General features: G+C 61.0%; 62 protein-coding genes and 5 tRNA genes (2 of these 67 cut by a window edge). 48 read left to right on the top strand and 19 right to left on the bottom strand.

All coding sequences use genetic code 11. The features are described 5' to 3' along the window. The 7 genes from O8W32_03795 to O8W32_03825 form a co-directional block, all read left to right on the top strand. Positions 1 to 92: the 3' portion of a 50S ribosomal protein L44e gene (locus tag O8W32_03795; GenBank protein ID WII09952.1), read on the top strand. It extends 187 nt beyond the left edge of the window; the window shows 92 of its 279 coding nt (coding positions 188–279); the start codon falls outside the window, past its left edge; its stop codon occupies positions 90 to 92. Positions 93 to 97: 5 nt separating this feature from the next. Next, positions 98 to 265, top strand: coding sequence for a 30S ribosomal protein S27e (locus O8W32_03800; protein ID WII09953.1), 168 nt, complete (start codon positions 98 to 100; stop codon positions 263 to 265). Then, complete coding sequence (locus O8W32_03805; GenBank protein ID WII09954.1) at positions 265 to 1,047, top strand: translation initiation factor IF-2 subunit alpha; 783 nt, start codon at positions 265 to 267, stop codon at positions 1,045 to 1,047. The genes O8W32_03800 and O8W32_03805 overlap by 1 nt, the downstream gene beginning before the upstream one ends. 2 nt (positions 1,048 to 1,049) lie before the next feature. Next, a complete protein-coding gene (locus O8W32_03810; GenBank protein ID WII09955.1) occupies positions 1,050 to 1,238 on the top strand; it encodes an RNA-protein complex protein Nop10 in 189 nt (62 codons plus the stop codon). Further along, positions 1,216 to 1,968, top strand: coding sequence for a proteasome assembly chaperone family protein (locus O8W32_03815; protein WII09956.1), 753 nt, complete (start codon positions 1,216 to 1,218; stop codon positions 1,966 to 1,968). The genes O8W32_03810 and O8W32_03815 overlap by 23 nt, the downstream gene beginning before the upstream one ends. A 43-nt stretch (positions 1,969 to 2,011) precedes the next feature. Then, positions 2,012 to 2,123, top strand: a tRNA-Tyr gene (locus tag O8W32_03820). A gap of 73 nt (positions 2,124 to 2,196) precedes the next feature. Beyond that, the gene (locus tag O8W32_03825; GenBank protein WII09957.1) at positions 2,197 to 2,757 is read left to right on the top strand and encodes a manganese efflux pump MntP family protein; all 561 of its coding nucleotides are present in this window, start codon (positions 2,197 to 2,199) and stop codon (positions 2,755 to 2,757) included. Positions 2,758 to 2,766: 9 nt separating this feature from the next. Here O8W32_03825 and O8W32_03830 read toward each other — a convergent pair whose 3' ends face one another. Together O8W32_03830 and O8W32_03835 are read right to left on the bottom strand one after the other, a co-directional pair. After that, the gene (locus O8W32_03830; protein ID WII09958.1) at positions 2,767 to 4,746 is read right to left on the bottom strand and encodes a hypothetical protein; all 1,980 of its coding nucleotides are present in this window, start codon (positions 4,744 to 4,746) and stop codon (positions 2,767 to 2,769) included. 41 nt (positions 4,747 to 4,787) lie between these two features. Then, a complete protein-coding gene (locus tag O8W32_03835) occupies positions 4,788 to 5,618 on the bottom strand; it encodes a DUF6293 family protein (GenBank protein ID WII09959.1) in 831 nt (276 codons plus the stop codon). Between the two features lie 132 nt (positions 5,619 to 5,750). Between O8W32_03835 and O8W32_03840 the strand changes: the two genes are divergently transcribed. The 6 genes from O8W32_03840 (at position 5,751) to O8W32_03865 (ending at position 9,690) form a co-directional block, all read left to right on the top strand. Next, positions 5,751 to 6,371, top strand: coding sequence for a 4Fe-4S binding protein (locus tag O8W32_03840; protein WII09960.1), 621 nt, complete (start codon positions 5,751 to 5,753; stop codon positions 6,369 to 6,371). Next, a complete protein-coding gene (locus tag O8W32_03845) occupies positions 6,368 to 6,943 on the top strand; it encodes a DapH/DapD/GlmU-related protein (protein ID WII09961.1) in 576 nt (191 codons plus the stop codon). Before O8W32_03840 ends, O8W32_03845 begins: the two co-directional genes overlap by 4 nt. A gap of 53 nt (positions 6,944 to 6,996) precedes the next feature. Further along, positions 6,997 to 7,233, top strand: coding sequence for a TetR family transcriptional regulator (locus tag O8W32_03850; protein WII09962.1), 237 nt, complete (start codon positions 6,997 to 6,999; stop codon positions 7,231 to 7,233). Between the two features lie 9 nt (positions 7,234 to 7,242). Then, positions 7,243 to 7,515, top strand: coding sequence for a hypothetical protein (locus O8W32_03855; protein ID WII09963.1), 273 nt, complete (start codon positions 7,243 to 7,245; stop codon positions 7,513 to 7,515). 27 nt (positions 7,516 to 7,542) lie between these two features. Continuing rightward, complete coding sequence (locus O8W32_03860; GenBank protein WII09964.1) at positions 7,543 to 8,967, top strand: phospholipase D-like domain-containing protein; 1,425 nt, start codon at positions 7,543 to 7,545, stop codon at positions 8,965 to 8,967. Positions 8,968 to 9,030: 63 nt separating this feature from the next. Then, a complete protein-coding gene (locus tag O8W32_03865; GenBank protein ID WII09965.1) occupies positions 9,031 to 9,690 on the top strand; it encodes a lactate utilization protein in 660 nt (219 codons plus the stop codon). Here the strand turns inward: O8W32_03865 and O8W32_03870 are convergent. Then, positions 9,659 to 10,615, bottom strand: coding sequence for a hypothetical protein (locus O8W32_03870; protein ID WII09966.1), 957 nt, complete (start codon positions 10,613 to 10,615; stop codon positions 9,659 to 9,661). The genes O8W32_03865 and O8W32_03870 overlap by 32 nt on opposite strands. Beyond that, a complete protein-coding gene (locus O8W32_03875; protein ID WII09967.1) occupies positions 10,591 to 11,880 on the bottom strand; it encodes an amidohydrolase family protein in 1,290 nt (429 codons plus the stop codon). The genes O8W32_03870 and O8W32_03875 overlap by 25 nt, the downstream gene beginning before the upstream one ends. A 111-nt stretch (positions 11,881 to 11,991) precedes the next feature. Here O8W32_03875 and O8W32_03880 point away from each other — a divergent pair, with 111 nt between their 5' ends. Together O8W32_03880 and cca are read left to right on the top strand one after the other, a co-directional pair. Next, a complete protein-coding gene (locus tag O8W32_03880) occupies positions 11,992 to 12,852 on the top strand; it encodes an MBL fold metallo-hydrolase (protein WII09968.1) in 861 nt (286 codons plus the stop codon). A 52-nt stretch (positions 12,853 to 12,904) separates the two neighbouring features. Then, positions 12,905 to 14,233: a CCA tRNA nucleotidyltransferase gene (gene cca, locus O8W32_03885; GenBank protein ID WII09969.1), complete on the top strand. Its 1,329-nt coding sequence runs from the start codon at positions 12,905 to 12,907 to the stop codon at positions 14,231 to 14,233. Positions 14,234 to 14,359: 126 nt separating this feature from the next. Here the strand turns inward: cca and O8W32_03890 are convergent, their stop codons facing one another. After that, positions 14,360 to 14,731: a hypothetical protein gene (locus O8W32_03890; GenBank protein WII09970.1), complete on the bottom strand. Its 372-nt coding sequence runs from the start codon at positions 14,729 to 14,731 to the stop codon at positions 14,360 to 14,362. A 285-nt stretch (positions 14,732 to 15,016) separates the two neighbouring features. Here O8W32_03890 and radA point away from each other — a divergent pair, with 285 nt between their 5' ends. Genes radA through O8W32_03915 form a run of 5 tightly spaced genes read left to right on the top strand, consistent with a single transcriptional unit; the run spans position 15,017 to position 18,925 of the window. Then, the gene (radA, locus tag O8W32_03895; protein ID WII09971.1) at positions 15,017 to 15,958 is read left to right on the top strand and encodes a DNA repair and recombination protein RadA; all 942 of its coding nucleotides are present in this window, start codon (positions 15,017 to 15,019) and stop codon (positions 15,956 to 15,958) included. 15 nt (positions 15,959 to 15,973) lie between these two features. After that, complete coding sequence (locus O8W32_03900; protein WII09972.1) at positions 15,974 to 16,972, top strand: methyltransferase domain-containing protein; 999 nt, start codon at positions 15,974 to 15,976, stop codon at positions 16,970 to 16,972. A gap of 24 nt (positions 16,973 to 16,996) precedes the next feature. Continuing rightward, a complete protein-coding gene (locus tag O8W32_03905) occupies positions 16,997 to 17,809 on the top strand; it encodes a geranylgeranylglycerol-phosphate geranylgeranyltransferase (protein WII09973.1) in 813 nt (270 codons plus the stop codon). Then, positions 17,809 to 18,555, top strand: a complete 747-nt coding sequence (locus tag O8W32_03910) for a geranylgeranylglyceryl/heptaprenylglyceryl phosphate synthase (GenBank protein WII09974.1) — start codon at positions 17,809 to 17,811, stop codon at positions 18,553 to 18,555. Before O8W32_03905 ends, O8W32_03910 begins: the two co-directional genes overlap by 1 nt. Before the next feature lies 1 nt (position 18,556). Beyond that, on the top strand, positions 18,557 to 18,925 hold the full coding sequence (locus tag O8W32_03915; GenBank protein WII09975.1) for a hypothetical protein: 369 nt from the start codon (positions 18,557 to 18,559) through the stop codon (positions 18,923 to 18,925). A gap of 87 nt (positions 18,926 to 19,012) precedes the next feature. On the opposite strand, the gene O8W32_03920 is transcribed toward O8W32_03915, so the two are convergent. From O8W32_03920 to O8W32_03930, 3 genes are read right to left on the bottom strand one after another with little or no spacing between them, the layout of a single operon-like run. Then, positions 19,013 to 19,330 (bottom strand): hypothetical protein, encoded by a 318-nt coding sequence (locus tag O8W32_03920; GenBank protein ID WII09976.1) that lies wholly within the window; start codon positions 19,328 to 19,330, stop codon positions 19,013 to 19,015. Between the two features lie 6 nt (positions 19,331 to 19,336). Further along, entirely contained in the window at positions 19,337 to 19,474 is a 138-nt protein-coding gene (locus O8W32_03925; protein WII09977.1) for a DUF296 domain-containing protein, read from the bottom strand. A gap of 20 nt (positions 19,475 to 19,494) precedes the next feature. Next, positions 19,495 to 20,607 carry a hypothetical protein gene (locus O8W32_03930; GenBank protein WII09978.1) on the bottom strand — a complete coding sequence of 371 codons (1,113 nt, stop codon included), beginning with the start codon at positions 20,605 to 20,607 and terminating at the stop codon, positions 19,495 to 19,497. A gap of 120 nt (positions 20,608 to 20,727) precedes the next feature. Between O8W32_03930 and O8W32_03935 the strand changes: the two genes are divergently transcribed. The 7 genes from O8W32_03935 (at position 20,728) to O8W32_03965 (ending at position 25,521) form a co-directional block, all read left to right on the top strand. After that, on the top strand, positions 20,728 to 21,924 hold the full coding sequence (locus O8W32_03935; protein ID WII09979.1) for an ATP-binding protein: 1,197 nt from the start codon (positions 20,728 to 20,730) through the stop codon (positions 21,922 to 21,924). Further along, on the top strand, positions 21,921 to 22,718 hold the full coding sequence (locus O8W32_03940) for an ATP-dependent sacrificial sulfur transferase LarE (protein WII09980.1): 798 nt from the start codon (positions 21,921 to 21,923) through the stop codon (positions 22,716 to 22,718). Before O8W32_03935 ends, O8W32_03940 begins: the two co-directional genes overlap by 4 nt. Before the next feature lie 5 nt (positions 22,719 to 22,723). After that, positions 22,724 to 23,476: a nickel pincer cofactor biosynthesis protein LarB gene (gene larB, locus O8W32_03945; GenBank protein ID WII10044.1), complete on the top strand. Its 753-nt coding sequence runs from the start codon at positions 22,724 to 22,726 to the stop codon at positions 23,474 to 23,476. Next, entirely contained in the window at positions 23,473 to 24,669 is a 1,197-nt protein-coding gene (gene larC / locus O8W32_03950; protein WII09981.1) for a nickel pincer cofactor biosynthesis protein LarC, read from the top strand. The genes larB and larC overlap by 4 nt, the downstream gene beginning before the upstream one ends. Continuing rightward, positions 24,669 to 24,812, top strand: coding sequence for a hypothetical protein (locus O8W32_03955; GenBank protein WII09982.1), 144 nt, complete (start codon positions 24,669 to 24,671; stop codon positions 24,810 to 24,812). The genes larC and O8W32_03955 overlap by 1 nt, the downstream gene beginning before the upstream one ends. 68 nt (positions 24,813 to 24,880) lie before the next feature. After that, positions 24,881 to 25,303: a flavodoxin gene (locus tag O8W32_03960; GenBank protein ID WII09983.1), complete on the top strand. Its 423-nt coding sequence runs from the start codon at positions 24,881 to 24,883 to the stop codon at positions 25,301 to 25,303. Continuing rightward, positions 25,285 to 25,521, top strand: a complete 237-nt coding sequence (locus O8W32_03965) for a hypothetical protein (GenBank protein WII09984.1) — start codon at positions 25,285 to 25,287, stop codon at positions 25,519 to 25,521. Before O8W32_03960 ends, O8W32_03965 begins: the two co-directional genes overlap by 19 nt. Positions 25,522 to 25,589: 68 nt before the next feature. On the opposite strand, the gene O8W32_03970 is transcribed toward O8W32_03965, so the two are convergent. Then, positions 25,590 to 25,675, bottom strand: a tRNA-Leu gene (locus tag O8W32_03970). Between the two features lie 104 nt (positions 25,676 to 25,779). Between O8W32_03970 and O8W32_03975 the strand changes: the two genes are divergently transcribed. The 3 genes from O8W32_03975 to O8W32_03985 are packed head-to-tail and all read left to right on the top strand — an operon-like array spanning position 25,780 to position 28,101. Beyond that, positions 25,780 to 26,442: a hypothetical protein gene (locus O8W32_03975; protein ID WII09985.1), complete on the top strand. Its 663-nt coding sequence runs from the start codon at positions 25,780 to 25,782 to the stop codon at positions 26,440 to 26,442. Positions 26,443 to 26,494: 52 nt separating this feature from the next. Next, on the top strand, positions 26,495 to 27,403 hold the full coding sequence (locus O8W32_03980; GenBank protein ID WII09986.1) for an ACT domain protein: 909 nt from the start codon (positions 26,495 to 26,497) through the stop codon (positions 27,401 to 27,403). A 2-nt stretch (positions 27,404 to 27,405) separates the two neighbouring features. Beyond that, positions 27,406 to 28,101, top strand: coding sequence for a hypothetical protein (locus tag O8W32_03985; protein ID WII09987.1), 696 nt, complete (start codon positions 27,406 to 27,408; stop codon positions 28,099 to 28,101). A 79-nt stretch (positions 28,102 to 28,180) separates the two neighbouring features. Here the strand turns inward: O8W32_03985 and O8W32_03990 are convergent, their stop codons facing one another. Then, positions 28,181 to 29,560, bottom strand: coding sequence for an aldehyde dehydrogenase family protein (locus O8W32_03990; GenBank protein WII09988.1), 1,380 nt, complete (start codon positions 29,558 to 29,560; stop codon positions 28,181 to 28,183). Positions 29,561 to 29,650: 90 nt separating this feature from the next. On the opposite strand from O8W32_03990, the gene O8W32_03995 reads away from it, so the two are divergent. The 5 genes from O8W32_03995 (at position 29,651) to O8W32_04015 (ending at position 32,704) form a co-directional block, all read left to right on the top strand. Continuing rightward, positions 29,651 to 29,726: transfer RNA gene (locus O8W32_03995), tRNA-Val, on the top strand. 189 nt (positions 29,727 to 29,915) lie between these two features. Next, the gene (locus O8W32_04000) at positions 29,916 to 30,731 is read left to right on the top strand and encodes a hypothetical protein (protein ID WII09989.1); all 816 of its coding nucleotides are present in this window, start codon (positions 29,916 to 29,918) and stop codon (positions 30,729 to 30,731) included. Between the two features lie 35 nt (positions 30,732 to 30,766). Beyond that, positions 30,767 to 31,471, top strand: a complete 705-nt coding sequence (locus O8W32_04005; protein WII09990.1) for a DsbA family oxidoreductase — start codon at positions 30,767 to 30,769, stop codon at positions 31,469 to 31,471. Positions 31,472 to 31,528: 57 nt separating this feature from the next. Then, positions 31,529 to 32,191 carry a leucine-rich repeat domain-containing protein gene (locus tag O8W32_04010; GenBank protein ID WII09991.1) on the top strand — a complete coding sequence of 221 codons (663 nt, stop codon included), beginning with the start codon at positions 31,529 to 31,531 and terminating at the stop codon, positions 32,189 to 32,191. 81 nt (positions 32,192 to 32,272) lie between these two features. Beyond that, positions 32,273 to 32,704 (top strand): hypothetical protein, encoded by a 432-nt coding sequence (locus tag O8W32_04015; protein WII09992.1) that lies wholly within the window; start codon positions 32,273 to 32,275, stop codon positions 32,702 to 32,704. A gap of 126 nt (positions 32,705 to 32,830) precedes the next feature. Here the strand turns inward: O8W32_04015 and O8W32_04020 are convergent, their stop codons facing one another. After that, on the bottom strand, positions 32,831 to 33,859 hold the full coding sequence (locus tag O8W32_04020; protein ID WII09993.1) for a radical SAM protein: 1,029 nt from the start codon (positions 33,857 to 33,859) through the stop codon (positions 32,831 to 32,833). Positions 33,860 to 33,918: 59 nt separating this feature from the next. Further along, positions 33,919 to 33,991, bottom strand: a tRNA-Val gene (locus O8W32_04025). A 142-nt stretch (positions 33,992 to 34,133) separates the two neighbouring features. On the opposite strand from O8W32_04025, the gene O8W32_04030 reads away from it, so the two are divergent. Then, positions 34,134 to 34,206 (top strand) — tRNA-Gly (locus O8W32_04030). Between the two features lie 327 nt (positions 34,207 to 34,533). Here O8W32_04030 and O8W32_04035 read toward each other — a convergent pair. Further along, a complete protein-coding gene (locus tag O8W32_04035) occupies positions 34,534 to 35,655 on the bottom strand; it encodes an IS110 family transposase (GenBank protein ID WII09994.1) in 1,122 nt (373 codons plus the stop codon). Between the two features lie 359 nt (positions 35,656 to 36,014). Here O8W32_04035 and rtcA point away from each other — a divergent pair, with 359 nt between their 5' ends. From rtcA to O8W32_04065, 6 genes are read left to right on the top strand one after another with little or no spacing between them, the layout of a single operon-like run. Then, positions 36,015 to 37,049 carry an RNA 3'-terminal phosphate cyclase gene (rtcA, locus tag O8W32_04040; GenBank protein ID WII09995.1) on the top strand — a complete coding sequence of 345 codons (1,035 nt, stop codon included), beginning with the start codon at positions 36,015 to 36,017 and terminating at the stop codon, positions 37,047 to 37,049. Then, positions 37,046 to 37,693, top strand: a complete 648-nt coding sequence (locus O8W32_04045; protein ID WII09996.1) for a 2,5-diamino-6-(ribosylamino)-4(3H)-pyrimidinone 5'-phosphate reductase — start codon at positions 37,046 to 37,048, stop codon at positions 37,691 to 37,693. Before rtcA ends, O8W32_04045 begins: the two co-directional genes overlap by 4 nt. 58 nt (positions 37,694 to 37,751) lie before the next feature. Next, complete coding sequence (locus tag O8W32_04050) at positions 37,752 to 38,615, top strand: zinc ribbon domain-containing protein (GenBank protein WII09997.1); 864 nt, start codon at positions 37,752 to 37,754, stop codon at positions 38,613 to 38,615. Between the two features lie 58 nt (positions 38,616 to 38,673). Then, on the top strand, positions 38,674 to 39,678 hold the full coding sequence (gene mtnA, locus O8W32_04055) for an S-methyl-5-thioribose-1-phosphate isomerase (protein WII09998.1): 1,005 nt from the start codon (positions 38,674 to 38,676) through the stop codon (positions 39,676 to 39,678). Next, on the top strand, positions 39,675 to 40,289 hold the full coding sequence (locus O8W32_04060; protein WII09999.1) for a class II aldolase/adducin family protein: 615 nt from the start codon (positions 39,675 to 39,677) through the stop codon (positions 40,287 to 40,289). The genes mtnA and O8W32_04060 overlap by 4 nt, the downstream gene beginning before the upstream one ends. Then, on the top strand, positions 40,290 to 41,396 hold the full coding sequence (locus O8W32_04065; protein ID WII10000.1) for a ribosomal biogenesis protein: 1,107 nt from the start codon (positions 40,290 to 40,292) through the stop codon (positions 41,394 to 41,396). A gap of 56 nt (positions 41,397 to 41,452) precedes the next feature. Here the strand turns inward: O8W32_04065 and O8W32_04070 are convergent, their stop codons facing one another. Continuing rightward, positions 41,453 to 42,793 (bottom strand): AAA family ATPase, encoded by a 1,341-nt coding sequence (locus tag O8W32_04070; GenBank protein WII10001.1) that lies wholly within the window; start codon positions 42,791 to 42,793, stop codon positions 41,453 to 41,455. Positions 42,794 to 43,076: 283 nt separating this feature from the next. Here O8W32_04070 and O8W32_04075 point away from each other — a divergent pair, with 283 nt between their 5' ends. Further along, entirely contained in the window at positions 43,077 to 44,279 is a 1,203-nt protein-coding gene (locus O8W32_04075; protein ID WII10002.1) for a redox-regulated ATPase YchF, read from the top strand. 9 nt (positions 44,280 to 44,288) lie between these two features. Continuing rightward, positions 44,289 to 46,706: a DNA polymerase II gene (locus O8W32_04080; protein ID WII10003.1), complete on the top strand. Its 2,418-nt coding sequence runs from the start codon at positions 44,289 to 44,291 to the stop codon at positions 46,704 to 46,706. A gap of 384 nt (positions 46,707 to 47,090) precedes the next feature. Here O8W32_04080 and O8W32_04085 read toward each other — a convergent pair whose 3' ends face one another. Further along, positions 47,091 to 47,954 carry a class I SAM-dependent methyltransferase gene (locus O8W32_04085; GenBank protein ID WII10004.1) on the bottom strand — a complete coding sequence of 288 codons (864 nt, stop codon included), beginning with the start codon at positions 47,952 to 47,954 and terminating at the stop codon, positions 47,091 to 47,093. Then, positions 47,951 to 48,700 (bottom strand): ABC transporter ATP-binding protein, encoded by a 750-nt coding sequence (locus O8W32_04090; GenBank protein ID WII10005.1) that lies wholly within the window; start codon positions 48,698 to 48,700, stop codon positions 47,951 to 47,953. Before O8W32_04090 ends, O8W32_04085 begins: the two co-directional genes overlap by 4 nt. Positions 48,701 to 48,785: 85 nt before the next feature. Here O8W32_04090 and O8W32_04095 point away from each other — a divergent pair, with 85 nt between their 5' ends. Further along, positions 48,786 to 50,207, top strand: coding sequence for a hypothetical protein (locus O8W32_04095; GenBank protein ID WII10006.1), 1,422 nt, complete (start codon positions 48,786 to 48,788; stop codon positions 50,205 to 50,207). Between the two features lie 32 nt (positions 50,208 to 50,239). Next, on the top strand, positions 50,240 to 51,334 hold the full coding sequence (locus O8W32_04100; protein ID WII10007.1) for an iron ABC transporter permease: 1,095 nt from the start codon (positions 50,240 to 50,242) through the stop codon (positions 51,332 to 51,334). A 44-nt stretch (positions 51,335 to 51,378) separates the two neighbouring features. Here O8W32_04100 and O8W32_04105 read toward each other — a convergent pair whose 3' ends face one another. After that, positions 51,379 to 51,717 (bottom strand): hypothetical protein, encoded by a 339-nt coding sequence (locus tag O8W32_04105; protein ID WII10008.1) that lies wholly within the window; start codon positions 51,715 to 51,717, stop codon positions 51,379 to 51,381. Between the two features lie 482 nt (positions 51,718 to 52,199). Between O8W32_04105 and O8W32_04110 the strand changes: the two genes are divergently transcribed. Together O8W32_04110 and O8W32_04115 are read left to right on the top strand one after the other, a co-directional pair. Next, positions 52,200 to 52,823, top strand: coding sequence for a 50S ribosomal protein L15e (locus O8W32_04110; protein WII10009.1), 624 nt, complete (start codon positions 52,200 to 52,202; stop codon positions 52,821 to 52,823). 161 nt (positions 52,824 to 52,984) lie between these two features. After that, a complete protein-coding gene (locus O8W32_04115) occupies positions 52,985 to 53,713 on the top strand; it encodes a DUF169 domain-containing protein (GenBank protein WII10010.1) in 729 nt (242 codons plus the stop codon). Between the two features lie 7 nt (positions 53,714 to 53,720). On the opposite strand, the gene O8W32_04120 is transcribed toward O8W32_04115, so the two are convergent. Continuing rightward, positions 53,721 to 55,313 (bottom strand): glutamate synthase-related protein, encoded by a 1,593-nt coding sequence (locus O8W32_04120; GenBank protein WII10011.1) that lies wholly within the window; start codon positions 55,311 to 55,313, stop codon positions 53,721 to 53,723. Between the two features lie 47 nt (positions 55,314 to 55,360). Then, positions 55,361 to 55,427, bottom strand: partial view of a THUMP domain-containing protein gene (locus tag O8W32_04125; protein ID WII10012.1) — the 3' end only. The gene runs 809 nt beyond the window's last position; only the last 67 of its 876 coding nucleotides appear in the window; its start codon lies beyond the right edge, outside the window; it ends in the stop codon at positions 55,361 to 55,363.

Raw genomic sequence — 55,427 nt, forward strand, 5'->3', positions numbered from 1 at the left:
AGAGGATCAACCTCAGGTACAGGTGCGAGAACTGCAAGAAGGCCCATCTTACCGCATGCATCAGGGCCAAGAAGTTCGAACTCACCGAGTGATTATCATGGCAGGAAACTTCGTCAAAGTAAAGTGCCCGGACTGCGGCGCCGAGCAGATCGTCTTCAAGAAGGCAGCCACCAAGGTCCTCTGCAGCATGTGCGGATCCGTCCTCGTCACCCCCAAGGGCGGCGACGGCGAGATCTCCGGAGAGGTCCTTGAGGTGGTCGGCTGATGTCCCGTGCCAGTGGCTTCCCCGACAACGGCGAACTCGTAGTCTGCACCGTGACCTCGGTGAAGAACTTCGGCGCATTCGTCACGCTGGACGAATACGACGACAAAGAAGGGTTCATCCATGTGAGGGATGTGGCCACCGGCTGGGTAAAGTACATCAAAGACTACGTCAAGGAAGGGCAGAAAATAGTCTGCAAGGTCCTGGGCGTGGACTCCCAGAAAGGCCATATCGACCTTTCTCTGAAGTCCGTCAACGATCACCAGAAGAGGGAACGTATCCAGCAGTGGAAGAACGAGAAGAAGGCAGCGAAGCTCCTCGAGATTGTTGCCGAGAGGCTCTCGATCGACCTGCCGACGGCCTACAAGGACTTCGGCAACACACTGATGGACGAATACGGTTCCCTCTACGATGCCTTCGAAGCCGTAGTGGCCCAGCCTCAGGAATTCTCCGATTACTTCAATGGGTACTGGGTCGAGAAGTTCGTAGAGGTGGCGAAAGAGAACATCACTCCGCCCGCTGTCGAGATCGACGGCGTGCTCGAGATGACCTCCAACGCCCCCAACGGTGCGATCCTCATCAAGGATGCTCTCCTGGAGGGCCTCAAGGCCGCGGACGGCGCCGACGCCAAGATCACCAGCGTCGGGTCCCCCCGCTACAGGATCGTCGTCACGGCACCTGAGTACAAAGAGGCCGAGGAGATAATGAAGCGCGTCTCCAAGGCCGCTATCGACAGCCTCGTGAAGAACGGCGGTTCCGCCGTCCTCAAGCGCGAGAGCAAGTGAACATGGGCTCGCGGATCCGCAGGTGCCCCGCATGCGGGCGCTACACTTTATCGGATTCGTGCCCTAAATGCGGCAGGGCCACTGTCTGCCCCGTGCCGCCGCGCTTCTCCCCCGATGACCGCTACGGCAGATACCGCCGCGAGACCCTGAAAGAGGAGTTCGGTGCCGATGGAAAGTATCATAAGATTTGACAGCAAGCCGGTCCTCAGGGACCCGATACTCATTGAGGCCCTCCCGGGCATCGGGAATGTCGGGAAGATCGCCGGGGATTTCCTGGCCGACACCCTCAAAGCGACCGGGTTCGCGAGGATATATTCCATGAATTTCCCGGCACAGGTCGTCCCTGACGAGGACTGCGTCGTGTCGATGGCATGCAACGAGCTGTGGCATGCCAAACTCCCTGACGGAAGGGACGCCGTGTTCCTGCGCGGCGGATATCAGGCGAGCAGCCCCGAGGGACAGTTCGTTCTGGCCCAGGACGTGACGGACATCATCATGCCTTACGGGCCCTCGCTCGTCGTCACCCTCGGCGGCTACGGCACCGGCCTCATGGCCGACGTCCCCCACGTATACGGGGCCGTCACCCGCAAAGAGCTCAAACCTGATCTGGAGAAGGCCGGCACCGTCTTCAACCCCGGACAGCCTCAGGCCGGTATCATCGGCGCCGCAGGGCTGCTCCTGGGATTCGCGCAGATGAACGGCGTGGACGGATTCTGCCTCATGGGCGAAACCTCCGGATACTTCGAAGACCACAAGAGCGCCCTCGCGGTTGTCAAGGTCCTGCTCTCGTACTTCAGCATCGCAGATGCCGACACGAAGGGGCTCGAGGAGAAGGCCAAGAAGATCGATGAGCTCTCGGAGCAGGTCAAGGCCGCGGGAAGCGCCGACAGCAGCAGGGACGATCTCGGCTACATCGGGTGAACTGGATTAACTTTTTATATCCCAGCATTATCCCATGGATAGTCCCCACCTAGCTCAGACTGGCTAGAGCGGCTGACTGTAGAGTGTTCTCGGAGAGATCCGATACAGCCGCTGATATCAGCAGGTCCCCTGTTCAAATCAGGGGGTGGGGACCAATCTGTTATCTTGCAGCGGCATTCGCGTCAGCTGTCCGCCTGGATTTTATATGATGCGTCCTTTCTGGCATCAGTGGAAGCGATCGCAGTTCTCCTGCTGGCATTCGGCCTGGCCATGGATGCATTCGCAGTATCCGTCTGCAAAGGTCTGGCCATAGGCAGGTCCTCGGTCCGCGCCGGGATCATAGTCGGCGCATGGTTCGGGTTCTTCCAGTTCCTGATGCCGGTGATCGGGTACTACATCGGCGATGCCTTCAGCGGGGCGATTGAGGATTACGACCACTGGGTCGCGTTCGCGCTGCTCGTCTTCATCGGCGCCAACATGGTCCGCGAATCCCGTTCCGGAGAATCCGAGGATGTGGGCGCAGGGCTTGGGTTCGCAGCCATGCTGTTCTTCGCGATAGCCACCAGCATTGACGCTCTCGCTTCCGGCATATCGCTCGCGATGGTGGAGGATTCGATCTGGGCCCCTGCGATCGTCATCGGCGCAGTCACATTCGCCATGTCATTCATCGGGACCTACGTCGGGTGCAGGGTCAGCGGCCGCCTCGGTCCGGCCGCAGAGCTCATCGGCGGGATAATCCTCATACTGATCGGGATCTCCGTCCCCCTCGAGCATCTGGGATATCTCTGACCTGAGCCGTCAGCGGCAGCGCGACAGGTTCTTCAGCAGCCGCATGAAACGCAGCTTCGTCATCGGATTGATCTCGTCGAAGAACGTCCCGATGCTCTGAGAGAAGCACGCAAGACGGTCGAAATTGCCGCTGTCGATGCCGTACTTCTCCCTTTCGGCCGGGGTGAACATATCGGATATCGTCCTGATCGCCGGATCTCCGACAGTGTCAGGCATCTTGATGACCGATATCCCGGGGGATCCCCTGGAATAAACAGAGAAGATGTCGCCCTCCTCGTCTCCGTTGACCAGGACCACCGCCCTCTCCTCGATCCTCCTGATCTCCTCCAGAGTCTCGGCCATGCCGACGTTCGACCCTCCGAGGCCGTTGACCGGGATGAAGTCGATATGCACGCCCGACCCATGCGATTCGAGCTCTGAAGCGAATCCGTTGAGGACGAAGTACTCCGTGAAGCCGATGACGAATATGATGTTCCTGCCCTCGGGACGGAGATAGTTCCTGCCAACAGTGAGGCTCTCCAGGACCGGGCGCAGGATATCGTGGTCCTCGCGGCTCACCTGCATGAAATTGTTGTAGACGATGGCGCTGCCATTCGGCCTGGGACTGACCAGGCGGATCTCGTCCAGGTGGCGGACGTCGATGGCCATGGGGTTCTGGGTGGCGAGAACGAACGTGATGCCGGAGCTCTTGCCGAAGTTGCGGATGACCTCCGTGAGGTACCCCACGGTCGAATAGTTCAGCATGTTTCCGTATTCGTCGATGAGTATGATGTCCCCCGGAAGGTAGTTCTTCCTGCCGAACAGGAACACGAAGAAATCAAAGAGCCAGCGGAAGCCCTCGGACTGGTGGTCTATGTCCACCTGCCTGTCCTCCCGGTAAATCCCGAACGATATCTGGGTGGAATCCATGTCCACCTTGAACGAGTACTTCCCGGTGACCGGGCCGAGGAGGCTGTTGAAATTGTCCGCTATGTCGGTCAGGAGATAGTTGACGTTCTTCTGCAGCGTCCTCCTGGAATCCTTTCCGCTCTTGTAAGCATCGGCGAGCATTGAGAGGCTGCAGCCTGCGGACCCCAGCAGGCTCAGCATGGTCTTGCTGGGATTCCTCGGGTCGCAGACGAGGTCCGAATCGCGGAGCTTGGTGTACTCATAGCGGAACACCCTCTGGCTGATGTAGTAGCCGTAGCGGTCGCCGAAGTTGCGGGAAACGGATTCGTATGATATCCCGAACACATCGAACATCGGATCGTCCGGGTACCTCTCAAGGAATTGGAGGAGATTGATCCACGAACGCCCGTACTTCAGCGCCATCTCCGGCTCCTCCGACAAGACCGCGGCGCACATGTCGACGAAGAACCTCTGCTCCTGCCTCGGCCCCGTTTCCCGGACCGCGTTAAGCATGTCCTCGTCGAATATCTCCAGGAAACGTATTCCCACATCGATATACTGGCAGAACTGCTCCCTGGTGATGGTCTTCGAAGTGATCCTGATAGGATTGCCGACATCGTTGTACTCCGGCTCGACGAGCGCTGTGATGTACTCGGAGGCACGGTTCGATTCATCGGCCTTCTCGATGACGGCCAGCCACTGCCTGAACAGCTCGAAACCGCGCTTCGATTCGATGGCCTCGATGAAGCCCTCCATGGTCAGCGGCTCCGCCATCGCATCGTACTTCCCGTCGGCCACCACCATGCGGAGCTCGGGCTCGCGCGGGTCATCGACGAAATCGGTGTAGTCCTCCGGCTGTATGATGTCGCGGTACCAGGTCTCTATGGCCTTGAGAACGTTCGACTTACCGCAGTTGTTGGCGCCTATCAGGGTGACGATCCCCCCGATCATGGTGCGGTCGAGACCGCGGTTGATATCGACGCGGACCCTGTGCTGTCTCCCGCCGATGAGGGGGCCGAGGTTGCGGAAACCGGAGATGGTCATGTACCTAGTCTCCCATTTCGCATCCTCCGTCCCGTTCCCATGCTGACCTTCGGCCAATCATACCACCGGTATCGCCGTTCATATGGGAAGACTTCGATTTAAAACCGCATCACCGCGCAGAGGCATCGGCGCCGGCATCGGGGTTTGTTGTAGAACGTGTCGACGATGTTCCGGCCGTCCTCTGTGAGATCGTACTTGGAGTTGCGGCCCTTCTTCGATACCCAGCCCCTTGACTTCCATTCATCGATGAAATGGCGCTGATAGTACATCGCTTCCTTCTGGAACTCCGATGTCCTGCAGGAGCCGCGGTCCGCAGAGTAGTTCCAGAGGCCCTCCTCCTTGAGGGCCGCGATCACATTGGACGCGCTCACCGGGAGCATGGCATTGCGCATATCGCGGTACACTCTGAGGGCGCGGACGAGGTTCTCATCCGGCATCTTGATGGGGAAATTCGTTATGAGGCGCGGGTCGTAGATCTTACCGGACAGGCCTACCGGCGATCCGTCGCGGAAATAGAGGTTCTCGATGTCCTTCTCCGGGACTGTGTACTCCTTGGTGCCGACAGTGAACGCACGGGCGCCCGTCATGAAGGATGCCACCACCGCCGCGGCGGTGAACTGGGCCGGGCCCGATGAGGCGTTCACAAGCACTCTCTCGCATCCCTCGGCCTCGGCCTTGGATATGCAGTCCAGAAGGGCCCTGAGCATGGCCGGGAAGTCGTACACCGGGTCCTTCGAATGCTCCACGATGCGGGCGCCGGGGACCTCGGCCTTCAGAAGCCTGACCACCTCGGAATAGAACTTACCGTAGATGTCGCCGCTGCTGCGGCTGTAATGGAACAGATGCACCTCGTCCGCACCGTAGAAAGCAGCGGGGCGGACCACCTTGACGGTCTCGAAAGCCACACATGCCAGGACAGCGCACCTCAATGTATCCCTCCGCGGCACCGGATAACGGGCCGCCGACAGCTTCAATATGCCTGCCGCGGGTTAAAAGGGTTCCCGACGCGCAGCGCGCATCCAGCATCTGATTTATTAGCGCGCACGGCGATTCATTGCCTGATGCTCAGGAATGTCGTCAGGATAGATCCGGAGAAATGCACTGGATGCGGGGCCTGCGCCGAGGCCTGCGAAGAGGGTGCGATACGCATGGTGGACGGAAAGGCCGTGGTGGCCGACGAATCCTGCTGCGACGGCCTCGGAGCGTGCCTTCCCGCATGCCCTGCGGGCGCCATAAGCATAGAGGCCCGCGAGGCGGTGCCGTTCGGCGTCCCGATGGTGGCCGGCACCCGCGGCGGAGGCCCCCGCAGGGTCGAGGGGCTCGCGCTTTCGCAGTGGCCCGTCCAGCTGAGGCTGGTGCCGGCGGGCGCCCCGTTCTTCGACGGGAAGGAGCTCCTCGTGGCCGCAGACTGCACCGCATACGCGATGCCCGGCTTCCAGGAGAGGTTCGAGAAGGGGCGGGCCGTGGCGATCGGATGCCCCAAGCTCGACCCGCCTGACTGCTGGCGGAAGCTGGCCGACATCATCGGCGGGCATGACATCCGCCGCGTGATCGTGACCAGGATGACCGTCCCCTGCTGCGGCGACATCGTCCGCGCCGTGAAGGATGCCGTCAGTGCCAGCGGGAAGGATGTGGATATCGAGGTCGTCACCATCGGCCCCGACGGAAAGGTGAGCATATGAAGGGAGAGACGATATTGGACAGAATGAGGAAGGGCCAGCCGATCGGACGCAGCGATCCGGAGATCGCGGTGCTCGACGAGGCCCTGGACGAAGGGGACAGGCTCCGCACAGAATACAATTCATCAGGCCTGACCCGCAGCGAGAGGAAGGCGCTGCTAGAGAAGATCCTGCATGCGCCCGTGAAGGGGGAGACCAAGGTCGTGCCGCCGTTCCATTTCGACTTCGGGTTCAACATCCGCCTCGGGAAGGACGACATAATCAACTACGACGTGGTCATGCTGGATGATGCCGAGATCGACATCGGGGACAACGTCCTGATAGGGCCGGGCGCGAAGCTCGTGACCGCATCGCATCCGCTGGACGCCGAGACCAGGAGGGAGAACCCGTTCATGTCGTACGCCCAGCCCATCAGGATCTGCGACAACGTATGGATCGGTGCGGGCGCGATAATCCTCCCGAGGATAACCGTCGGGGAAGGCGCCGTGGTCGGGGCCGGAGCGGTGGTCACCAAGGATGTGGAGCCCGGCACAGTGGTGGCAGGAAGCCCTGCGAGGGTGATCAGGAAGCTTTGACGGCGGCCTGAGGCCGCCGAAGGGCGTTCGGCGTTTCCGGAGAGCCCGAGACCATGAACGGAAGCGCCGCCGAGGAAGCGATCTGCCTGGCGTTCAGAAGGCTTCTGGCGGAGATTCCCTACGATAAGGTCACAGTCTCGGCGATAGCCGAGGCCAGCGGCCTCTCCCGCCAGACTTTCTACTATCATTTCGGGAGCGTGTTCGGGATCGTCCGCCGGCTCTGCATCGGGCAGGGCAGCCAAGATTGGAGGGAGGATATCGCCGGGGCGTTCAGGGCCGCCTCCGAATAGAGGGACGTAGTGTCCGCCGTCGCCCGCTCGTCGGCCTCTTGGGAGCTTGTCCGCGCCTTCAGGGAGATCGGCATGAGGGCCGGGCGCGCGGCCGCCTACGAGGCCGGCCCCGGATACAGGAACCCGATGCTAGCGATTATCTGCGGGCGGGTCTTCGAGGGGACGATATCGTATTGGATCCTCCGGGGGATGGATGAGGATGCGGACACCGTCGCCGGCGAATGCATATGGGCGATAGAGGTCCTGGCAGGGAACTTCGCGGACCGCAGGCGCGGAGATTAATAAACAGGGAAGACCATCGGAAAGAGCATGGCATACGCTCTGGCAGGCCACACCTGGGATTTCATCTACACGGTGTTCGCTGCCATCGACATCCTGGTCATCGGGGCCCTGCTGGCCGCCCGCCGCTCGACCTTCAGGAGGCAGGCCGTCTGGTTCATCATAATGCTGATCAACCCGGTCGTGATGTTCGGAGCGTACATAATGGTCGGGAAACCCGTTTTCAGGCGCCGTTTCAGAGTGTACCGCAACGAGGGGATCGACCTCATCGACAGGGCCATCATGGACAGGACCTCGATGGCCGAGCCCCTGTCGGCCGCCCGCGCCCTCGCCCGCTCCGGGGCCCTGGGGTTCTCCGCGGACAGCTCCGCCGCCTATATCCCCGGCGGGACCCAGTACTTCGGTTCACTCTTCGGAGACCTCAGGCGGGCGCAGAGCCTCATCGCCATCGAGTGCTATGTCATCCGCAGGGACCGCACCGGAAAGGAGTTCCTGGATATCCTGGAGGAACGCGCCCGCGCCGGTGTGAAGGTCTACATCTCCTTCGACGACTACGGCTACGACGGAGGGGACATGCTGTTCGTGAGCCGCCTGAAGAAATCGGGATGCAGGATATCGTTCTTCCATAACATGAACCGCATGATGTTCAGCCCCAAGAAGAACTGCCGCGACCATCGGAAGACCGTGGTCATCGACGGACGCATAGCCTACCAGGGCGGGTACAACATCGGAAACGAGTACCTGGGGGACGGCCCCCTCGGAGAATGGAGGGACACTGCCGTCAGGATCGTCGGACCGCAGGCCGGGAAGATGCTGGGGCTCTTCGCCGACCTGTGGATGTACTCGGAGAAGGAGGATCTGAGGGGCCTGCCGGATTTCGCGGCCGCCGCCCCTGCGGAGAACCCTGTCGCGATGCAGATCATCCCCGGGGACCCGGTGATACCCGAAGAGAACCCGGTGGGCATCGAGTTCCTGACCCTCATCGGATGTGCCAGGAGCAGCATTTACATCGAGACCCCGTACTTCGTCCCTCCGAGGGAGATCCTCAGGGAACTGATGCTCAGGGCGAGGTCCGGTGTCGATGTGCGCATCATCATCCCGGAGATCGGCGATCACCCGTGCGTCTACTGGGCCAACAGGCATTATGCGGACATGGCCATCAAGGCCGGATGCAGGGTGTACGAATACCGCGGAGGGTTCCTCCACTCCAAGACGATCGTCGCCGACAGATTCTACTGCTCGGTGGGCACCGCGAACTTCGACGAGAGGAGCGTCAAGATCAACCTCGAATGCAACGTCCTCATGTACTCGTCCGAGATGGGCATGAGGATGGCCGACGAATTCATGAGGGACCTGTCCAAGAGCACCGAGTACACCCATGAGATGTACATGTCGAGGACCCGCGGCCAGAAGATCAGGACCTTCCTCTCGCTGCTCAACTACGATCAGCTCTGAGGCCGGAGCACATCCCGGCCGGGGCATGCAATGTTTTTATCCCCGTCAGAGCGATTCATGACCATGGCAGCGAAGGCCGATGTCAAGGCAGTGAAGAAGAAGCTCTGGGAGGCCCAGGCCCGCGTCCTGGTGGAGAACCTGAGGGAGAGGCAGTTCGGAGCGGTCTATGCGGATACCGCTGAGGAAGCGGTCGAGAAGGCGCTGGCCATGATGCCCCCCAAATCATCCGTATCGTGGGGAGGGTCGATGACCATCGATGAGATCGGGCTCCTGGACAGGGTCAGGTCCGGGCCCTACAAGATCATCGATAGGGCGGAGGCGTCCACTCCCGAGGAGAAGGAGGAGCTCGTCCGCAGGGCGTTCTCCGTGGACTACTACCTCACAAGCTTCAACGGCATATCGATGGACGGGACCGTCTTCAACATCGACGGCACCGGCAACAGGGTCGCGGCCATAACCTACGGCCCGAGGAACGTCATCGCCGTTGTCGGGATGAACAAGGTATGCAGGGACAGGGAAGGCGCCCTCATACGCGCCCAGGACACGGCCGCGGCGGCCAATGCCGCCAGGTTCGGCCTCGAGGACACCCTCTACACCGACAGGGACGTCACCGACGACACCCTGGTGACCGACTCGATCTGCAATTTCACCGAGCAGATGAGCTTCTGCCCCAAGAAAGGCAGAATCCAGGTCATCCTGGTCGGAGAGGAACTCGGTTTTTGAAGCGGCCGAACTGGTCCTTCAGGACCTTCGCTCCCTTCTTCACCGAGCGGTGCAGGGAGCGCACTCCCGACTTGGTCTGGACATACGCCGCCGACGGGGCATGGCTCAGGAACCGGGCGAAGGACTCCGAGCCCATCATGACCTTCCTGGCGGCGGTCTTCTCCTCGCCGATCACCAAGCTCCTTCCGTCCTTTATGCCGTCGAGGAACTCCTCGCGGTCGGATGCCCTCACCGCTGTGACGACATTGCCGATTTCGTTCAGCATGTGCCCGTCGGTGCCGCCGGTGAACCCTATCCCGTAACGGGCCGCAGATTCCAAGGCGGCGAGGTTGCTCTCGCGGCTCATCCCGCTGCATATGACCTCGTAGGCATCGAGGCGGCGTGCGATGTCCTCACCGAGATAGCCTTTGCGGATGCATACCTCCACGCCCTTGTTGGTGCCGAAGTACCCCATTGGGTGCGCGGCGGAGACGACGCAGTGCCAGTCCTCCTCCTCGACAGTGTTCAGGAGGTCCTCCGTGGTGAACTTCCTGAGGGCCAGCCACGGGCACGCCTGCAGATTGGGGCGGATGTGGCGCTTCCAGAAATCCTGGAGGTCCCCGGCCTCGTAGAAATATACCAGCACATGGGGCCCGTCGGTGGTGCTGACCTCCATCCCCGGGACCACGAACACGTCCTCCCTGTCGGCGGCGCGCATGGCGCTGGAGATCAGATTGTGGTCGGTGACCGCGAACCCGGTGCCCCTCTTCCTCGCCAGGGCGACAGCATCCCCTATCTTGGTGAAGGAATCCGAGCAGTTGGTGTGGAAGTGCATGTCGGCGAACATGTACCCTTCTTCCTTCAGCTCGCGGTACATGGGGGGCGAGAAGAGCACGCGCCCCCTCGCAGCGGCCGACAGGGTCAGCGCAGGCAGAGCCTTCTCCATGCTTCCTCAGACTCCCCGACCAGGGCAGGAACGTCCATGGTGGTGACCACCCTGTCGCGCACCACGATGTCGCCCTGGCACATGACGGTCTTCACATTGGCCTGGCTGAGGGAGTAGGCAAGGTTCGCGATGATGTTCTCAGGCACCAGCGGCCTGAGGTTGGGCGCCTTGCCGTCCAGCACCACCAGGTCCGCGTACTTCCCCGGCTCTATGCTCCCTATCCTGTCGGACATGCCGACGGCCTTGGCGCCGTTGACTGTGACGATGTCGAGCAGCTCCTGGGCAGGGGTCACGGTCGGGTCCCACCTGCTGGCCTTCTGCAGGAGGCCCAGGGTCTTCATCTCCCCGATCATGTCGAGCGCGTTGTTGGTGGTGTTCCCGTCGGTGCCGAGCGATACATTGACCCCGTACTTGTCGAACTCGGGTATCGGGGCGACGCCTCCGGTGGCGAGCTTCATGTTGGAGCAGGGGCAGGACGATATGGACATGCCTGCCTCCCCCATGAGGCGGACCTCGTTCATAGTGAGCCAGGCGCTGTGGGCCGCGACGCCCCTGGGACCGAGGACGCCGATGCTGGAGAGCCATTCCGCAGGCCTCTTCCCGGTCTGCCTCTTGTGGGCGTTGACCTCGCCGCGGGTCTCGGAGAGATGGAAGTTCATGGGAGCCCCGGTCCTGTCGGAGAGCTCCTTCGCCTGCACACAGGTCTCCTCGTTGCATACATACACTCCCTGGAGGCCGACCCCCGGGATCACCTTGCGCTCGCCGGAGAACCGCTGGATGAAGCGGTCGCAGTTCTTCACCGGGTTGCCGTTCTGGGTCGTCTTGTCCTCATCGAGGCAGCACCAGCACAGCACTCCGCGGATGCCGGCCTCCTGCGATGCTTTGGCTATGACGTCCTCGGAATAGTAGAGGTCCATGTACGTCGTCGTCCCGGACAGCATCATCTCGGCGGCGCCGATCTTGGTTCCGAGGGCCAGGTCGGCATCGGTCCTGTCGGCATCGATCTTGAACACCTTGGCCAGGAAATCGTCGAACGACAGGTCGTCTACGACGCCTTTCATGACGGACATGGCGATGTGCGTATGGGTGTTCACCAGGCCCGGGATGATGATATCGCCCGAGCAGTCGATCTCCTCATCGCCCGTCCCGTTGTACTTCCCGCCGGCCTGGACGATCTTCTCGCCCTCCACTGCGACATCGCCGCGGACGACCTCCCTGGCCGCGTTCTGAGTGACGATCCAGGCATCCCTGAAGACTGTGAGCATGCCCGTTAATCGCACGGCTGGTTTATAACGTGTGCGCTGACCTCTGGCACATCTTATCGGAACAGGCATTCGATACTCGGAAATAGGGCCGTGCGTTAACATCCGCTGACAATGTTCCGCATCACTTTCCTGGGGACCGGAGGCGGCAGGCACACGACGATGTACCAGACGCGCTGCACAGGCGGCATGCTCATAGAGCACGGGGACCCGGCCAAGAGGCTGCATGTCGACCCGGGGCCAGGCGCGCTGACCCAGATGGCCCGCATTCATTACGACCTCGGCACCACCGACTCGGTCATCATCTCCCACGCCCACCCGGACCACTATTCCGACGGACCGAGCGTGATAGAGGGGATGACACACGGCGGATGGGTGAAGCGCGGGCACATCTACGGGAGCCCGTCGGTGATCTCCGGAGCGGCCGGACTTGGGCCGACCCTCTCGAAATACCATCTGGGCCTCGCGGAAGGATATTCGTCCTTCGTCCCCGGCGATACCCTCGATGTGGACGGCATGAAGGTCGACATCTGCAGGGCGAGGCACAGCGACCCCACGAACGTCGGGTTCAGGTTCCATACTGAGAACGGCATCGTATCATACCTGAGCGATACCGAGTACGACGAGGAGATCGGCAGGCAGTACATGGGCTCCAGGGTGCTCATACTCCCGGTGACCACCCCGCATGATAACAAGATCCCCTGGCATATGTGCACAGACACAGCGGCTGAGATCTGCGCCCTCGTCAGACCGGAGCTTGCGGTGTTCATCCACCTGGGCATCGTCATGATAGAGGAGGATCCGGAGAAGGAAGCCGCGATCTGCCAGGAGAGGTCCGGCGTCCGCACGGTGGCCGGCAGGGACCTGATGACCCTCGACGTGGGCGAGAACATATCCTTGGGCGAGAGGCGGGCATACGACGGACGGGAGCCCTTCATACCTTCCTGGGCTCCGACCAGGCAGCGCCTCGTCTGAACGGCCCGGCGTTCAGGGATAATATTAAACCAAGCCGATTGATGCACAGCGCATGAGCGTCGAGCAGGACGTGCTTAGGAAGATAAGGCCGACCGAGGAGGACCGTGCCCGCATCAAGAAGGCGGCGGACGACCTTCATGACGCCGTGCAGGCGTACATCGATAAAGAGGGCATCGATGCGGAGATCAGGTTCGCCGGCTCGTACTCCAAGGACACCTATCTCGCGGACCCCGATATCGACCTGTTCGTCATGTTCCCGCCGTCGCTGCCCAGGGAGGACCTCGTCCGCATAGGCCTCAAGATGGGCGAGGACGTGCTTCACGGCGAAAGGATGTTCGCCGAGCACCCCTACACCACCGGGAAGTACGAGGGGGTGGACGTGGACCTCGTCCCCTGCTACCACCTTGACGGGCTGGACCGCATACAGTCGGCCGTCGACCGCACCCCGTTCCATACCCAGTTCATCCTCGACAACATGAGCCTGGGCCAGAGGGACGAGGTCAGGCTCCTCAAGAAGTTCATGAAGGGAATCGGGGCCTACGGGGCCGAGCCCAACACCCGCGGGTTCTCCGGCTACCTGTGCGAGCTGCTGATCATCAAATACGGGTCCTTCGACGGCGTGCTGCAGGCCGCGGCCTCCGATTGGAAGGAAGGGACCTCCATCGAGATCAAAGAGCGCGGACCCCCTATGATCGGTCCCCTGATCGTCTACGACCCCGTGGACAAGAAGCGCAACGTCGCCTCCGCCGTCCATCTCGACACCCTCGCCCTGTTCATCACGGCGGCCAAGGACTACCTGGCGAAGCCGTCCGAGAGGTTCTTCTTCCCTGTCGAGAGGAAGCCCCTGAGCGCCGATATGCTCGACGAGATCGCTTCCGTGCACGGTTCCAGGATACTCACCGTCACGTTCCGCAGGCCCGATGTCATCGAGGAGAACCTCTGGTCCCAGCTCTGGAAGACCCAGTACGCCCTGGCCAAGAAGCTCGATGATTTCGACTTCAACGTCCTGAGGGCCGTCCACGGCCTGGAGAACGACACGATGACGATCGCGTTCGAGCTCGACCGCGACGTGCTCTCGAAGACCTACAAGCACATCGGCCCGCCGGTCTGGGTCAAGGCCGCCGACGGTTTCCTCCAGAAATGGAAGAACAGCGAGTACGGAGCGCCGTTCATCGAGGACGGGTCGTGGTGCGTGATCGCGGAGAGGATGTACTTCTCGGCGGTCGAGATGCTTCAGGAGGAGGCGTCCCTCGCAGGCATCGGCAGGGAGATGGACCCGGAGACCATGAAGATCAGGGGCCATGCGGAGTCCATCGAGGAAGGCGACAGGGCCCTCCTGACCGAGCTCATGGACCCCATGCTCCCCTGGAAGGCCGAGTGACCGGCCTTCCGAGATATTCCTGCAGGCCCGGCAGATCATTCGGGCCGTGCAAAGGAACAAACAGAAAATTATCAGATAAAAATTAAAAAAAAGCCGGGGGACAGGGCCCCCGTCCAGTAAAGCGCCTCAGTCGAACGGGGCGTTGATGAAGACGATGCAGACACCGAGGGCCAGGATCAGGAATATCAGATAATCTACTGCCAGGCTCTTCCCGTCCATGAGGTCGACCCTTATCCCGAGCGCGCGGTAGAACTTCTTCATGACGGCCACGAACGCGAAGACGATGACCGTGCAGACCGCTGTCGCCACAGTATCGTCGAGCGCCTTGCAGATGAAGGATGCGATCACTCCGATGATGACGGCGAAAACGATGGTGATCAAGAGGACCTTGGAAGAGTATATCGACTTCAGGATGAACTCCTTCTCGTCGAAGTCGCTGGGGGTGAAGCTGTACTCCTCCTCCTGCTGTTCCTTGACTAGATGCCTCTTCTTTGCCATTGCGCCCTCCATCCTTCCTTTGCTTATAAATTTATAGCAGTCGTCCCGGAACCTCAGAATCGGTCAGAATCGGCCGTTCCCGATTCTGAGGATTATTCTTTTTATTACTATTTTAAAGTAATTTTAACCTGTCTGATGCTTCCGATTTATAAATGATTTTAATTACTTATTATATGATATTCTTTTAATAATAAAGTGACCCAGCTATCAGTTTCGGTCAGAATCGGATATCCCCCGATTCCGCTTAAATACCAAATCCGTGTAATGAGAATCGAAGTGATTCGAATGGCTGAGAAGACCCTTGAGGACATTCCCGGAGTAGGCCCCGCGATCGCAGACAAGCTTCGCGAGTCTGGATACAATGACGTCATGACCGTGGCGGTCGCGGCGCCCAAGGACCTCGCAGAAGCATGCGAGATCGGCGACAAGAAGGCGATGGACATCATCGAGGGCGCGAAGCTGGTCGCGGACATCGGCGGCTTCGAGACCGGTGACGTCATCCAGCAGAGAAGGTCTGCGGTGACCAAGCTGACCACCGGGTCGAAGGCGTTCGACGACCTGCTCGGAGGAGGCCTCGAGAGCCAGGCCATCACCGAGTTCTACGGAGAGTTCGGAAGCTGCAAGACGCAGGTGTGCTTCCAGCTTGCCGTCAACGCCACGCTGCCTGAGGACAGGGGAGGACTGGACAGCGATGTAATCATCATCGACTCCGAGAACACTTTCAGGCCCGAGAGGATCGTCCAGATGTGCAATTTCCTGGGAGTGGACCCTGAGGAGACCCTGAAGAGGATCCATGTCGCCCGCGCGTTCAACTCCCAGCACCAGGTGCTGCTCGTCGACAAGGCAATGGAGCTCGCCAAGGAGGTCAAGGTAAGGCTGCTGATCGTCGACTCCCTCACCTCGCACTTCAGGTCCGAGTACCTCGGAAGAGGGGCCCTCGCGGAGAGGCAGCAGATCCTCAACCGCCACATGCACGACCTGCTGAACTTCGCCACCGTGAACAACGCCGTCATCGCCGTGACCAACCAGGTCGCGTCCAAGCCCGATGCGTTCTTCGGCGACCCAACCAGGCCCATCGGCGGCAATGTCGTCGGCCATACCGCGACATTCCGTGTCTACCTGAGGAAGGGAAAGGCCGGCAAGAGGATAGCCAGGCTCGTCGACTCGCCCAACATGCCTGAGGGCGAGGCCGTCTTCATGGTCACCGAAAACGGTATTACCGACTGACCCAGTTGGCCATCCGTGAAAAGGAGATTCCTCTTCGAGCTCCTCGGAGAGCTGGGCGACATGCCCCGCGACGAGGTGCTTCAGACCATCCGCACCGAGACTGACGGAGACTGCCTGACGGTCTCCGCCGGCCCCGGCTATGTTGTTTCGGAGTTCCCGGAGGAGAGATTCTCCGACATATGCTCCAGGCTCGCACTGGCTCATTCGGCCGGAAGATACCTGTGCTCGGTCGATCCGGGCGATTTCGGCCCCCTTGGGAACGCAGATATGCCCGAGGGGACGTTCGCCGTCCGCCACATACGCTTCAAGGGCTTCATGCCGGACGTCGATTCGCAGAAGATGGTCCGCGAGGCCGGCGCAGTGCTGTCCAGGAAGAACGATGTGAACCTGAAGCACCCCGACATCACCGTCGGGATGCTGATGACCGACCGGCTCCACCTGTTCATACGCGACAGGGTCTTCGACGCCGACCTGCTGAGAGAGCGCAAGGTCAGCGAGAGGCCCTTCTTCTCGCCGATATCCCTGCATCCGAAATATGCCAGGGCATTGATCAATCTGACCGGGGTCAGAAGGGGGGGAACTGTCCTCGACCCGTTCTGCGGAACAGGCGGCATCGTCATCGAGGCCGCTGAAATGGGCATGAAGGCCATCGCCTCCGACTTCGACCCGGAGATGGTGGCCGGCACCAGGGAGAACCTCGAATACTATCATCTCCCGCTCCATGACTTCGAGACCATCGATATCGGCGACATACCGGAAAGGTTCAGCGACATCGATGCGATCGCCTGCGATCCCCCGTACGGGAGGTCCACGAAGACCGGCGGGGAGAACGTGGACCACATTTACGCGAGGGCCCTCGAGGCCTTCCCGAAGGTGCTGTCCCAGGAAGGCAGGGCGGGCGTGGTCCTGCCCCACGTGTACGATAACCCGTACATGAGGCTGCAGAAAGTTTACGAGCAGTATGTCCACGGTTCGCTGTCCAGGTTCTACCACATCTACGTGCGCCAGTTATAATAGGGGGGCTGATATTCAACGAACGTGAACAAGTATCTCCGCCTGTTCAGGTTCGGGAACGGCCTGATGGGTGCGCTCGGCACCCTGATCGCGTGCTTCATCGCGATGGGCTCCGATATCGCGGACAATGCGTTCGATGTGGCAGTCGCCTGCATACTGGTGATAATCTTCGTCGCCGGCGGGAACTCCCTGAACGACAGCATCGACTGGGAGATAGACAAAACCGCCCATCCCGACCGCCCCATACCCAAGGGCGAGATAACCCCGCGGACTGCGCACATCTGCGGGATCGGAGGGCTGGCCCTCTCTGTGGCCATATCATTCGCCCTGAACCTCGGGACCGTTATCACCGTGGCGGTATGCGCGGTCCTGATGTACTCATACGAGACTCTTCTCAAGCAGAGAGGGTTCGTGGGCAACCTCTGCATCGCGGTCCTCACCGGCCTGATCTTCATCTTCGGAGGCGCCGTCGCAGACGACTATTCCAACGTCTGGATCCTTGCGATCCTCGCGTTCATCGTCTCCGTCGGCAGGGAGATCGCCAAGGACATCGAGGATGAGGATTCGGACGCCGGAAGCAGGAGGACCCTGCCGATGATTATCGGGAACAGGAAAGCGGCCGCCGTGGCCGCGGCGTTCTTCATCATCGGCCCTGTTCTCAGCTTCGTCCCCTTCGCCTGCGACACGTTCGGCATCGGGTACCTTTTCGTCATCGTCCCCGATGCAATATTTATCTACTGCGCGTACAGTGTGTTCAGAGACGCACACAAGACTGAGAAGCTGGCGAAAATCGCCATGTTCGCCGCGCTTATCGCCTTCATAGTGGGAGTGCTGTGATGACCGGTCTCAAAGATTACCTATTCCGCAAGATGGCCGAGGGGACCATCCATATGACCCTTCTCGACCCCGATCCTGTTAAGATGACCCCTGCACACGCCGCGGAGATCGCCAAGAACCTGAAAGAGGCCGGGACGGACGCGTTCATGCTGGGCGGGTCCACCGGGGTCACCAGCGAGAACCTCGGAGCAACTGCAAAGGCCGTCAGGGAGGCGACCGGGCTCCCCACCATCTACTTCCCGTCCGACCCCAAAGCTATCTCGCCGGAGGTCGACGGGATGTTCTTCATGAGCATCCTCAACAGCAGCGACCCGATGTTCATATCCCACGGGCATGCCATGGTGGCACCCTATGTGGCGAAGATGCACATCGAGTCCATACCCATGGCATATATCATCATCGAACCTGGCATGAAAGTGGCCGAGGTCACCAAGGCCGAATGCGTCCCCCGCGGAGACATCGGGAAAGCTGTCGGCTATGCCCTGGCCGCCCAGTACCTGGGGCACCAGCTCATCTACCTCGAGGCAGGGAGCGGGGCCGACAGGCCGGTGCCGCCCGAGATGATCAGGGCGGTCAAAGAGGCCGTCAGCGTCCCTCTTATCATAGGCGGAGGGATCAGGACCCCGGAGGCCGCGGCTGCGGCCAGGGAAGCAGGCGCAGACGCCATCGTGACGGGAACTTTCGTCGAGCAGTGCAACGACGAGGGCCTCCTCACATCCGTGGTGCATGCTGCGAAGGGCATCTGATATGGCAGACTATAACGGAAACGCGCCGTCATACAACACTCCTCTCTCTCCCACCGGATATATCTGGACCACTCCAGAGGAGCAGCAGGCGGGCATCGACAGCAAGCTCAAGGTGGCCGCGCGCAGGTACCTCTGCCCCAAGTGCGGGAAGGAGTTCAGCCTTTTCCAGTCCAGGGCCGTGGCCTGCAAGTACTGCCCCAAGGCATCCACCAGATGCCCCAACGTCAGGTGCCCCTACTGCGATTCGGAATTCCCCATCAGCGGCTTCGTGGTGCCCGGAGGAGAGAACTCCCGCAGGGACCAGCGGATCATGAATGATTACACCGATGAGGTCTTCAACCGCTGGGCAGAGACCTATAACAGGCGCTGATGCCGACGGCATTGTACCGAGCGGCAGTTCATAACAGAAGAATGGGGGATTTCTGTCCCCCGATTATTTGAAAGCCAGTTCAGCGGTTCAGTCGGCGATGTCCCGGTCCCCGCCGTTCTCCCTTATGACGAGGGTCCTGACCCCGCAGACCGGATCGTATTCCCTCACAAGCCCGCCGCCCAGAAGCTCCTGGATGACGACCTCCATGGTGAGGGAAACGGTCACGCATTCGCGGAAGCATCCGGTGACGGAGATACCGTTGTGACCGACGGAGCCGTGCATATGGATGACCGGTTCCCCGGTGATGTCCTGCGGCACAAGGGTGCCGACCCCGTGGAACTCATCATCGGCATCTGTCTGGTAGACCCTCGGTTCCATGTGGCCGCCGACATCATGGATTCCCACGACGAACTAGGAACCGGCCTTGACTGCGCCTTCCATCTGGAAATATGCGCACTCGATGCCGTGCTCCTTCGCGAAGGCCTCGACGGTCTGCTTGACCAGCTCGCCGTCCTCCAGCCTCAGCACGAAGGTGCGTCCCAATTTCATCTCGCGGTACTTAATATCCCTCACCTGTACATGCTGTAGCGGTCGAGCAGCCTGTTGATGCTGACCGATTCGTCTTTGGTAAGATTACCGGCTTCCACGAAGGTCTGAACATAGTCCTTCGCATCGCGGGTGGAGATACGGGATGCCTTGGCGATGACGGTCGCCAGGAACGATGATGCCATGGTCGGGTCCATAGACGACTGGGAAAGGACCTCGTTCATGTCGTATTTGAAAGGCGCCAGGCGGTGTGTGTTGAGCATCGGCTGCCTGGAGGAGGTCCTCCCTCCCCTGGATCCGGATCCGCTTCCCCTGCGGTTCTGCCTGTTGGGCGAGCGGGACGGAGCTTTCTGGGCGGACCCTTTGTAGGAGCGGGTGTAGTTGGCATCGTTCCTCTTGGGGATCTTGATGCCCCTTACCCCTGCCGGCGCATCGTCGGTATCGTCGTGGGAATCGGAAACGAGCCCCTCGCGGGCATCGCCGGAATCCTCGCCCTCGAAACGCCTGCGCTGAGCGGGCGCATCGCCCTGCTGAGGCCTGAAACCGCGCTGGGACTGTTCGGAGGAGCCTCCCGTGGAAGGCGCCCTGTCGGAGCGGTATCCCGAAGACTGGCCCTGAGACGGCCTGTCGGAACGGTATCCCCCCTGGGGGCGGTCGGAATGATAGCCTCCTGAGGAACCCCTGTCGGAGCGGTAGCCGCCGGATGACTGTCCCTGGGACCCGCGGTCCGAGCGGTAGCCGCCCGAGGAAGGCGCCCTGTCGGAACGGTATCCTCCGGAGGAGCCCCTGTCGGAGCGGTAGCCGCCGGATGATTGGCCCTGAGACGGCCTGTCGGAGCGGTATCCCCCCTGGGGGCGGTCGGAATGATAGCCTCCTGAGGAACCCCTGTCGGAGCGGTATCCTCCTGACGATTGGCTCCTGTCGGAGCGGTATCCCGAAGACTGGCCCTGAGACGGCCTGTCGGAGCGGTATCCTCCCTGGGACCCGCGGTCCGAGCGGTATCCCTGGCGGTCCCCGCCCTGGTAGCTGCGATGTGAATCCGGGCTGCGTCCGGAAGGCTGAGCACTGCTCCCGCTGTAGGGCGGCTTGGCGTCCTTCCTCACGGGCCTGCTCGGGCTGTCTTCGTTATTCTCCAATTTTATAACTCCGGGGTTTCTGAAGCAACCTAGTATAAAGAATCTTTCTATAAAACTTAGTAGAAAGCACCTCTCGTCACCAAGTTGTATTTTAATACCGTGCCCGGATACATTCGCCCGATGGCAGAAGATGATGGGGAACGGCCCGCCGAAACGGCCGCAGGCCGCGAGATTTCGCTATTCATGAAGGCCCGCTCGGGATGCATCATACTCCTGGCGATCTCCGTTGTATGCGCTGCAATATCGGCGGCCATCGGAGAATACAAGGCGCTGTATCTCTCGGTCCCCTCGGGCGCTATCGCTGCGGTCTCACTCCGCCGGAGCGGCGGATTCTACATGCCCATGGCCATAGACGCCATACTTGCCGCGGTCCTTGTCATGCAGATGGGCGCCCGCTGGACGTTCAAGTATAACGGCGGGATGTGGTGGCTGGACCCCGTATCGGACTTCGTCATGGGCATGTTCCTGTGCCTGATAGGCATTATCCTGGTGTACATCCTCGTCAGGCGCATGCCGGGCCTGGACCGCGAGAACGGGATCATCAGCGCCACCGCGTTCAGTTTCGGGTTCTCGATGTCGACGCTCATAATCCTCTGCTCCTTCGTCACCTCATCCTTCGTCGAGGGCCACTTCTCCGGGAGCCAGGGATTCGCCTCCGCCGGGGAGATGACCTCCGCGATCATCGGGGCGGGGGCCATGAGCATACTGTTCTACCTGAACAGGAACAGCCTCCTGTTCCAGAACACCGTCGAAGCGTTCCTCCGCGGCAATGCGGACGCCATCGGCATCGATGAGCTTGAGAAAGACAACATCCTCCGCAGGATATCCGGAGGGGAGACCTCGGTTACCGAGTTCAAATCCACTATCAGGACGAACCTGCACACCGGAGAGAAGGACCCCAGGATGGAGAAGGCCGTCCTGAAGACCATAGTCGCTTTCCTCAACTCCCGCGGCGGCACGCTGCTCATCGGGGTCTCGGACGACGGTACGATCATAGGCGTGGACGAGAAGTCCTTCGAAAGCAGGGACAAGATGATGCTGCATCTGAACAACCTCATAAAGAGCCAGATCGGCAGCCAATACCTTCCGTACATCTCGTACAAGGCCGTCGATTTCGACAGCGGGACGGTCATCAGGGTCGACTGCCGGCCGAGCGACTCGCCCTGCTTCCTCATCGAAGGCAAGACGGAGACGTTCTACGTCAGGTCGGGCCCCAGCAGCATCGATCTGCACGGGAACGACCTGCTCTCCTATGCCAACCACAACTTCGATAAGCAGCTTAGGAAGATGTACAAGCCGAAGGTGCGATATCGATGAGCATTCCAGGAGCATCGGCCGATCCGGACGCAGCGGTCCCGGAGAGCCTCCGCAGGTTCCTCGCAGAGCACCCGCGGCCGGCGATCGCGTTCTCAGGGGGCGCCGACTCCTCATACCTGCTCTACGCTGCGGCATCCTGCGGGGCGGACGCGAAAGCGTACTTCGTGAAATCGGCGTTCGTGCCGGAGTTCGAGAAGGGCGACGCAGTGAGGACGGCAAAGGAGCTCGGCGTTCCCCTGGAGATCATCAGCGCCGATGTCCTGGCCGATCCCGCCCTGAGGGCTAATCCGGCCGACCGCTGCTACATCTGCAAGAAGAAGGTTTTCGGTGCCGTACGGGAAAGGGCCGATAGGGACGGCAGAGCGTTCCTGATGGATGCCACGAACGCATCCGACGACCCGAACGGAAGGCCCGGGATGAGGGCCCTGCCGGAGCTGGGGATACTCTCCCCCCTGAGGGAATGCGGCCTGACCAAGCCGGAGATCAGGAGGCTCTCGCACGAAGCGGGGCTTTGGACCTGGAACCTGCCCTCCTACTCCTGCCTGGCCACCAGGGTTCCGGAGGGCATGCTCCTGACGGAGGATATCCTTGCCAAGACCGAACGCGCGGAGAACGGGGCGCGCGCCCTGGGATTCTCCGACATAAGGATAAGGGCCCGCCCGGACGGGACGGCGCTGGCGGAGATCACCGAGGAGCAGCAGGACCTCCTGGAGCGCGTGCGCCCAGAATTCGAGTCGCTCATCCTGAGACATTATAGCGGGATAGAGTACGGTATCAGGAGGCCGCATCTTTGAGGAGCATGGAGACCCGCGAGATTCTGGAGAAGGTCAGGGACGGGGAGATCTCGCCCGAAGATGCGGAGGTCATGCTGAAATCAGCCCCGTTCGTGGAACTGGGATATGCCAAAGCGGACACCCACCGGAAGGTCCGCCAGGGGGCCGCCGAGGTCATCTACGGCGCCGGGAAGACACCGGAGCAGGCCATAGGCATCGCGCACGCCCTCGCCGATGCAGGGGCCGGGTGCATAATCATCACCCGCTGCCCGGAGGAGACCGCGGCCCTGGCCGGCAGGGAGTTCCCCGTGACGGCGTTCGACCGCGTATCCTGCATATGCACCGTCGGGAACCCTCCCGAACCGTCCCCGAACAGCTCGGTCTGCGTGGTCACCGCAGGGACCAGCGACATCCCGGTCGCAGAGGAGGCCGCCGTCACTGCGGCCGCCCTCGGCAGCAGGGTGACGAGGATATATGATGCAGGGGTCTCCGGCCTCCAGCGCATACTCTCGAGGACCGATGACCTCATGCGCGCCCGCGCAGTGGTGGTGGTCGCCGGGATGGAGGGAGCGCTGGCATCCGTGGTCGGCGGGCTGGTCGACGTCCCGGTGATAGCCGTCCCCACGTCCGTGGGGTACGGGGCATCGTTCGGGGGTGTGACCGCGCTTTTATCCATGATGAACTCGTGCGCTTCCGATGTGAGCGTCGTGAACATCGACAACGGTTTCGGCGCCGGATACATAGCCGCAATGATAGACAGAAGGAGTTCGCCGCAATGAGGACGCTTTTCTTGGAATGCAACGCCGGGGCATCCGGCGATATGATACTTGGTGCACTGACCGACCTCCTGAAGGACCCCGCCGAGCTCGGCGCTATGATGGAGTCCTCCGGCATACCCGGGGTCAGATGCGAGATCGAGACCTCGGACAGGTCGTCCATAACCGGGACCAGCGTCCGCATCCTCGTCGACGGTGTCGAGGAGGGCACCCCCGGGGAGAAGAAGCACCACGAGCACCACTCGCTGGGGGATGTCATGGGCACCATCGCCGGCCTGAAGGTTTCCGACCGGGTGAAGAAGGACGCCTCCGAGATATACTCGATCATCGCCGAGGCGGAGTCCCAGGTCCACGGGAAGCCCGTCTCGGAGGTCCACTTCCACGAGGTTGGGGCGCTAGATGCCATAGCCGACATCGTTGGGGTCTGCCTGCTCGTGGAGAAGCTCGCCCCTGAGCAGATCATATCCTCGCCCCTAAGGACGGGGTACGGGACCGTGGAATGCGCCCACGGCGTGCTCCCTGTCCCCGCTCCCGCCACCGCCAACATCCTGAAGGGCATGCCCGTCTACGCCGGCGACGAGGAGGGCGAGTTCACCACTCCCACGGGCGCTGCCATCATCAAGCACTTCGCGACGAGGTACGCGCAGATGCCGGTCATGGAGTACGAGGACTGCGGCATAGGCTTCGGGAAGAAGAGCTCCAAGACCGCCAACATGCTCCGTGCCTACATCGGGGAGGCGGAGGAGGCCATGCCCACGGTCACGGAGATCCGCACCGACATCGACGACATGACCCCGGAGGACCTGGGCGGCATCATCGACCTGCTGATGGCCTCCGGAGCGCTCGATGCCTCCATATGCCCCGTGATCATGAAGAAGAGCCGCCCCGGGTACATCCTCAGCTGCATATGCAGGGACGAGGACACCGACGACATGGCCATGATCATCCTCGCCCACACCTCGTCCGTCGGGCTCAGGTTCCACAGGTGCCAGAGGTACGAGATGAAGCCGTCCTTCATCAAGTACCGGACGGATTTCGGCGATGTGAGGATCAAGATCTCCGAGGGGTACGGCCTCAGGAAGTGGAAGCCGGAGCACGACGACATGACCAAGGCCGCCATAACCAACGGGGTCACCGTCGACGAGGTCCGCAAGAACATCCACTTCGACCCTGACGAAGAGCTCGGGGACGACTGATGCCGACAGTGAGCGCCGACCTCGACGACGGCACCTTCGACCTGCTGGCGGACTATGCCCTCAGGAACGGCATCACCGTCCCTGAGGCGATGGCCGAGGCCGTCCGCAGGATGCTTGTGGAGGACATGCTCGGCGGCGCATGAGAGGCCGCCGGGCATTAATTTCTTTATGTCAGTTATTTTTATATATCAAACGTCACGTCACTTATCTCATGAAGAAGATCGTGATCGCGGCAGTGATCGCGGCCGCCGTGATCGTCGTGGCCGCCGCCGCGGCCTATGTGATACTGTCGGACGGTGAGGACAGCGACATCGAAACCTCTTCCGACGTCCAGATACCGGAAGGCGCGTCCACCGCCGTCGTCTACTTCACCTGGAGCAACCACGCGGGGACCATCGCCGCCAGCATCGGGAACATCACCGGGGATTCGCCGATCGGCCTCGTCCCGGAGACAGCTTACCCAGATACCTACGATGACATCGTGCAGAGGGCCGAGTCCGAGATAGGGCAGAGGCCTGCGATAGAGGCTTCGTCCCTCTCTTCCGCGCTCGATGCCATGCACAGCGCCGACTACATCTTCCTGGGATACCCCATATGGTACCAGAAGACCGCCCCATGGTCATCCTCACCCTGATCGATGAGTACAATGCGCTCTACGGGGACATGTCCGGCAAGACCATCATACCGTTCTGCACCTCGGCCAGCAGCTCCCCGGACACCAGCTACGAGTCCATCCGCAGTGAGAGCGGCGCGACCGTGGCGAACGGATTCTGGTGCACCAGCAGCCATGCCGACGGCGGGATCGATGATGATGTCGCATCCTGGCTCTCCGACATGGGGATCTCGGCCTGAGGCCGGCTGAAAAGAGGGGACACCCTCCGGGGCGGACCCTCGGCCTCATATTCTGGCACTTATCGGATTGGTGCGGGGTAAGGGATTCGAACCCCTGAACCGCTGGGGAAAGGATCTTAAGTCCTCCGCCTTTGGCCGACTCGGCTAACCCCGCCCGGATACCTGATTGGGTTCCCGCTATAAATCCATGGACCTCACGGCCGGACAGAAGACCCAGTCATGCACCTTTATTAATATCAGGCACGCAGATTCCCGCACATGCAGGGCATCCCTTCCGACGAGGACATAGCGGGATCCGTCCGCCGCGTGCTGGCATCTGTTCAGAGAGCAGAGAGCCAGCATGCCCTCGGGGAACTGGTGAGGAAGGACCTTTCCAAAAACGGGGAGGAGGTGCGCCTCACCGATGCCAGGGTGCGCCGCGTCGCCGCGGCGTCCGGGGCCGCCAGGATCGAGATCGAGTACCGCGGGTCGCAGAACAGGGAGCTTCCCGACATTTGCCCCGTGTGCGGGAACGCGATGTCCCCCGTCACCAACTCCACCCTGGACGGCGGGACGGCGGAGTTCAAGCGCGTCTGCACCGTCTGCCCGTTCTCTGTCGGCATGCACCCGCACTCGCCCGGCAGGTACGTGTTCGCACGCGCGCCTGAGCATGAGGTCTCCGATGACGCGCGCAGGGTCCGCCTGCTGAAGACGGCCGCCTCGCACCTCAGGAAGGCGAAGAAGCTGATCGGCGAAGCGCTCGAAGGCACGGATTTCCCGGACAGGAAGGCGTTCGCCTCCGATGCCATCGATGAGATCGTATCGTCGAAGGAGAGGGCCGGGAGCATCCCGAACCTCATCGCGGATGTTCGGGGGGACGGCGCCGGCCTCCCGCTGTGGGCCGAACCCCTGAGCACCCCGAAGTACCCTCCCCACAAATGAATTATAACGGCTGGACGATAGTTCGCGCGTTTGAGAGAGGAGTCTGACATCCTTGAAGAGTTGGGAGTTCACTAAGATCGAGGGCAACAGGATCAAGATCGACCGCTGGGTCTCGGACATCATGGGCCTGGTGGACGGAGGGTACATCTACAGCACCCTTTTCCAGTACCCCGAGGCCGGACCGAAGAAGTACGAGCTCCTCCTGTCCATGTACCCTCAGGAGAACCTCCGCAACCTGGCCCACATCACCATCTACACCGATGATGTGCCCGGAGCGACCGTCCAGGCGGCCAGGTTCCTCACCGACAGGAAGATACGCGTCCTGAACTCGGTATCCCTGAACGGGATCTCCGACACCACCATCGTCTGGGACATTCTGGCCGAGCTCAACTTCGCGGGAGAGGGCGACCTCCTCACCGAGGGGTACCAGAAGCTCAGAGAGGCAGGCGACGCGTCGGTGGACAAGATCAAGTTCATCAGCGTGAAACCGACCAGCATCGGGAGGATCTTCAGGGAGCGCAGCAGCACCGGAGGGCTCAAGACCGAGCTCAGGAAGGGCGCCCCCGTCACCTATGAGGCCGGGTTCTTCGACCTGGGCAAGGAGTACGGCGACATCCTGGGGGACCTCAGCGGCCGCAACGTCATGATCACCGTCGACCCGGGCATGTGGATCGTCTCCGTCGTCATCTTCAAGGACGACACCGACCTCGTCAAGATAGACATGGACGTCCCGGACTGCATGGGCTCCATCGATACCGCCCTCAAGATGCTGGCCGATGCCGGCGTCAACCTCATCTCGGTCTTCACCAAGGTGGTCATATCGTACCAGACCATGGACATCGAGGTCGTCGCAGACATCAAAGGGAGCAGCATGAAGGCCGACGAGCTGGAGAAGAAACTCCCGGAATACCTGTCCGAGCTCAACGGCGTCTACGAGCTGAAGAAGATCGAGCGCCTCTGAAGATGCCCGTCGGAAGATTCATCAGGACCACCCTCGCCGATTGGCAGGGGAAGGACTGCTGCCGCCTGGAGTTCAGGGGCTACGACGTCAGGTGCCCTTTCCTCGGGGGATCGGAGCTCTATGAAGCGGGTGGCCCGTCCGTGGACACGTCCGAGATCCTGGATTACATCGATTCCAGGAAGGGCAACCTGGAGGGCATCGTCCTCGGCGGGGGCGAACCGCTCGCCGACCCCGGCCTGTACAGGTTCCTGAAGGACCTCAGGAAGACCAAGGTCCCCATCCTACTGGAGACATGGGGTATGAGGCCCGGGGAGCTCGATGACCTGGCGGGGGCGATGATGTTCGACGAGGTCAGGCTCTTCATGCCCGCCGCGCCTACGTCCCCCAAGTTCTCGGACGCGACCTCCGGGACCGCCGATCCGTCCAAGCTGCAACGTTCCGCCGAGGTCCTGGAGAGGCTCGACGTCCCGCACGGCATATGGACCTGGGCGGTCCCCGGGATATCGGGCCCGGAGGGGATCGCGGCCATCGCCAGGATCGCCGGTCAGGGCACATCGCTGACCGTGTCGCAGTTCGAGCCGTCGAAGGCGGCCTCCCCGAAGTTCAGGGAGGTGCGCCCCTATACGCGCGCAGAGGCTTCGGCGCTGGTCGCCGAGGCCAAGAAATATGCCAGGCACGTGAAGCTGTCCGGGTTCTGACACAGTCAAAATAAGTTTTACCGCCTATGCCTGGGAACTGAGGCATAGGCGGATCGCTGTCTGTACGCCTGCTCCGCTTTCACGCCAGGAAGTTCTCGGCGCATGCCTTGGCGGCGGGCTTCAGCGAACGGCTGCTCTGGTTGACGAACACCGTCTGCCCCGGGCCTGCGGCCTTCTTGACCTTGGAGATCGTCTTGTCATCTGCGGAGATGACCCCGATCGAGAGCCCCGAATCCATCTCCGACAGCATGCCGACGGCATCGTCGATGCCGGAGGCCGGGATGATGCAGAGGGCGGGAATGGCCTGGTCCTCGTAGATTGCGTCGGACGAGGGATCTATGCCGGTGAAGATCATGGGTGTCCAGTACCTCCCGTTCTCGAGGTACTCTCCGGACACCTTCTTTCCTCCGAACAGGAGGTTCGCCTCGTTCTCGGCCTTGAAGTCCAGGTACCTCTTCTCCTGCTCGGGGGACAGCAGCGGGCCCATCTTGGTCCTCTTCTCGGCAGGGTCCCCGACGCAGTAGTCCTTGGCGATCTCCACCAGGGCGCGGACGAACTCGCTCTCCTCCTCGGCCAGGACGATGACCTTCGATGTCGAGTAGAGGCGCTGGCCTGCGTACGCGAACGCAGAATCGGCGACATCCTGCGCCGCCTTCCTGATGTTGGACGGGTGGGCGACGACTATGGTGTTGGTCCCCTTGACCTCGTTGATGAACTTTATCGACTCGTCGGCAGGCGCGAACATGAGCTCGTCTACGGCGCGGCCGCATCCCGAGGCGACGATCCCGTCGATCCCGTCTTCGGATATCAGGCGGGCGATGTGCGCATCGCTCTTGTCCGTGACGATGTTGAGCACCCCGGCGGGCAGTCCGGCCTGCTCGAAGAACCTGTACACTGTGTAGACGGGGAGGGGGCAGGACCCGCTGGGCGCGATGACCGCAGTGTTCCCTGCAGCGATGGCCGCCGCGGCGTAGCCGACGGCAGAGGCCAGCGGAGAGCTCGCGAGGGCAACGACCGCCCATACGCCTACGGGCTTCCCTTTGACGGAACCTGCGTCGGCGGCCGCCTTGTCCAGGACCTCGATGAGCCTGTCCGCCTCCTGCATGGCGTCCTCCCTGACCATCCCGGTGCTGAACATGACCTCGGCCGCCAGGCGGTACCTCGCGGTCCTGGCGAAAGAGGCCGCCTTGCCGATGACGGCGGCCCTCTCGGCCGGAGACGTCCCAGACCAGGATGAAAAAGCCTCGCGGGCCTTCGCGACGGCCAGAGCATCGGTGCCCTCCTCAGGCTCCTGGATGGTCCCGAAGATCACCGTGCTGTCGATGGGGCTGCACAGGGGCCTGTCCGTGCCGGAGGCTATCTTCAGCCCTCCGATGATCTGCGGGAAATCATGCTTCTCACGTCCGAGCACCATGTCGATGGCCGCTTCGAAGGTCTTGTCGTCATAATCTGCAGGCATAACATCCACGTATCCCCTGATATGAAGATAATCCTTTCACCGCCCAGCCTGCCTTATTCTTAAATACAGAGACCATATTGGCGACTCAACGGACTCATGGTCTAGGGGTTATGACGTCGCCTTCACACGGCGGAGGTCGCCGGTTCAAATCCGGCTGGGTCCACCATCGTTCTATTCGGCCGGTGCCTGCCGACCGCGTTATCCGCTCCGTTTCAATTGAATCCGTGCGGTTTCCGTGCATGCGCCTTTCTGATTATTGACAGTTCATCACATCACGGAATCAGTTGGATTATAGAGCCAACTATTATATGGATGACATGCAATCCATATTGGACTATAGTTCCAACGTGAGAAAATGAGCCTGAAATGCACCCGCTGCGGATACACATGGTCGCCCCGTCACGGGACGCCGATGAGATGCCCCTCATGCAAATCCACCAGATGGAACAAGCCGGAGATCAGGGACAAGTGCCTCCGCTGCGGGGCGGAATGGGTGCAGAGGAGCGACGACCCTCCCAAATACTGCCCCGCCTGCCATTCATCCATGTGGAACAAGGAGAGGAAGGTCTTCACCTGTTCCAAGTGCGGGCGCACGAGGATCCTCCGCTCCAACAGCCGCGGGGGCCTGTGCCCGATATGCGACAGGTATGCGCAGATGCATCCGAGGCCGATCTTCGGCCGCAGCGGCCCCGTCGCGGACGGGAGCGCGAGGTTCGGCATCGGCAGGTCCGTCCGCATATGGAGCAGCGGCGACGGGCTGATCATCAACTACATCGATAACGGGAGGAACTATGCCTATGCCTACCGCGACGGGAAGCTCATCGGCACGGTGAAACTTGACATCTGGTGCAGGAAAGAGATGGTCGACCTGAGCAGGCTGGCATCCGGACGGCCGGAGCCCCGCGAAGAGCATGCGCTCTCCCTGCTGGCGGAATCGCTGGAGGCCCGGAGCAGGAGCGATGCGGCCGTCCCTTGGACCGACGGGCCGGACGGCCTCCGGGAAAGGGTCCTCGCCCTGAGCGGCGAGGGCATGGAACCGCTGCCGATTGCGCTCAAGCTGGGCATCACGTTCTCCGAGGTCATGGACCTGCTGAACAGCCCCCCTGAGAAGCCCGAGCCCGGGGACGCCGGCGGGAACGGGACTGGGCCTGCGTACAACGCGAGGGTCTGAAAGATTATTATCGGCCGGGACCGATTCCCGGAACGATGCTTATCGAATATTGGTCGGACTACACGTGCCCGTTCTGCTGCATTGCCGAAGCACGCCTGAAGAAAGCGCTGTCCCAGATGAACCTCGGAGGCCGCGTGAAGCTCGTCTTCAAGGCGTTCGAGCTCTACCAGGAGGCCCCGCAGTGGGCCGAGAGGAACATCGTCGAGGCCATGCAGCACACCTACGGTATATCCGAGGCGGATGCCCGGGCCAAGGTGGACAGGATCGAGAGCATGGCCCGCGGGGAGGGGCTGGAGTTCAACTACGGGACCGCCCACACCTGCAACACCTTCGATGCCCTCAGGGTGGCGAAATACGCCCAGACCCAGTCGGAGGAGATGCTGGAAAGGTACTCGCATCTGATGTTCGAGGACTTCTTCGCCAAGAACCTGAGGATCTCCGACCACGAGGTGATCCTGGATGCGGCCGAGAAGGCCGGCATGAAGAGGTCTGATGTCAAGGGGATCCTGGACGGGGACAGGTTCGCCAAAGAAGTCCGCCGCGACGAGCAGGAAGGTTACATGCTGGGGGTCCGCGCCGTGCCGTTCTTCGCGGTCGCCAGGAAGTACAGCATCCCCGGATGCATCGAGACCGAGCAGTTCAAGCAGGTGATCGCCCGGGCCATCGCCGAGGAAGAGGCGGAATCCCTGGATCCTGACAAAATGAAGGGAATGTCCTGCGGGCCAGACGGGTGCCGTTGAGGCATTCCGGAAATAAGTAGAAAAAATGTAATGCGATACGCTGGCCCGGTGAGAACCATGATGAAGAACAAGTCGATCTGCGGAGGCAGGATGCTCTCCGCGATTGCGGCGATTGCCGTCGCCGCTGCCTTGCTTGTGCCTCTTTCCGCTGATTATTCAGAGAGTTCCAGCGAGACTGAAATACAAACGTGGGACGACTATGGAAGCTTCAAATATACTGTGAAGGGCAGTTCCACTTATGCATATGTCTCAGCAAGTGTCAACATTGGACTGTATTCGGAAATAACTATTCCTTCTGAGGTATACCACGGATCCACAAAATACACTGTAAATGCCGTCGATGACAATGGGTTCGAAGGCTGCACAAACATCACGAAGATAACATTTCCAACCACTCTGCAAACAATCGGGACTGAAGCATTCGGCGGATGCACATCCCTGACGGAGATCGAGATTCCTGCAACAGTCGAGAATATCGGGAATCGCGCGTTCTACGGGTGCACGTCTCTGAAGAGCCTCGCCATGCCGGCGTGCAGCATGGGATACACGATAATCGACGGATGCGAGAATCTTGAAAACCTCACCTTGCTGTATTCTTCTCTGCAGTCAAGCGCGGACATCAGTGCCATTGCATTCTACAGTTCATGCAGCATGAATATCGCAGTGGAGAACTACGCGTATCCAAAACTTGCAGGATACAACGACGGAAGCAAAGAATGATATGGCCTCACAACTGCGACTGTCGATGAGAGCGAGAGCCCTCATGCATCCCATGTTTCAGGATTCACCGACATCAGCACGATGAACGATGTGACTCTCACCGTCGATGCAGACAGCGATCTGATCTATGATTATTCTGCTGCCGGCGGACATAAGATAACCTCTATCAAGACGCTCTCTGAATCTACAGATGGTTGGATAACATATGATGGGACTGCGATCATAATCGACCCAAGCAAGGTCACTGATAAATCATCTGCAACTATTACAGTTTCCAATGATGATGACCTTCTGGATACAACTTCTCAGGGCAATGTGTTCGGCCTGTTCGCGAAAACAACCGGATCTGATTCTGGAAGTTCCGATTCCGGAGACAGCGGAGACTCTGGCTCTTCCGATTCGGGAAGTTCCGATGACAATGGAGACAACACCGGCCTGATCATCGGCGGCGCTGCGGCGGCCGTTATCGTGATCGCTGCCATAGGCCTGCTGTACTTCAGGATGCACCGCTGAACGGCCGAACCCTCTGAAAACTTCTTACCGCTTCCTCCCGGGATCGGGGAAGCGGACTTCTTTCCCATCGATCGCATGGATGATGCCGCGCCTGCTGTTCCGAGAACGTCTCGGACTTCGATCCGATCATTGGGCCGGGGAGATGAGCGCGCTGAGGCTGCGGACCGACCCGTCCGCCGCCCTGACCATGCCGTAGCCCGATTCCAGGAGCCTCTTCCTTGCGCCCTGCAGGCTCTTCGACGGGTCCGCCTTCTCGATATAGTCCGCCGTCCCCTTCGGGCTCCCGGCAAACTCCGCGAAGACCTTCCCGAACCCACCGTAGAAGCCCCCGTAATAGCCGATCGGCCCGTACTCCCGATCGGCGAACGTCGAGAGCAGGAGGGCTGACGATATCTGGTCGGCGCGGCGGGCGGACACCGCTCCGATGCCCTGTTTGGAGAACCTCGTTCCCCCGACAGGCACCATCGCCGACGAGGAACCGTGGCGGAACCCGTACTGCATCCCGCCGAGGTAGTTGGAGGCGATCTCCCGGTCGGAGACGCCGGCGTAGACGGGCTCCGTCCCCGTATAGACCTCGATCCCCGCCCCGATGAAGCCACTGACGGTCTCCAGGCGGTCGCGGGGCTCCAGCCAGGTGATTGCTCCTTCCCCCAGGCGGAGGGCATGGTAGGCGCGGGAGGCCCCGGCCCTGCGCAGCTCCGCGCATTCCTCCGGGGCCCTGTCTCCGGTGTTCACCGCGATGACGACATCGGAGGGAGCGGCCGCCCTGGCCGTACGGACCGCATCGAGCAGGACATCGATCTCCGTATCGTTGATTGTCATTAGCGATATGCAGGAGACATCCCCGGCCGCGGTCGTTTCCCGTACATAGCGCCGGAGGACGTCCTCGGGCATGACGTAGTCGTCCGCGTCGGTGGTGCTGAAGGCGAACGCACAGAACGCGCAGTCTGCATGGCACGGTCCGGTGGCGATGCCTATCTGCGCCCCGATCTCCCCTATGCCCTCTTGGGCCGAAAGTGCCAGCGAGTGCGCGTGGGATATGATCGCCGACGCCTCGGGGGAATCCTCGGGGCATCCGAGGAGGCGGACCAGCTCATCCTCCGCCAGTTCCCTCTGTTCCGCGGCCGACAGCAGCATCCCGATCTCCGGGTCCATGGAGGCCCCGACTCCGTTCAGGAAGATAACCGATGCGATGCGCAGAAGAATAGACTGAGTGGACCTGGCCGGGATCGAACCGGCGAGCTCCGCCTTGTAAGGGCGGCGTCATAACCGCTAGACCACAGGTCCGCAGACAGTCCCGGAAAAGGCTGCGTTACAGTCTCAGCAGGGCCGAAAGCTGGCTTCTGATTGGCGAGGAAATATAAAATCCCTGGCGGGCACGTTTCGAACCTTAGACTAAAATAGATGAAGGTGCATGTGGAAACCCCGAGCGGGTGTAGTCCAGTTGGTTAAGACGGCGGCTTCCCAAGCCACTAACTCGGGTTCGAATCCCGGCACCCGCACTCATGCTGTTATTCCATTATTCCATTCAGGCAGCGCCCGCCAACCACATTATCAGCCCCGTTTTGGTTAAACTTTGCGTAGCTTCCGCTGTGCGACCGCCTTCTGCAGGTGCTGTGCCTCAGCTCTCGTGCGGGCGGGATCTCCGCCGGGCCGCCATCTTATTCACGCCCATCCGCCCCTCCGGGACGGAGGACCTCACCGCGTATCCGGCTGTCCCTCGGCTTTGCGCCATCTTTTGCTTCGGCCTGCCGCTGATGCGGCGGCCAAATGGTGCTCGGCGATTAAGGCCCCGGGATGCCCGCGCTCGGCGCCCGCATATCAGGGGTTCAGTCCGCCGCCGGATCCCCCTCCGCTTCCTCCGCCATCTCGGCGGAGCGTTCCAGGAGCTCCCTGTCGGTGCTGAAGGGCCTGCGGTTCCTCAGCACCGACCAGACCACGGTCACCAGCTTGCGCGCGGCCGCCACCTGCGCCTCCCGGTGGGAGACCCCCCTCGCCCTCAGCCTGCTGTAGAGGGCCGAGACCACCGAGTCCTCGGCGGTGCGGACGTGGACGATCGCCGACTGGCACAGCAGCCTGCGCATCTCCCTGTCGCCGCGGTGCGTGGTCGCGCACCTGTGCGAGGCCTCCGCCGATTCGCGCACCCTCGGCACCAGGCCGAAGTACGCCGCCAGCTGGGCCGACGACCCGAAGCGCTTCACGTCGATGATCATAGAGACCGCGTACGCGGCCGAGACCGCGCCGAACCCCGGGATGCTCATCACCAGATCGAAGTCGGTGATGTGCCCGAACGTCGCCCGGATCAGCCTGGCCTCCTCGTCGGTGCGGGCCTTTATCGACCTCGCCTCCGACACGAGGAGCCTCAGGCAGGTGTCCCTCGAGTCCCACATCTCCTTCATCGCCTTCTTCGAGAAGATGTCGGAGTAATCCTTGCTCAGCCTGATCCCGTGGAGGAGCATGTGCATCCTGGCCCGGCGCTTGAGGTCCGCCAGGTGCCTCTTCTCCGCGAGGACCGCGCGGCATATCTCGCGCCGTTCCATCCAGACCGGGGACGGCATCTTGCAGACGGCGAACTCGCGCTCGCCGTTCAGCCTCCGCCGCATGTACCCCGCGAGCTCGGCCGCATCGTTGGCGTCGGTCTTCTTCACGGACTTGGTGATCCGGTAGAGGTCCTGGGCCTGCGCCACGACCGTGTCGATCCCGAGGTTGGTCAGGACCCAGTAGGTCTCGTGCGTCTTCGTGGAGTTCTCGATGAGGACATGCGCCTCATGCCCGCGGAGCGCCTCCGCGATCCGCGCTATGTCCTCGGGCTCCGACGGCTGCGTGCCGTGGTCCCTGTTGAAGCGCCTCAGGAACTCCTCCTCGTCTTCGCTCGGCTTCCCCGGGCCCGCATGGACCGCGCAGCATACCGCGGTCTTCTTGTGCAGGTCCATCCCGATCGCTATCCTCAAGCTTTCCTTGCCTCCCTGCCGCAACCTTCCCCGGAGGCCTGCCGAGGCGCCAATCTTTATCTCAGGTCGGCGATATTCCTCTCGGCCTGCGGTTTTTTGTTGCAACTATGAATCAGCAGGTCGCTTTTTGAATGGGGCGGTCTTTTCGTTCGGCTGTCCATTCTGCTGCGGTTGCATGCGCATCGCCGCGACCCCTGCCCGATCCTTCGGTACACATATTGTCCCAGACCTCCGGTTCCTGCACAGATGTCCTGTTCCGTCGCAGTATGAGCCTCCCGATCATGGCGATAGCAGGGGCGGTCCAGCCGTCCGTCCAGGGCTCGCTAATCTAAAATAACGGCATCTCCTAGGCAGTGAACATGGTTTTGGAGATCGACAGTTCCAGGGGCGAGGGCGGAGGGCAGATGGTCCGCACGTCCGTGGCGCTGGCGACGCTCACCGGGAAGACCACCCGCCTCACCCGGATCAGGGAGAACCGCCCCACCAACGGGCTCTCGAAGCAGCACATCACCGCCGTCGACGCGGTGGCCAGGATGACCGGCTCGACGGTCACCGGCAACACCCTCGGATCGTCCGAGCTTCTAATCGAGCCTGGCCATGAGCAGAACACAAACCTGGTGCTCGACATCGGCTCCGCCGGGGCCGTCAGCCTGGTCATGCAGGCCACCATGCTGGCCGCCAGGAACTACACGGTGCCGTTCAGGATCGACATAACCGGAGGGACGAACGTCATGTGGGCCCCTCCCATCGACTCCTATTCGATGGTCCTCTTCCCCCTTATGAAGAAGATGGGCATCGATGCGAAGGTGGACATCCTGGAGAGAGGGTTCTATCCCATCGGCGGGGGCCGCGTGGTCCTCGAGGTGCAGCCCATATGGAAGATCAAGCCCCTGGTCCTGGACAAACTGGGCAGGCTCGAGAGAGTGCGCGGGCTATGCTTCATGCAGCACCTCTCCGACCGCGTGGGCCAGGAGATGATGGAGTCCTGCCGGCGCGCTTTCGAAGGGAAATACGACATCGAGATTGATTACCAGCGCTCCGAGGGGATGTCCAGGGGCGCCGGCATGGTGCTGACGGCCGAATACGAGAACGGGATCCTGTCGTCGAACGTCCTCTCGTCCAAGGGCCACAGCGCCCAGCAGTCCGGCCTGGACGCGGCCTCGGACCTCCTGCAGGAGATGTCCTCCGGGTCCACGGTGGACATCCATACCGCCGACCAGCTCCTCCCCTACCTGGCCATGGCCGAGGGGAGGTCGGAGTTCATAGTGTCCAGGATCAGCAAGCACCTGCTGTCCCAGATGGACACTCTGGAGTCCTTCCTGGACGTCAGGTTCGGTGTCGAGCGCAAGGATGACGGGTACCACTTCACCGTCACTCCGGGGGAGCACGCATGAAGCTCCTCAAGCCTTTCGTGCAGGTCAACTGCGCCATGTCCGCGGACGGGAAACTGGCCGGGACGGACCGGAAGCAGGTGAGGATCTCCTCCGAGGAGGACCTGGCACGCGTGAAGGCCATGCGCAGGAGGGCGGACGCCATCCTGGTCGGGGTGGGGACCGTCCTCGCGGACGACCCGAAGCTGACCGTGAAGGGCGCATCCTATGACGAGAACCCCGTCAGGGTCGTCCTGGACGCGCACGGCCGCACCCCGGACAGTGCCAGGGTGCTGAACGGCGATGCCCCCACGGTGATCGCCGTGGACTCAGACTGCACCAGGAACTGGGGCGGGCGCGCTACGGTCATGAAGTGCGGCAGCGACGGGAGGATCGACCTGCGGGGCATGCTGCACCTGCTCGCCGAGCACTTCGGTGTCGAGAGCGTCATGGTCGAAGGCGGCGGGGAGGTCATCGCCTCGTTCTTCCGCGAGAAGCTGGTGGACCGCTACACCGTGTTCGTCGGCGGGCTGATCATCGGCGGCAGGGACTCCCCCACCCCTGCGGACGGGGACGGCTGGGTCGCTCCGGGCGGCATCGGGCTCGAGATCCAGTCGGCCGAGGTCCTCGGGAACGGGGCCCTGCTGACGTTCATTCCCAGGTACTGACCTGCGGGCCGGTGCGGGATGCGCCGGATTATTAAATCCCCGGCGCTTATGCGGGGATATGGTCAAATGCCCTGCCTGCGGCGCCGAAGTAACAGACCCATCGCTCGGTTTCTGCACCGCCTGCGGCGCCTATCTCAGCGCACAGGGGAAAGCGCCCGCCCCTGAGCCGGCGGTCCCGTCGGACCCGGTCGAGGAGGGCGCATGGATGGCCTCGGCGGGCCGGATAGCCGAAGCGACGGCGGCCTGGAAGAAGAGGCTGTACGCCGAGCCGCGCGTCAGCGACGCCGTCTACGAGCGCATGCTGTCCTCCCTGACCGAGGGCATGCTCAACTACCCGGTCTCCGCCCAGAGCTTCCATGCGGCGGGCTTCGCCGACATCGATATGATGATCCGCGACCGCGAGCTCATACCGGACCTCATGAAGAGGCTGTCCTCCAGCCTCGGCGTCTGCAAGATCCAGAACGGAGTGCTGGGGCTTGCCCACCCGTACATGTTCCTGCTGATCGAGGCGTTCTCCGCCTACACCGATATCCGCGAGCTGCGGGACCTCTGCTCCGAGGCGGCGGTGGCGCTCGGGAACATGATCGAAACCGCCCAGGGCCTCCCCAACGCGATGCCCGGGAAGAAGCCCGAGCCCCTCCGCTGCCTGAACGCGTACCTGTCGTTCACGGAATCGCTGAGGAACGAGGCCGCGAAGGTATCCTCATCGCTCCCCTCGGAGCGCCTGGACGCGCTGGCAGATGAATGGTCCGGCCCGGCGGCCCCTCCCTACATCATCCACGTCCGCGCGGCGTTCCTCCTGACCCTCCGTTCCCTGACGGCCGGACGCTTCGGGACCTCGCACCTGCTGAAGAGGCGCGACGGCCTGCTCCGGACGTTCGGGGAGGAATACTCGGAAGGGACGAAGAAGAAAAGCGCGTGACCGTCCGCGATCGGACGCCCGCAATCTTATTACCCCTGTCAGCCAATCGTTCCGCGTTATGAAAGCGAGAACAGATGACGGCAGGACGGCCGATATCCGGGCCGTCTGGTTCGAGAACGGGAAGGTCAGGATGATCGACCAGAGGCAGCTCCCGCTGAAGCTGGCATTCGCGGATTTCTCCGACTACCGCGGAGTAGCGGAGGCCATCAGGAACATGACGACCAGGGGGGCGCCCTGCATCGGCGCCTCGGCGGCCTATGCAATGTGCCTCGCGAAGCTCCAGGGAGCGGACATGGAGAAGGCGGCCGCGGACATCAAGGCCGCCCGGCCCACCGCCTACGACCTGTTCTACGCCGTCGATTGGATGGCGGAGCGCCTGAAGGAGGGCGAGGACCCGGTCGAGGCCTCCGATGCCTATGCGGACGCCATCGTCGGCAAATGCCGCGCCATCGGGAAGAACGGCGGGAAGCTCATCAAAGACGGCATGAAGCTGATGACCCACTGCAACGCAGGGGCCCTGGCCACCGTCGACTACGGCACCGCGCTCGCGCCCATGAGGGACGCCCACGCCCGCGGGACCGACTTCTTCGTCTACGTATCCGAGACCCGCCCCCGCCTGCAGGGCATGCAGCTCACCGCCTGGGAGCTCGGGCAGGAGGGCATAGACCATGCCATCATACCCGACGGGGCATCCGCCTATTACATGAGCCAGGGAGTGGACATGATAATCGTCGGGGCCGACCGCATCGCGGCGAACGGCGACTTCGCCAACAAGATCGGGACCTTCGACAAGGCCATCGCCGCCAAGCACTTCGGCATACCGTTCTACGTGGCCGCCCCGGTATCCACCTTCGATTTCAGCACCGAGTCCGGGAAGGGCATCGTCATCGAGCAGAGGTCCGAGAAGGAGGTGACCCAGATCGCCGGCGTGCAGATAGCCCCGCCCGGGTCCAGGGCCCTCAACCCCGCCTTCGACGTCACCCCTGCGGAACTGGTGACGGGCGGATTCATCACCGAGAAGGGCATCTTCTCCCCGTCGGAGATCTCGGAGATGAAAGGATGATGCCGGAATCATATGCCAGGAAGAGGCTGACCGAGTGCTGCCACCTGCTCTACGACCGCGGCCTGACCGTGTCGGCCGGCGGCAACATGAGCGTCCGCCTGAACGATGATGAAGTGCTCATCACCCCCTCCGGCGTCAACAAGGGGCTGATCTCCGAGGACGACCTCATCGTCATAGACATGGACGGAAACACCGTCCGCGGGGAAGGGAAGCCGTCCATCGAGAGGTTCTTCCACGTCGGCATCTACAAGGCCAACCCCGAGACGAACGCCGTCCTCCACTGCCATCCGCTCTATGTGCTGGCACTTGCCGTGAGGAACGAGGAGATCAGGACCTGCATGACCCCCGAGGGCGTCCTCCTGCTGGGACATGTCCCCATGGTCCGCTACGAGACCCCGGGATCGAAGGAGCTGGTCGACGCGGTCATGGAATACGCCGGGGAGCCGGCCATGACCATGTCCAAGCACGGGGCCATCACCCAGGGCAGGACGCTGGAGGAGGCCTTCAACCGCATGGAGGAGCTGGAGTTCCAGGCCCACCTGCAGCTGCTCTCCGGCGACGCCCCCGAGCTGCCCAAGGAAGAGGTGGCGAAACTGCTGGAGATGAGATGAATGGCGGTCCTGGTGACGAAGTGGTTCGGGGTCTTCCTGGCCGATGAGAAATCGAACAGGGTCATCGCCTACAGGCTCATGCCCAAGGACGCGGAGGCCTGCGCCGAGAAGCTCGCCGAGGTGCAGAGGGGAGGCATCCTCCCCGAAGAGAGGGAACTGGCCCAGGGGAGGCAGAGGCTCTCCGTGGGCGACCGCCGGCAGGCCGAGCTCGGGAGGCCGATGCTCTACGACTCATCGTACATCGTGCCCGAGGACTACGGTTTCGGCGGGGACTTCATGCACGAGGTCATGCTCGACCTCGGACGCCTGAGGACCTCCGAGCCAATGGCCCGGGACAAGAACCTCGTGCAGGCCATCCGCTCGCTGGACGACCTCATCGAGGTCTCCAACCTCATGAGCGAGCGGCTCCACGAATGGTACGGGATGCACTTCCCGGAGCTCGCGGACATCGCCAAGGACGACCGCTACGCCGAGCTCATCTCCCGCTTCGGCGACCGCGAAGGGGTCGTGGAGGAGCTGGGGCTGGACATCGAGTCCATGGGCGCGGACTTCGAGCCCGACGACATGAGGGCCGTCCAGGGCCTGGCCTCCGGGCTGGCGGAGATCTACCGCGAGCGGAAGGAGACCGAGGACTACATCAACGCGGTGGTGGCCGACGTCTGCCCCAACATGTGCGCGGTCATCGGCGGGCCGCTCTCGGCCCGGCTCATATCGCTGGCCGGCGGGCTGGAGAGGCTCGCCTCCCTGCCCTCGTCCACCGTGCAGCTCCTGGGCGCGGAGAAGGCCATGTTCAGGCACCTCCGCTCCGGGAAGCTCCCGCCGAAGCACGGCGTGATCTTCCAGTACCCGGACCTGAGGAAGGCGCCGTATTGGCAGAGGGGCAACATAGCCAGGGCCCTCGCGGGCAAGGTGCTCATCGCCGCCAAGATCGATGAATACGGCGGGGAGTTCGCCGGCGACCGGCTGAACAGCGAGCTGAAGAAGAGGATCGCCGAGATCAAGAAGAAATACCCAGACCCGCCCAAGAAGAAGCCCAGGCAGGACGGCGGCCGCCCGAACCATAAAGGGAAGGGGCACTCCAAGGGCAAGGGAAAGAGGAGGCCGTGAGGCCCTCTTCCCCCTCAAACCCTCTTTCTGAAAAACCGCCTTCTGATGCGCCGGCATCACAGGCACATCGTCATGTAGATGGGGATGTAAACGACGTTCCCATCAACCCTGAGGTCCTTCGTATGGATGACGTAGGCCTCTTTCACCCACTTCCGGTACTTCTCCATGAACCTGTCGAGAGAGACATGCTTTCCCGACACCGAGGACTTCACCTCTATGGGGATAAGCCTCCCGGCATAGGCTAGGATGAAATCGATCTCCTGAACGCGCGATGTGCCTTCGGCATAGAAACGCCCGTAGACCAGATCGTGTCCCGATGCCTTCAGTTCCTGCGCCGCCTGGTTCTCGAAGAACATCCCCTCGTTGATCGACAGCTTCCCTTTCAGCATGGCCGAGCAGATCTCATCCGCATCTCCGATGTTCGCTCTGAAAGCAGCGGTGAACAGCAGCCCGGTGTCTGCCATGTACAGCTTGAAAACGTCCTCGTCGAGGTTCAGTCCGAGGGCGGGGCTTGGATCGGTACTGCGATAGCAGATATTGACCGTCTTGGACCCGGCCAGCCAAGCGATGCTGGTGCGGAAATCCCTGATGCGGCTCCCCCGACGGACCGCTGAGGGCATGAAGCGCTTCTCATGCTTCGAAAGCATGGAAGGAACGTTTTGAAGGGTCATGGAAGCCAGCAGAGAACCGGATTCCTCTGTTTTCGCCGCATCCTTCACGTAGAGATCGAGGATCCCCCTCTTCACCTTCTCGACGCGGCTGAAGCTGTTGTATTCCAGCAGCGCATCGACTGCCTGCGGCATGCCCCCGACCAGCATGTACTCAGCATATTCGCCCATGATCTTCCTGTGGGCCGCCTGACCGAGGGGCTGCTTCTTCCTGAAGCATTCGCGGATGAGCCCGGCAGTGACGGTATCGCCTTTGGCCCACAGATATTCCTCGAAATCCATCGGGAACATCTCAACGGCCATCTCCTCCGAAGGTATCAGAATCTGTCTCACGTTCCTTTTGACCGATATCAGGGACCCGGTCTCGATGTAATCGTAGCGTCCGTCGGCCACCAGATGCTTGATCGCCTGCCTGGCCTGCGGGCAGAACTGCACCTCGTCCATGATTATCAGGCTGTCCCTGACGTACAGCTCAGTGCCGTAGGCCGACTGGAGACGGAGGAACAGACCGTCCAGATCGTTCATGCAGTCTCTGAACAGCTTCATGGATTCCCTGTCCTTCGAGAAATCGATCAGGATGTACGACCTGTAGTTGGCGGCGGCGAATTCCCTGACAGCAGTGGTTTTCCCGACCCTTCTCGCGCCTTCGATCAGCAGCGCATAATCGCGGCTGAAGTCCCGCTTCCATTCGGCAAGCCTTTCCCAGATCTTCCGCTTGAACACCCTCATTTTATCTCCGCCGCCTGAATCCCAAAAACAATGTGCATCCAGATATTTTTACCTATACAATTTTTGCACTTCCCGAAACGAGGTTTACGCACGTTTTTGCAGTTTCCAAAACATGGTTTTCCCACGTTTTTGCGCTTCCCGAAACGGGGTTTACGCACGTTTTTGCGCTTCGCGTCCCGAATGAATCTAAGGATCCGTGACCAGCGGCCTCCGTCCGCCAGGCCGTATGCGGGCGGTTCCGTGCTCCCCTCCGAAGCCAACCTATAAACAACGCGTCCGCTTAATGCCCGGCGATTACATGCAAATAGGCATCGTCGGAAAACCGAACGTGGGGAAATCGACGATGTTCGGCGCCGCCACCATGGCCCCCGTCGAAATCGCCAACTATCCTTTCACAACCATCGAGCCCAACAAGGGCGTCGGATACGTGAGGTATCCCTGCCCCTGCAAGGAGCTCGGCATCACCTGCAACCCCCACAACTCTCTCTGCATCAACGGCACCAGGATGATCCCCGTCGACCTCCTGGACGTCGCCGGGCTGGTCCCGGACGCCTGGCAGGGAAAGGGCCTGGGCAACAAGTTCCTGGACGACCTCCGCCAGGCCGACGCGCTCATCAACGTGGTGGACGCCTCCGGCTCCACCAACATCGAGGGCATCCCCGGAAAGCCCGGGGAGTTCGACCCCACCGAGGACGTCACTTTCCTGAGGCATGAGATCGACTGCTGGATGAGGGAGATCATCAAGGACGGCCTGGGCAAGATCGCCAGGCAGGCCAAGATGAACGGCAGCAAGCCGGAGGAGGTCCTGGCGGACCGCCTCGCCGGGCTCAAGGTCACCGAGGGGCAGATCAAGGCCGCCCTCGAGAAGGCCCCCCTTCCGTCCGACCCCACCCTCTGGGACGATGAATCCCTCCTGAAGGTCTGCTCCGAGATCAGGAAGGCGTCCAAGCCCATGATCATCGCGATGAACAAGGCGGACATCGCGCCGAAGGAGAACCTGGACAAGCTCTCGGGCCTCGGAGAAGAGTCCGTCCCGACCATGGCCGAGACCGAGCTGGCGCTCAAGAAGGCCGAGAAGGCCGGCATCATCGAGTACACCCCCGGAGACCCGACGTTCAGGATCAAGGAGGGCGCGAAGCTGAACGATGCCCAGCGCAAGGCCCTCGAGTACATGAAGGAGAACATGGAGAAGTACGGCGGCACCGGCATCCAGAAATGCCTGGAGGACGCCGTCTACAAGACCCTCGACTACATACCCGTCTTCCCCGTGCAGGACGAGAGCAAGCTGTGCGACCAGTTCGGCCGCGTGCTCCCCGACTGCCATCTCGTCCCCCGCGGGTCCACCGCCAAGGACCTCGCGTACAGGATCCACACCGACCTGGGCGACAAGTTCATCCGCGCGGTGAACTGCCGCACCCACCGCACGGTCGGCGCCGACTACGTGCTGGAGCCCGGGGACATCATCCGCATAGTGGCCAACAAGTGAGAACCGCAGATGGGGACATACGACGTCAGGCTGATAAGCGCCTCCTACTCCTCCGATGAGAACGGGGAGCCGTACATAGAGCTCTTCGGCAAGACCCGCGACCGGCGTTCCGCGACCCTCCTGGTGTACGGGTTCGAGCCGTACTTCTACGTGGAGGACCCGGTAGAGTACATCGAGAAGGGCCTGAAGGAGGACCAGGACGTCAGCTCCGTGTCCCATACCGTCCTGGAGGTCGGCGGGAAGCCGCACGACTGCCTCAAGGTAGTATTCAAGAGCCCCTGGGCCGTCCCCGGGCACCGCAGCCGCCTGTCCCCCAGGTTCAAGGTGCTGGCCGGCGACATCCAGTACCACGACCGCTACATCTACGACACCGACATGGGCGCGTGCATACGCGCGACCGGTACGGAGACGGAGGGGACGAAGTACTCCACCGACATAGTCCTCCGGATGGAGAGCTTCGAGAACCTCGAGCCGTTCGACCCGGGGCTGAAGTACCTCTCCTTCGACATCGAGAACAGCATCTCCGACCAGCACATCTACTGCATCTGCACCGAGGTCTTCGAGAACGGGAAGTTCTCGGTCCCGGAACCGATATGGGGGGCCGAGAAGGACATCATCGCAGGGTTCGCCCGCCTCATACAGGAGGAGGACCCGGACGTCATCACCGGGTACAACATCGACAACTACGACATCCGCAAGATCATGGAGCGCGCCGAGGCCCTGAAGATGAAGGACGCCCTCCCCTGGGGGAGGGACGGAGGCCAGCCCAAGCTCTTCTCCGAGCGCTTCTGGAGGGTAAAGGGCAGGCTCATCGTCGATGCCTGGTGGGCGGCCAAGAGGGAGCTCCGGCCGAAGCAGGAGACGCTCAACGCCGTCTCCCTGCAGGTCCTCGGGGAGCAGAAGCTCGATGTGGACCCGGGCCACATGGACGAGGAGTGGAACAAGAACCGGGAGAAGGTCCTCAGCTACTGCGTGCAGGACGCCAATCTGGCACTGCGCATACTGCTGAAGGTCGAGACCGTCCGCAAGGCCCTGGACCTCGCGGCCGTCTCCAAGCTGCCGGCGGAGGACGTCCTGGTCTCCGGGACCTCCACCCTGGCGGATTCCCTACTCATCCGCGCCGCCGACAGGCACGGCGTCGGCGTGCCGATGAACGGCAGGCGCCGGGCGCAGCGCGAGGACAGGATCGAGGGCGGCTACGTGCACACCATGAAGCCGGGGCTCTACCACTGGGTCGTCGTCCTCGACTTCAAATCGATGTACCCGTCGCTGATCATCGCCAACAACATCTGCTTCACCACCCTCAGCGACGACGGCGAGATCGCCGCCCCCTCGGGGGCCCGCTACATGTCCCCCCAGCGCAAGCGCGGGCTGCTGCCGGCCATCCTCTCGGGGCTGATGGAGCAGAGGGACTCCATCAAGAAGCGCATGAAGGCGACCTCCGACCCAGAGGAGCATGACTACCTGAACGGCCTGCAGGCCGCGGTGAAAGTGGTCATGAACACCTTCTACGGCGTCTTCGCCAGCGATTTCTACCGCTTCACCGACAAGAGCATCGGCTCGTCCATCACCAGCTTCGCCAGGTTCTACATCACCGGGATCATCAAGCAGCTCGAGGCCGACGGATACCCGGTGATCTATGGGGACACCGACTCGGTCTTCGTGCTCTCGCCCTACCATGACGTCGAAGGGGCCGTGAAGTTCGGGAAGGAGCAGGCGGACAGGTTCTCCAAGGACGGCAAGACGCTCGAGTTCGAGAAGCTGATGGAGCCCATGTTCTCCCACGGGATGAAGAAGAGGTACGTCGGCCGCATCATCTGGCCCGAGAAGCAGGACGAGCTCCTGGTCCGCGGGTACGAGATCAGGAGGTCGGACTCCTTCGACATGCAGAGCAGGGTCCTGACGAAGCTCTTCGAGATGATACTCGACGAGGACACCGACGGAGCGCTGAAGATGGTCAAGGATTCCATCCGCGACCTGATGGCCGGGAAGGTCCCGGCCGGAGACCTGGTCATCTCCCGCACCTGCAAAGGGCTCGATGCCTATGAGAACCCCGAGAGGATGGCCAACGTGCAGGCCGCCAGGAAACTGGTCGCCAAGGGCTACAATTTCATCCCGGGGATGAAGGTGTCCTGGATCGTCACCGATGCCTCCAAGACGCCCCAGGAGGTCGAGCCCTACGTGAGCGGGGCGCCGTTCGACGCCGTCCCCGACTACCGCTACTACGCCGAGCGCATAGCGCAGATGGCCTCCAGGATCACCGAGATCTACGGCTGGAAGGAGGAGGACCTGCTGGCAGGGTCCCAGCAGACCACGCTGCTGGAAGGCGGGTCTTCGCCGGAGAAGCCGAAGAAAGTGTCCAAAGGCAGCGCCAAAGAGAAGGCCGGCGGCGGGAAGACGGCATCGCTCGACAGTTTCTTCAGCTGACGGCATCAATAATCTTTTGACAGCAGGAAGTCCTTCAGCAGAACGCATCTGATGCCGATGAGCACCTTGGCAACGGAACTGCCGATGAACGGCATGATGCGTTCGGCATAAAGAGGGCGCGGAATCTTGTTCGCTATTTCCTGATATCAGGAAATACATGCTGAAAACTTACTGTGTTTCCTGAATTCGGGAAATCATTGAACCAGAACCCTGCGGCTTTGCGACAACGCCGGCAGCCAGGCGGTTCCGGATTCATCAATAATCCTTGGATGCCGGGAACTCCCCGAACGTCGTGAACGTGATTCTTCATGCATCTTTCCCAGAACAACAGTCCCGCAGGCATGATTCACTCCGGAAGACGGCATCGCGGCAGCCATTTCATGATCAAGATTGCCGCAGCTGCGGAATATGCCAGACAAGCATTCCGAGCGTCAGCCTGCGACACTGCTTCACTTTACCTCCGGAAACGTGCGAATCCACCACATCCCCAGCGATACGCTCCAGTTCGGGAGTTACCGTGCGGTAATTCGCCATATAGCGCAATAACGAACCTAACGCCTCTTCGCGGGTCTGGACTGTCTCGGTACGGCTTGAATAGAACTTCATCTTGGGAGAACGGCCTCTCATTCTGAGGAACTCGTAAGGGTAGTGGGTATCGTATCCGCAGAAAGAACAGTCGAGCCCCAGCCTCGACCACACTTCCAAGGGCATCCACGGAACCGGATCGGCAGACGATACGTAGACGCACCATCCGCCCGAGAAGCACTCCATACGCAGGATTGACGCCGGGTCATTGAGCGCGGGGCATAGCGATGAGAAAACGACATCGTACGGCTCCGACGGCTTCATGTCTTCCCATGAAACTGTTTCCCCCGAAACATTTGAAATGCGCAATCTGGCACATTCAGCCTTCAAACGCTCTATCATCCCAGGGCTGGCATCAGTGCAGTGCACCGAGCGGACCGAAGGAGAGAAAAGGATATCGTACAGGCCCGGACCGCACCCGATGTCAAGCACCTCGGATTCGGGACCGAGGATACCGTCTGATATCAGGTCTTTCGCGATTTCATCTCTGATCGAGGCATACTCGATGCCCTTGTAGTTCTTCGAGGAACGTTCCCAATTCTCATTGATTCTCTTCTCGTCGAGCCCCTCGACGAAGAACGGATGGCGCAGCCTGTCGTGCTCCCAGTCGGCAAGGAGATCTTGCTCAGATGCCCATGTTTTGTTTTCGAGATACGCCGTCAAAGGACGATCACCCTGGGGCGACCGTAATTGCGGTCGATGATGACATCGACGCCGTAGACCTCCTTTACGATCTTGGGAGTTATCACATCTTCAGTCTTCCCGGCTGCGACTATGACCCCTCCGTCCAAAATCACCGCCTTATCGCAATATCTCATGGCAAGATCCAGGTCATGGATAATGGCGATGGCTCCGATTCCCCTGCTCCCGACAAGGTCCTTAACAGTGTTCATGACCTCCAGCTGGTACTTCACATCAAGATTGCTGGTAGGCTCATCGAGAAGAAGAATATCGGCCTCCTGCGCAATAGCACGCGCCATTAGGACTCTCTGGGTCTGTCCGCTGCTGAGGCTGCTGAAATCTTCTGCAGCTAGGTCCTTGACGTTCATTTCCTCCATGGCGGCCCAGGCTATGTCCCTGTCTTTCTGCCCGTACTCCCACTTGATATGAGGGCGGCGGCCCATGAGAACAACTTCGTAGACAGTAGGCGCAGTCATGGAGTCGACCTTGTTCTGAGGGACATAGCCCATGCGCCTGGCCATCTCCAGCCTGGGCAGGGACCGGACATCCTCTCCGTCCAGAAGGACATGCCCCTGCTGCGGCTCCAGTATGCAGTTGATGCAGCGCATCATGGTTGTCTTCCCAGAACCATTGGGGCCCAATATCCCCAATATTTCAGAAGGATCGAGTTCCAGATCTACGCCTTTCAGCACCGGCTTGCTACCGTAACTGAATTCCACGCTGTCCATCCGCAGACGCATACCTGGTTATGCTTTTTTTCTTATTTCATATTTCATCAGTGTTACTTTTATATGTATTAATAATACAGTGATTATGAATTCAAAACTTATCGCAGTCACTGCCGTCGCCGTGATAATCGTCGCATCGGCGGCAGCGGCCATCATCGTATTGAATGACGATGATGATGAGAAAAAGGATTACAAGATCGATACCAAGCTCGAAGTCTACGGAAATGCGGACGGAGATGATGATGTCGACTCTGATGATGCCGACCTCATCCAGCAATGGATCGATGCGGTAAACTCCGATGACAATGACAAGCAGACAGAACTGAAACAGATGATTAACCTCGATTTCGCAGATGCAGACAATAACGGGACCATCGATTCCAAGGATGTCGAGCAGACAAAAGCGATCGCAAACGGAGAGGCCACCCACCTGTGGTTTCAGGATGGCATCCAGAAAGATCGTGATATGGACATCGGAGACAGCATCCAGAAGGTCGGATGCGAATACTTCACAGGCGTCGAGACCATGCTCATCCTCGGCCTGGCGGACAAGATTGCCGCAGTCGATTTCGCTCCGTGGCAGTACCTGGATTTCTATTTCACCGATGACCAGAAGAAGAATATCTCGAACCTCAACAACATGAACGAGCCCGACTATGATGCCGTGAACAAGCTAAACCTCGATGTGCTGCTAATCTTCTCATCGACAGCCAACTATGAAGCGAAGCAGGACAAATTGGTTGGAACGGATGTCCTCTACCTGGGACTGTACAACCCGGACATCATCAACACGCAGAGCTCCTCATTCATACAGGGCATCCTGAAGGCAGGGTACATCTTCGGAGCTGTCGACAAGGCCAGAGCCTACACGCAATGGATCCTGGAATACAGGGACAAAATGCTGAGCATAGAGGAATCCATCCCCGAAGCTGACAAGCCTGTAGTGCTCATGTCCAACTACACGCAGAGCTATTTCTGCACCGGCGCTGGAGACCAGGTCCCGGCATACACTCAGAACGACCCCCTGGGACAGGCAGTCATTCTGGCCGGAGGGATCAACATACACGAGAAACTGGGAACGGACTACGGTTCGAAATACTCTGTCAAAATCAACCTGGACAGCCTGTTCACAGAAGCAGGAACCGTAGATTACATCTGCCTTCATAATGTGAAGTACACATACGGCGGAATGACAATGGCCAGCACTCCTGCCCACGGCTATCTCCAGGATGACGATACCGAGTTCAGGAACGCCATCGACATTGCGCTGGGACAGTCGTTTGTCACCACTGAGACCGTTGCGATGATGGCCGGCGATTTCAGGAACGGATGCACGGGAGGTGTGCTGCTCGCAGCCTATCTCGGGAATCTGATCAACCCCGAACAGTATTCCAGCATCGACCCCGTTGATATGCACAACGAATATGTCAAATTCCTCGGAATAGAGGGATATGACGTCGGAGAACACGGAGTGTTCTTCGAATACGGGAAGAACCCAACCTCCTGATCGGAGAACGCTGCACCGCGGAGTGTTGATCGATGCTGTCAGAGAAGCTGTTCGGAAAGCCCGAGACCGATGCGGAAAGAGAGAGCATCAGGCTCGGGCGCAGAAAACGGCTGCTTTACATACTCATTGTGACAGCAGCCATGCTGCTGCTGTCTGCATACTCCGTGACAGTGTCATCTTCCGGCATAACAGCATCTGAGGTCTACCAGGTATTCATCAACAAGATATGGCCGGGCGACGATCCGTTCGATATCGAATGGAGGCGGCAGGAGATAATCTGGAGGGTGTATTATCCCCGCGTCCTGATTGCCATGTGCGTAGGCGGCACTCTTGCAATCGGCGGAGCCATCGTGCAGACCATTCTCAAGAACCCCCTTGCCACACCTTACACCCTCGGCATCTCATCCAGCGCCGCTTTCGGTGCCGGCATAGCCATTATTTTGGGACTGAACATCGCCAATGATGGCATCTATGGGATAATGGTCAATGCATTCATATTCTCCCTGATCCCGGCAGGCGTCATTCTGGCCGTCAGTTTCCTAAAGAATGTGAACGCGACCACCCTGATACTCATCGGCATCTGCATCTCCTACACTTTCAGCGCCGCCAATACGCTGATGCAATACTTCGGCGATGCCGATGCTGTCAAACAGGCCATGTTCTGGACCGTGGGCGACCTAGACAACGTCGTCATCGGTCAGGTCAAATACGTCTTTGCGGACCTCCTGTTCGCCGTGATCGCCTCGATGCTGCTTGTGAATAACATCAATGTGATGAGGATGGGCGACGACACCGCTACCTCGCTTGGAATCAATGTGACCAGAGTGAGGCTCGAATCGATCATACTGGCCTGCCTGATCACGGCAATAGATGTCAGCATCGTGGGTGCAATAGGTTTCGTTTGCCTGCTCGCGCCCCAGATATCCCGCATCTTTGTCGGGAACGATATGAAATACCTGATTCCGGCCTCGATGGTGACCGGATCCCTTATCCTCGTATTGGCCGACTATATAGCGAAAACGGTGATCAGACCGATAATGCTCCCTGTGGGCGCCATCACCGCAGTGGTGGGAGCACCCGTCCTGATCTATCTGCTGATCCGCAACAGAAGCAGAACGATTGGCTAATTCTTACCAATCGGGAGCGCAGCGACCTCTGAGTTCACAGATTATCAGTAATCCTTCGATGCCAGGAATTCCCCTAACATCCTGAACCTGAACCCGCACATATCAGCCGTAAGGGAGATCGGCTCCAGGGACACGATGTGCTTCGGGAAGAAGTCCGGAGCGTACCTGAATGCGGCCAGTTCCCTTTTCGCGTTGCCGTCATCGAGCTTCTGCACCGTGCGGACGTATATCCTCAGGCCGTTCCTGATGCCCATGAGGGAAACGCGGACGCTGCCGGCATAGGCGTCGAAGACCGTGTACCCCCGGCGGGCCAGTTCCGCAGCGATGAAGCGCTCGGCATCCTCGGGACTTAATGCTTCATTATCCGGAAACGAAGCGGGCAAATACCTGCTCTTACCTGAAATGGGCTTCCCTGACTCTATGTCGAATGCTTGAATTTTCAAGTACCATGTGTATTCAGAATCGGAACTCATCATTCGCCTCCGCACAGTTGTCTGAGGCCTCGAAAGATTTGGTGAAGCAATAATCTGAAGCAATTTGCAATTTAAAAGAAATTCAGACATCTGGCACATGCAATCGCATTGATGATTTTTAAGATTCTTCGGTTGTTTGTGGAGTTTTCCTTCGGTTGTTTGACGGAAGATTCTTCGGTTGCCTCCCCGATTTGTAGGAAGATTCTTCGGTTGTTTGTGGAGTTTTCCTTCGGTTGTTTGACGGATGGCCCTTCATCCGTCTGCCGGATCCCCCGCGACCGCCGCCCCGCGCGCGGGTGTCTTTTAAATAAGGGGTAAGCATCGGACATGGCACGGGATTCCGTTCCCGTCGGAAATGTACCGTCTAACGGCGAATCCGGAAGGTGATTATCATGGCAGAAGAATCTACCGAGAAAAAGGCCCCCCAGGGCAAGAGCATGTACAAGTACATCGCCGAGGCCTGGGCCGACAGCAGGAACACCTATGTGAAAGCCCTCAACCAGGAGAGGCGCATCAAGTGGAGGAGCGAAGAGAACTTCCTCCGCATCGAGAAGCCCACCAGGCTCGACAGGGCCCACGCGCTCGGCTACAAGGCCAAGCAGGGATACGTCCTCGTCAGGGCCAAGGTGAGGAAGGGTGCCTACCGCAAGAGGCACATCAACACCGGAAGGAGGGCGAAGAGGAAGGGAGAGGAACAGCTCATCGTCAGCAAATCCCTCCAGTCCATCGCCGAGGAGAGGACCCAGAAGCGCTATCAGAACCTCGAGGTCCTGAACTCCTACTGGGTCGGAGCGGACGGACAGAACGAGTGGTACGAGATCATCCTCGTCGACCCCGCATGCCCTGTCATCCAGCATGACCCCAAGATCAACTGGATCTGCAACAACAAGCACAAGAACCGCGTCTACCGCGGACTGACCGCGGCCGGAAGGAAGGGACGCGGCCTCCAGAACAAGGGTCACGGCGCCGAGAAGGTCAGGCCTTCCGGCGGTGCCAACGGCAACAGGAACAACTGAGTTCCCTGCCCCGCCAAACTTCTTCCCCGTCCCCTTTACGGGGCGGGTTTTTCTTTCGTTCGATTTGATGGCTGCAGGTGGCTTGCAGGCTTCGGCGCCTGTCCGATCCGCGTCCGGCAACAGTTTTAACGCCGCTCCATGTTCTCATAGCGGGATAATCAATGGACCGCATCGCCGCCGCACTTGAACTGACCGTCAGACCTGTCGCGATATACCGCTCCGCGGAGATCCCCGCGGATGCCGATGTGCCGCAGGGCCACTGCTCCATTCCCCCTCTCCTGCTGAAATGTGCCAGGACCGGGAAGAAGTGTGCCGCCGACAAGGCACACATCTATTGCCACGGGGCGGTCAGCGGGTTCGGCTTTGGCGGCATCCCCGACAGGGAATCTACGGCCTGCGCCATGTCCACCGGCGTTCCCGGGTCAAAGCATCCCGCCAAGCTGCATTTCAGGAACCCTGACATCGCGAAGGCCCGCCTCTCCGGGATCCCGGACATCGGCGACGGGAACGACGCCATAGTCTTCCAGGACCTCGGAGAGGCCGAGGCCGAGAAGAGGCCCGTGGAGGTGGTCGTCTTCATCGCCGACCCGACGAGGATCTCGGCTCTGGCACAGCTCGCTTCCTTCGGCTACGAGGGCGAGGGGCAGGCAGTGATCATGCCTTACGGGCACGCCTGCCAGCAGATCTACGCCATCCCCGCCGGAGAAGGGATGAAGGAGCACCCCCGCGCCGTGGTCGGCTTCACCGACCTTTATGCGAGGCGCTACATCGACCGCGATAAGATGACCTTCGCCGTGCCATACAGCCTCTATCGGAGGATGGAGGCCGATGTGCCCTCGTCCTTCATGGGGGCCGAGGGCTGGAAGGACACCCTCGGCAGATGCCTCTGACCGGCGGTCAGGCGTGCCTGATCCCGGTTGCCGCGGCGATATCGCTGTCCGTGGTGCAGAGGTCGTCGAGACCCAGATCATGGATGTCGTCATGGCCGGTGACCCTGGCGAAGACCCTGAGCTCCTCGGAGAGCGCTTTGAGGTAATTCCCCACGCGGACCGCTCCCTTGGAGAGGTCCAGCCTCGATTCGAGCTCCGGGTCCTGGGTGGCGATGCCCATGGGGCAGCGGCCGGAACCGCAGGCCCTGTACCTCTGGCACCCGAGGGCGATGAGCGGTCCCGATGCGAGCGCGACGGCGTCCGCCCCCATGGCGATGGCCTTGGCGCAGTCCCCTCCGGTCCTGAGGCCGCCCGTGATGACGAGCTCCTGGGTCATCCCGTGGGCGTCCATGTACCTCCTGGCGCGGGCGAGGGCGTAGACCGTGGGCACCGAGGACGCGTCCCGGAGGAACTTGGGCGAGGACCCGGTGGCCCCGCCCCTGCCGTCGATCGTGATGAAATCGCACCCGGAATGAGATATGAACTCCAGGTCGTCCTCGATTCTCTCGGCGGCGATCTTGACCCCTATCGGTTTGCCCCCGGTCCTCTCCCTGAGCGTCGACACCATGTCCCTGAGGTCCTCGGGGGAGTTTATCTCGGGGAACCTCGACGGGCTCTGGATGTCCTGCCCCGGAGGCTTCCCGCGCATCTCTGCTATCGCAGGCGTGACCTTGGCGCCCGGAAGATGCCCGCCCATGCCGGGCTTGGTGCCTTGGCCGATCTTGATCTCCACTGCGGAGCATCTCCCGAACGTCGCGTCGCTGACGCTGTACTTGTTAGGGACGTACTCGAAGATGTAATGGTCGGAGGCCTCCATCTCCGCGGGGAGGGCCCCGCCCTCTCCCGAGCACATCGCGGACCCGGCGGCGGAAGCTCCCATGGCGAGAGCGGTCTTCGCCGTCGCGGAGAGCGCCCCGAAGCTCATGTGGGATATGAAAATCGGATTGTCCAGGACCATGGGCCTGGCGGCCGAGGTTCCGATGACCGTGCTTATGTTCACCGGGGCGCCGTCGTCCAGGGGAGGATGGGCGAGCTGCCCTCCCAGGATCAGGATGTCGTCGAACTTCGGCACCGGCAGGAGGGTGTCCATGGCCTGCCCGGGACTCTTCCCGGTCGCGGCCATCTCGTGGATCTCGTCCAGGACCCCGCCGTCATGCTTGATCAGGCTCGGATCGAACTCCGAGTCCCGGCCGCCGCCGTGATGCTCGGGGCCGGGCTGCCCGGACTGACCGGAGGGCGGGCAGTCCTCCAGGAGGATGAAGTTCTCCTTCCTCTCGCCGCACATGATGCAGACCCAGTCATCGGGGAGGCTGTCGAAGGGAACGCCCTCGAACGCCTCATCGTAGATCCATCCGCAGGTCGGGCACTGGTAGCGCCTGGGCGCCCTCGGGCCGCCGGAGGCCGCCGGAACGTTTTTCGGCCCGTCGGCGATCCTCTTGAAGGCGCTTTTCGGCGATCCGCAGACGGGGCAGACCCAGTCATCGGGGAGGCTGTCGAAAGGGACCTTCTGATCAGCATCGTCGTAGATCCACCCGCACAGGGTGCACTGGTATCTCGCCATGAGGCCTGATTGGCGCGGCGGTTAATAATGTGAACGACCGGGGAATGTCATTCCGCGGAACGGCCCCAGGAGGGGGATTCCTCCGCCTCTTTCCTGATCGCCGCCACTCTCTCC

The organism is Methanomassiliicoccales archaeon LGM-DZ1, from assembly GCA_030168595.1.
Taxonomy (GTDB): Archaea; Thermoplasmatota; Thermoplasmata; order Methanomassiliicoccales; family Methanomethylophilaceae; genus Methanomethylophilus.

Excerpts from the sequence above, each read along its gene's own strand:
- O8W32_03800 (WII09953.1), top strand. The coding sequence starts at position 98 with ATGGCAGGAAACTTCGTCAAAGTAAAGTGCCCGGACTGCGGCGCCGAG.
- O8W32_03805 (WII09954.1), top strand. The coding sequence starts at position 265 with ATGTCCCGTGCCAGTGGCTTCCCCGACAACGGCGAACTCGTAGTCTGC.
- O8W32_03810 (WII09955.1), top strand. The coding sequence starts at position 1,050 with ATGGGCTCGCGGATCCGCAGGTGCCCCGCATGCGGGCGCTACACTTTA.
- O8W32_03815 (WII09956.1), top strand. The coding sequence starts at position 1,216 with ATGGAAAGTATCATAAGATTTGACAGCAAGCCGGTCCTCAGGGACCCG.
- O8W32_03840 (WII09960.1), top strand. The coding sequence starts at position 5,751 with ATGCTCAGGAATGTCGTCAGGATAGATCCGGAGAAATGCACTGGATGC.
- O8W32_03845 (WII09961.1), top strand. The coding sequence starts at position 6,368 with ATGAAGGGAGAGACGATATTGGACAGAATGAGGAAGGGCCAGCCGATC.
- O8W32_03850 (WII09962.1), top strand. The coding sequence starts at position 6,997 with ATGAACGGAAGCGCCGCCGAGGAAGCGATCTGCCTGGCGTTCAGAAGG.
- O8W32_03860 (WII09964.1), top strand. The coding sequence starts at position 7,543 with ATGGCATACGCTCTGGCAGGCCACACCTGGGATTTCATCTACACGGTG.
- O8W32_03865 (WII09965.1), top strand. The coding sequence starts at position 9,031 with ATGGCAGCGAAGGCCGATGTCAAGGCAGTGAAGAAGAAGCTCTGGGAG.
- O8W32_03870 (WII09966.1), bottom strand. The coding sequence starts at position 10,615 with ATGGAGAAGGCTCTGCCTGCGCTGACCCTGTCGGCCGCTGCGAGGGGG.
- O8W32_03875 (WII09967.1), bottom strand. The coding sequence starts at position 11,880 with ATGCTCACAGTCTTCAGGGATGCCTGGATCGTCACTCAGAACGCGGCC.
- O8W32_03880 (WII09968.1), top strand. The coding sequence starts at position 11,992 with ATGTTCCGCATCACTTTCCTGGGGACCGGAGGCGGCAGGCACACGACG.
- cca (WII09969.1), top strand. The coding sequence starts at position 12,905 with ATGAGCGTCGAGCAGGACGTGCTTAGGAAGATAAGGCCGACCGAGGAG.
- O8W32_03890 (WII09970.1), bottom strand. The coding sequence starts at position 14,731 with ATGGCAAAGAAGAGGCATCTAGTCAAGGAACAGCAGGAGGAGGAGTAC.
- radA (WII09971.1), top strand. The coding sequence starts at position 15,017 with ATGGCTGAGAAGACCCTTGAGGACATTCCCGGAGTAGGCCCCGCGATC.
- O8W32_03910 (WII09974.1), top strand. The coding sequence starts at position 17,809 with ATGACCGGTCTCAAAGATTACCTATTCCGCAAGATGGCCGAGGGGACC.
- O8W32_03915 (WII09975.1), top strand. The coding sequence starts at position 18,557 with ATGGCAGACTATAACGGAAACGCGCCGTCATACAACACTCCTCTCTCT.
- O8W32_03925 (WII09977.1), bottom strand. The coding sequence starts at position 19,474 with ATGAAATTGGGACGCACCTTCGTGCTGAGGCTGGAGGACGGCGAGCTG.
- O8W32_03935 (WII09979.1), top strand. The coding sequence starts at position 20,728 with ATGGCAGAAGATGATGGGGAACGGCCCGCCGAAACGGCCGCAGGCCGC.
- O8W32_03940 (WII09980.1), top strand. The coding sequence starts at position 21,921 with ATGAGCATTCCAGGAGCATCGGCCGATCCGGACGCAGCGGTCCCGGAG.
- larB (WII10044.1), top strand. The coding sequence starts at position 22,724 with ATGGAGACCCGCGAGATTCTGGAGAAGGTCAGGGACGGGGAGATCTCG.
- larC (WII09981.1), top strand. The coding sequence starts at position 23,473 with ATGAGGACGCTTTTCTTGGAATGCAACGCCGGGGCATCCGGCGATATG.
- O8W32_03955 (WII09982.1), top strand. The coding sequence starts at position 24,669 with ATGCCGACAGTGAGCGCCGACCTCGACGACGGCACCTTCGACCTGCTG.
- O8W32_03960 (WII09983.1), top strand. The coding sequence starts at position 24,881 with ATGAAGAAGATCGTGATCGCGGCAGTGATCGCGGCCGCCGTGATCGTC.
- O8W32_03965 (WII09984.1), top strand. The coding sequence starts at position 25,285 with ATGGTCATCCTCACCCTGATCGATGAGTACAATGCGCTCTACGGGGAC.
- O8W32_03975 (WII09985.1), top strand. The coding sequence starts at position 25,780 with ATGCAGGGCATCCCTTCCGACGAGGACATAGCGGGATCCGTCCGCCGC.
- O8W32_03985 (WII09987.1), top strand. The coding sequence starts at position 27,406 with ATGCCCGTCGGAAGATTCATCAGGACCACCCTCGCCGATTGGCAGGGG.
- O8W32_03990 (WII09988.1), bottom strand. The coding sequence starts at position 29,560 with ATGCCTGCAGATTATGACGACAAGACCTTCGAAGCGGCCATCGACATG.
- O8W32_04000 (WII09989.1), top strand. The coding sequence starts at position 29,916 with ATGAGCCTGAAATGCACCCGCTGCGGATACACATGGTCGCCCCGTCAC.
- O8W32_04005 (WII09990.1), top strand. The coding sequence starts at position 30,767 with ATGCTTATCGAATATTGGTCGGACTACACGTGCCCGTTCTGCTGCATT.
- O8W32_04010 (WII09991.1), top strand. The coding sequence starts at position 31,529 with ATGATGAAGAACAAGTCGATCTGCGGAGGCAGGATGCTCTCCGCGATT.
- O8W32_04015 (WII09992.1), top strand. The coding sequence starts at position 32,273 with ATGAACGATGTGACTCTCACCGTCGATGCAGACAGCGATCTGATCTAT.
- O8W32_04020 (WII09993.1), bottom strand. The coding sequence starts at position 33,859 with ATGGACCCGGAGATCGGGATGCTGCTGTCGGCCGCGGAACAGAGGGAA.
- rtcA (WII09995.1), top strand. The coding sequence starts at position 36,015 with ATGGTTTTGGAGATCGACAGTTCCAGGGGCGAGGGCGGAGGGCAGATG.
- O8W32_04045 (WII09996.1), top strand. The coding sequence starts at position 37,046 with ATGAAGCTCCTCAAGCCTTTCGTGCAGGTCAACTGCGCCATGTCCGCG.
- O8W32_04050 (WII09997.1), top strand. The coding sequence starts at position 37,752 with ATGGTCAAATGCCCTGCCTGCGGCGCCGAAGTAACAGACCCATCGCTC.
- mtnA (WII09998.1), top strand. The coding sequence starts at position 38,674 with ATGAAAGCGAGAACAGATGACGGCAGGACGGCCGATATCCGGGCCGTC.
- O8W32_04060 (WII09999.1), top strand. The coding sequence starts at position 39,675 with ATGATGCCGGAATCATATGCCAGGAAGAGGCTGACCGAGTGCTGCCAC.
- O8W32_04065 (WII10000.1), top strand. The coding sequence starts at position 40,290 with ATGGCGGTCCTGGTGACGAAGTGGTTCGGGGTCTTCCTGGCCGATGAG.
- O8W32_04070 (WII10001.1), bottom strand. The coding sequence starts at position 42,793 with ATGAGGGTGTTCAAGCGGAAGATCTGGGAAAGGCTTGCCGAATGGAAG.
- O8W32_04075 (WII10002.1), top strand. The coding sequence starts at position 43,077 with ATGCCCGGCGATTACATGCAAATAGGCATCGTCGGAAAACCGAACGTG.
- O8W32_04080 (WII10003.1), top strand. The coding sequence starts at position 44,289 with ATGGGGACATACGACGTCAGGCTGATAAGCGCCTCCTACTCCTCCGAT.
- O8W32_04090 (WII10005.1), bottom strand. The coding sequence starts at position 48,700 with ATGGACAGCGTGGAATTCAGTTACGGTAGCAAGCCGGTGCTGAAAGGC.
- O8W32_04095 (WII10006.1), top strand. The coding sequence starts at position 48,786 with ATGAATTCAAAACTTATCGCAGTCACTGCCGTCGCCGTGATAATCGTC.
- O8W32_04100 (WII10007.1), top strand. The coding sequence starts at position 50,240 with ATGCTGTCAGAGAAGCTGTTCGGAAAGCCCGAGACCGATGCGGAAAGA.
- O8W32_04110 (WII10009.1), top strand. The coding sequence starts at position 52,200 with ATGGCAGAAGAATCTACCGAGAAAAAGGCCCCCCAGGGCAAGAGCATG.
- O8W32_04115 (WII10010.1), top strand. The coding sequence starts at position 52,985 with ATGGACCGCATCGCCGCCGCACTTGAACTGACCGTCAGACCTGTCGCG.
- O8W32_04120 (WII10011.1), bottom strand. The coding sequence starts at position 55,313 with ATGGCGAGATACCAGTGCACCCTGTGCGGGTGGATCTACGACGATGCT.